53 protein-coding genes, 1 tRNA gene and 1 pseudogene are annotated in these 50,821 nt (G+C 67.5%); 32 read left to right on the top strand and 23 right to left on the bottom strand.

Translation table 11 applies throughout. From position 1 onward, the window contains the following. Positions 1-388 precede the first annotated feature (388 nt). From ACFV4K_RS11175 to ACFV4K_RS11165, 3 genes are all read right to left on the bottom strand, one after another. Positions 389-586 carry a hypothetical protein gene (locus ACFV4K_RS11175; protein WP_379273968.1) on the bottom strand — a complete coding sequence of 66 codons (198 nt, stop codon included), beginning with the start codon at positions 584-586 and terminating at the stop codon, positions 389-391. Between the two features lie 103 nt (positions 587-689). Further along, the gene (locus ACFV4K_RS11170) at positions 690-1,370 is read right to left on the bottom strand and encodes a hypothetical protein (protein ID WP_379273967.1); all 681 of its coding nucleotides are present in this window, start codon (positions 1,368-1,370) and stop codon (positions 690-692) included. After that, positions 1,370-1,606 (bottom strand): hypothetical protein, encoded by a 237-nt coding sequence (locus ACFV4K_RS11165; RefSeq protein ID WP_379273966.1) that lies wholly within the window; start codon positions 1,604-1,606, stop codon positions 1,370-1,372. The genes ACFV4K_RS11170 and ACFV4K_RS11165 overlap by 1 nt, the downstream gene beginning before the upstream one ends. Before the next feature lie 140 nt (positions 1,607-1,746). On the opposite strand from ACFV4K_RS11165, the gene ACFV4K_RS11160 reads away from it, so the two are divergent. Next, a complete protein-coding gene (locus ACFV4K_RS11160) occupies positions 1,747-2,001 on the top strand; it encodes a helix-turn-helix domain-containing protein (protein WP_379273965.1) in 255 nt (84 codons plus the stop codon). Positions 2,002-2,638: 637 nt separating this feature from the next. Here the strand turns inward: ACFV4K_RS11160 and ACFV4K_RS11155 are convergent. Beyond that, a complete protein-coding gene (locus tag ACFV4K_RS11155; protein ID WP_379273964.1) occupies positions 2,639-4,045 on the bottom strand; it encodes a SpoIID/LytB domain-containing protein in 1,407 nt (468 codons plus the stop codon). Positions 4,046-4,363: 318 nt separating this feature from the next. On the opposite strand from ACFV4K_RS11155, the gene ACFV4K_RS11150 reads away from it, so the two are divergent. Then, complete coding sequence (locus ACFV4K_RS11150; RefSeq protein ID WP_379273963.1) at positions 4,364-6,379, top strand: N-acetylmuramoyl-L-alanine amidase; 2,016 nt, start codon at positions 4,364-4,366, stop codon at positions 6,377-6,379. Between the two features lies 1 nt (position 6,380). Here the strand turns inward: ACFV4K_RS11150 and ACFV4K_RS11145 are convergent, their stop codons facing one another. Then, the gene (locus ACFV4K_RS11145; protein ID WP_379273976.1) at positions 6,381-7,181 is read right to left on the bottom strand and encodes an HAD family hydrolase; all 801 of its coding nucleotides are present in this window, start codon (positions 7,179-7,181) and stop codon (positions 6,381-6,383) included. A 226-nt stretch (positions 7,182-7,407) separates the two neighbouring features. Between ACFV4K_RS11145 and ACFV4K_RS11140 the strand changes: the two genes are divergently transcribed. Genes ACFV4K_RS11140 through ACFV4K_RS11115 form a run of 6 tightly spaced genes read left to right on the top strand, consistent with a single transcriptional unit; the run spans position 7,408 to position 15,163 of the window. Further along, on the top strand, positions 7,408-8,382 hold the full coding sequence (locus ACFV4K_RS11140; protein WP_379273962.1) for an ABC transporter permease: 975 nt from the start codon (positions 7,408-7,410) through the stop codon (positions 8,380-8,382). Then, positions 8,382-9,308 (top strand): ABC transporter permease, encoded by a 927-nt coding sequence (locus ACFV4K_RS11135; RefSeq protein ID WP_379273961.1) that lies wholly within the window; start codon positions 8,382-8,384, stop codon positions 9,306-9,308. The genes ACFV4K_RS11140 and ACFV4K_RS11135 overlap by 1 nt, the downstream gene beginning before the upstream one ends. Beyond that, a complete protein-coding gene (locus tag ACFV4K_RS11130; RefSeq protein WP_379273960.1) occupies positions 9,305-11,164 on the top strand; it encodes a dipeptide ABC transporter ATP-binding protein in 1,860 nt (619 codons plus the stop codon). Before ACFV4K_RS11135 ends, ACFV4K_RS11130 begins: the two co-directional genes overlap by 4 nt. 41 nt (positions 11,165-11,205) lie before the next feature. Next, positions 11,206-12,837 (top strand): ABC transporter family substrate-binding protein, encoded by a 1,632-nt coding sequence (locus tag ACFV4K_RS11125; RefSeq protein ID WP_379273959.1) that lies wholly within the window; start codon positions 11,206-11,208, stop codon positions 12,835-12,837. Positions 12,838-12,854: 17 nt separating this feature from the next. Then, positions 12,855-14,522: an ABC transporter family substrate-binding protein gene (locus tag ACFV4K_RS11120; RefSeq protein ID WP_379273958.1), complete on the top strand. Its 1,668-nt coding sequence runs from the start codon at positions 12,855-12,857 to the stop codon at positions 14,520-14,522. Next, positions 14,519-15,163: a hypothetical protein gene (locus ACFV4K_RS11115; RefSeq protein WP_379273957.1), complete on the top strand. Its 645-nt coding sequence runs from the start codon at positions 14,519-14,521 to the stop codon at positions 15,161-15,163. The genes ACFV4K_RS11120 and ACFV4K_RS11115 overlap by 4 nt, the downstream gene beginning before the upstream one ends. Here ACFV4K_RS11115 and ACFV4K_RS11110 read toward each other — a convergent pair. Continuing rightward, positions 15,160-15,912 (bottom strand): lysophospholipid acyltransferase family protein, encoded by a 753-nt coding sequence (locus ACFV4K_RS11110; RefSeq protein WP_379273956.1) that lies wholly within the window; start codon positions 15,910-15,912, stop codon positions 15,160-15,162. The two genes, ACFV4K_RS11115 and ACFV4K_RS11110, sit on opposite strands and share 4 nt — an antisense overlap. A 222-nt stretch (positions 15,913-16,134) precedes the next feature. On the opposite strand from ACFV4K_RS11110, the gene ACFV4K_RS11105 reads away from it, so the two are divergent. Further along, complete coding sequence (locus ACFV4K_RS11105) at positions 16,135-17,679, top strand: Rieske 2Fe-2S domain-containing protein (protein WP_379273975.1); 1,545 nt, start codon at positions 16,135-16,137, stop codon at positions 17,677-17,679. Positions 17,680-17,733: 54 nt separating this feature from the next. Here ACFV4K_RS11105 and ACFV4K_RS11100 read toward each other — a convergent pair whose 3' ends face one another. Next, a complete protein-coding gene (locus tag ACFV4K_RS11100) occupies positions 17,734-18,663 on the bottom strand; it encodes a DMT family transporter (protein ID WP_379273974.1) in 930 nt (309 codons plus the stop codon). A gap of 21 nt (positions 18,664-18,684) precedes the next feature. Then, the gene (locus ACFV4K_RS11095) at positions 18,685-18,900 is read right to left on the bottom strand and encodes a hypothetical protein (protein WP_379273955.1); all 216 of its coding nucleotides are present in this window, start codon (positions 18,898-18,900) and stop codon (positions 18,685-18,687) included. A 595-nt stretch (positions 18,901-19,495) separates the two neighbouring features. Between ACFV4K_RS11095 and ACFV4K_RS11090 the strand changes: the two are divergent. The 8 genes and pseudogenes from ACFV4K_RS11090 to ACFV4K_RS11055 all read left to right on the top strand — a co-directional run. After that, a pseudogene (locus ACFV4K_RS11090) lies at positions 19,496-19,708 on the top strand (helix-turn-helix domain-containing protein); the annotation flags it as partial. A gap of 12 nt (positions 19,709-19,720) precedes the next feature. Further along, on the top strand, positions 19,721-20,380 hold the full coding sequence (locus ACFV4K_RS11085; RefSeq protein ID WP_379273972.1) for a DUF5753 domain-containing protein: 660 nt from the start codon (positions 19,721-19,723) through the stop codon (positions 20,378-20,380). 2 nt (positions 20,381-20,382) lie between these two features. Further along, positions 20,383-20,586: a DUF397 domain-containing protein gene (locus ACFV4K_RS11080; protein WP_379273954.1), complete on the top strand. Its 204-nt coding sequence runs from the start codon at positions 20,383-20,385 to the stop codon at positions 20,584-20,586. 16 nt (positions 20,587-20,602) lie between these two features. Further along, complete coding sequence (locus ACFV4K_RS11075; protein ID WP_379273953.1) at positions 20,603-20,809, top strand: DUF397 domain-containing protein; 207 nt, start codon at positions 20,603-20,605, stop codon at positions 20,807-20,809. Between the two features lie 96 nt (positions 20,810-20,905). Next, a complete protein-coding gene (locus ACFV4K_RS11070) occupies positions 20,906-21,397 on the top strand; it encodes a hypothetical protein (RefSeq protein ID WP_379273952.1) in 492 nt (163 codons plus the stop codon). 201 nt (positions 21,398-21,598) lie between these two features. Beyond that, the gene (locus tag ACFV4K_RS11065) at positions 21,599-22,054 is read left to right on the top strand and encodes a helix-turn-helix domain-containing protein (protein WP_379273951.1); all 456 of its coding nucleotides are present in this window, start codon (positions 21,599-21,601) and stop codon (positions 22,052-22,054) included. A 48-nt stretch (positions 22,055-22,102) separates the two neighbouring features. Further along, the gene (locus tag ACFV4K_RS11060; protein ID WP_379273950.1) at positions 22,103-22,414 is read left to right on the top strand and encodes a hypothetical protein; all 312 of its coding nucleotides are present in this window, start codon (positions 22,103-22,105) and stop codon (positions 22,412-22,414) included. Between the two features lie 93 nt (positions 22,415-22,507). Continuing rightward, positions 22,508-22,580 (top strand) — tRNA-Glu (locus tag ACFV4K_RS11055). A 126-nt stretch (positions 22,581-22,706) separates the two neighbouring features. Here the strand turns inward: ACFV4K_RS11055 and ACFV4K_RS11050 are convergent. The 5 genes from ACFV4K_RS11050 to serS form a co-directional block, all read right to left on the bottom strand. Beyond that, positions 22,707-23,279: a PIN domain-containing protein gene (locus tag ACFV4K_RS11050; RefSeq protein WP_379273949.1), complete on the bottom strand. Its 573-nt coding sequence runs from the start codon at positions 23,277-23,279 to the stop codon at positions 22,707-22,709. A 12-nt stretch (positions 23,280-23,291) separates the two neighbouring features. Next, positions 23,292-23,837 (bottom strand): helix-turn-helix domain-containing protein, encoded by a 546-nt coding sequence (locus ACFV4K_RS11045; RefSeq protein WP_379273948.1) that lies wholly within the window; start codon positions 23,835-23,837, stop codon positions 23,292-23,294. A gap of 311 nt (positions 23,838-24,148) precedes the next feature. Next, positions 24,149-25,375, bottom strand: a complete 1,227-nt coding sequence (locus tag ACFV4K_RS11040) for an MFS transporter (RefSeq protein ID WP_379273970.1) — start codon at positions 25,373-25,375, stop codon at positions 24,149-24,151. 148 nt (positions 25,376-25,523) lie between these two features. Next, entirely contained in the window at positions 25,524-27,317 is a 1,794-nt protein-coding gene (locus tag ACFV4K_RS11035; RefSeq protein WP_379273947.1) for a putative bifunctional diguanylate cyclase/phosphodiesterase, read from the bottom strand. Between the two features lie 150 nt (positions 27,318-27,467). Further along, a complete protein-coding gene (serS, locus tag ACFV4K_RS11030; RefSeq protein ID WP_357088318.1) occupies positions 27,468-28,727 on the bottom strand; it encodes a serine--tRNA ligase in 1,260 nt (419 codons plus the stop codon). Positions 28,728-28,881: 154 nt separating this feature from the next. On the opposite strand from serS, the gene ACFV4K_RS11025 reads away from it, so the two are divergent. The 6 genes from ACFV4K_RS11025 (at position 28,882) to ACFV4K_RS11000 (ending at position 34,624) form a co-directional block, all read left to right on the top strand. Next, a complete protein-coding gene (locus tag ACFV4K_RS11025; protein WP_379273946.1) occupies positions 28,882-30,471 on the top strand; it encodes a GMC family oxidoreductase in 1,590 nt (529 codons plus the stop codon). A 174-nt stretch (positions 30,472-30,645) separates the two neighbouring features. Next, on the top strand, positions 30,646-31,797 hold the full coding sequence (locus ACFV4K_RS11020) for a septum formation family protein (protein ID WP_379273945.1): 1,152 nt from the start codon (positions 30,646-30,648) through the stop codon (positions 31,795-31,797). A 19-nt stretch (positions 31,798-31,816) separates the two neighbouring features. Then, on the top strand, positions 31,817-32,170 hold the full coding sequence (locus ACFV4K_RS11015; RefSeq protein ID WP_379273944.1) for a metallopeptidase family protein: 354 nt from the start codon (positions 31,817-31,819) through the stop codon (positions 32,168-32,170). Between the two features lie 83 nt (positions 32,171-32,253). After that, positions 32,254-32,565: a PE domain-containing protein gene (locus ACFV4K_RS11010; RefSeq protein WP_379273943.1), complete on the top strand. Its 312-nt coding sequence runs from the start codon at positions 32,254-32,256 to the stop codon at positions 32,563-32,565. Between the two features lie 11 nt (positions 32,566-32,576). Next, positions 32,577-33,746, top strand: a complete 1,170-nt coding sequence (locus ACFV4K_RS11005) for a PPE domain-containing protein (RefSeq protein WP_379273942.1) — start codon at positions 32,577-32,579, stop codon at positions 33,744-33,746. After that, complete coding sequence (locus tag ACFV4K_RS11000; RefSeq protein WP_379273941.1) at positions 33,743-34,624, top strand: ESX secretion-associated protein EspG; 882 nt, start codon at positions 33,743-33,745, stop codon at positions 34,622-34,624. The genes ACFV4K_RS11005 and ACFV4K_RS11000 overlap by 4 nt, the downstream gene beginning before the upstream one ends. Here ACFV4K_RS11000 and ACFV4K_RS10995 read toward each other — a convergent pair. From ACFV4K_RS10995 to ACFV4K_RS10985, 3 genes are all read right to left on the bottom strand, one after another. Continuing rightward, on the bottom strand, positions 34,621-35,283 hold the full coding sequence (locus ACFV4K_RS10995) for a histidine phosphatase family protein (RefSeq protein ID WP_379273940.1): 663 nt from the start codon (positions 35,281-35,283) through the stop codon (positions 34,621-34,623). The genes ACFV4K_RS11000 and ACFV4K_RS10995 overlap by 4 nt on opposite strands. After that, on the bottom strand, positions 35,280-36,197 hold the full coding sequence (pheA, locus tag ACFV4K_RS10990; RefSeq protein ID WP_379273939.1) for a prephenate dehydratase: 918 nt from the start codon (positions 36,195-36,197) through the stop codon (positions 35,280-35,282). Before pheA ends, ACFV4K_RS10995 begins: the two co-directional genes overlap by 4 nt. A 144-nt stretch (positions 36,198-36,341) precedes the next feature. Continuing rightward, the gene (locus tag ACFV4K_RS10985) at positions 36,342-36,761 is read right to left on the bottom strand and encodes a hypothetical protein (RefSeq protein ID WP_379273938.1); all 420 of its coding nucleotides are present in this window, start codon (positions 36,759-36,761) and stop codon (positions 36,342-36,344) included. Between the two features lie 151 nt (positions 36,762-36,912). On the opposite strand from ACFV4K_RS10985, the gene ACFV4K_RS10980 reads away from it, so the two are divergent. From ACFV4K_RS10980 to ACFV4K_RS10965, 4 genes are all read left to right on the top strand, one after another. Next, positions 36,913-37,698 carry a DUF2470 domain-containing protein gene (locus ACFV4K_RS10980; protein WP_379273937.1) on the top strand — a complete coding sequence of 262 codons (786 nt, stop codon included), beginning with the start codon at positions 36,913-36,915 and terminating at the stop codon, positions 37,696-37,698. 9 nt (positions 37,699-37,707) lie between these two features. Then, entirely contained in the window at positions 37,708-38,502 is a 795-nt protein-coding gene (locus ACFV4K_RS10975; protein ID WP_379273936.1) for a CPBP family intramembrane glutamic endopeptidase, read from the top strand. 192 nt (positions 38,503-38,694) lie between these two features. Further along, positions 38,695-40,026 carry an LCP family protein gene (locus ACFV4K_RS10970; RefSeq protein WP_379273935.1) on the top strand — a complete coding sequence of 444 codons (1,332 nt, stop codon included), beginning with the start codon at positions 38,695-38,697 and terminating at the stop codon, positions 40,024-40,026. Between the two features lie 104 nt (positions 40,027-40,130). Beyond that, positions 40,131-40,679 carry a ferritin gene (locus tag ACFV4K_RS10965; RefSeq protein WP_379273934.1) on the top strand — a complete coding sequence of 183 codons (549 nt, stop codon included), beginning with the start codon at positions 40,131-40,133 and terminating at the stop codon, positions 40,677-40,679. A gap of 129 nt (positions 40,680-40,808) precedes the next feature. Here the strand turns inward: ACFV4K_RS10965 and ACFV4K_RS10960 are convergent, their stop codons facing one another. From ACFV4K_RS10960 to ACFV4K_RS10945, 4 genes are all read right to left on the bottom strand, one after another. Then, complete coding sequence (locus tag ACFV4K_RS10960) at positions 40,809-41,723, bottom strand: DUF5926 family protein (protein ID WP_379273933.1); 915 nt, start codon at positions 41,721-41,723, stop codon at positions 40,809-40,811. 188 nt (positions 41,724-41,911) lie between these two features. Beyond that, positions 41,912-42,679, bottom strand: coding sequence for a glycerophosphodiester phosphodiesterase (locus tag ACFV4K_RS10955; RefSeq protein WP_379273932.1), 768 nt, complete (start codon positions 42,677-42,679; stop codon positions 41,912-41,914). Continuing rightward, positions 42,676-43,767: a DUF4328 domain-containing protein gene (locus tag ACFV4K_RS10950; RefSeq protein WP_379273931.1), complete on the bottom strand. Its 1,092-nt coding sequence runs from the start codon at positions 43,765-43,767 to the stop codon at positions 42,676-42,678. Before ACFV4K_RS10950 ends, ACFV4K_RS10955 begins: the two co-directional genes overlap by 4 nt. A gap of 18 nt (positions 43,768-43,785) precedes the next feature. Beyond that, on the bottom strand, positions 43,786-44,118 hold the full coding sequence (locus tag ACFV4K_RS10945; RefSeq protein WP_379273969.1) for a rhodanese-like domain-containing protein: 333 nt from the start codon (positions 44,116-44,118) through the stop codon (positions 43,786-43,788). Positions 44,119-44,466: 348 nt separating this feature from the next. On the opposite strand from ACFV4K_RS10945, the gene ACFV4K_RS10940 reads away from it, so the two are divergent. Continuing rightward, on the top strand, positions 44,467-45,078 hold the full coding sequence (locus ACFV4K_RS10940) for a hypothetical protein (protein ID WP_379273930.1): 612 nt from the start codon (positions 44,467-44,469) through the stop codon (positions 45,076-45,078). On the opposite strand, the gene msrA is transcribed toward ACFV4K_RS10940, so the two are convergent. Further along, positions 45,075-45,740, bottom strand: coding sequence for a peptide-methionine (S)-S-oxide reductase MsrA (msrA, locus tag ACFV4K_RS10935; RefSeq protein WP_379273929.1), 666 nt, complete (start codon positions 45,738-45,740; stop codon positions 45,075-45,077). The genes ACFV4K_RS10940 and msrA overlap by 4 nt on opposite strands. Positions 45,741-45,893: 153 nt before the next feature. Here msrA and ACFV4K_RS10930 point away from each other — a divergent pair, with 153 nt between their 5' ends. The 3 genes from ACFV4K_RS10930 (at position 45,894) to ACFV4K_RS10920 (ending at position 48,250) form a co-directional block, all read left to right on the top strand. Continuing rightward, a complete protein-coding gene (locus ACFV4K_RS10930) occupies positions 45,894-46,517 on the top strand; it encodes a superoxide dismutase (protein ID WP_357088365.1) in 624 nt (207 codons plus the stop codon). Between the two features lie 179 nt (positions 46,518-46,696). Continuing rightward, a complete protein-coding gene (locus ACFV4K_RS10925; RefSeq protein ID WP_379273928.1) occupies positions 46,697-47,218 on the top strand; it encodes a peptidase in 522 nt (173 codons plus the stop codon). 291 nt (positions 47,219-47,509) lie between these two features. Then, entirely contained in the window at positions 47,510-48,250 is a 741-nt protein-coding gene (locus tag ACFV4K_RS10920; protein ID WP_379273927.1) for a TMEM165/GDT1 family protein, read from the top strand. Here ACFV4K_RS10920 and ACFV4K_RS10915 read toward each other — a convergent pair. Together ACFV4K_RS10915 and ACFV4K_RS10910 are read right to left on the bottom strand one after the other, a co-directional pair. Continuing rightward, the gene (locus tag ACFV4K_RS10915) at positions 48,191-48,835 is read right to left on the bottom strand and encodes a TetR/AcrR family transcriptional regulator (RefSeq protein WP_379273926.1); all 645 of its coding nucleotides are present in this window, start codon (positions 48,833-48,835) and stop codon (positions 48,191-48,193) included. The two genes, ACFV4K_RS10920 and ACFV4K_RS10915, sit on opposite strands and share 60 nt — an antisense overlap. 28 nt (positions 48,836-48,863) lie before the next feature. Then, the gene (locus ACFV4K_RS10910; protein WP_379273925.1) at positions 48,864-49,772 is read right to left on the bottom strand and encodes an SDR family NAD(P)-dependent oxidoreductase; all 909 of its coding nucleotides are present in this window, start codon (positions 49,770-49,772) and stop codon (positions 48,864-48,866) included. Between the two features lie 249 nt (positions 49,773-50,021). Between ACFV4K_RS10910 and ACFV4K_RS10905 the strand changes: the two genes are divergently transcribed. Continuing rightward, positions 50,022-50,789 (top strand): SDR family NAD(P)-dependent oxidoreductase, encoded by a 768-nt coding sequence (locus tag ACFV4K_RS10905; RefSeq protein ID WP_379273924.1) that lies wholly within the window; start codon positions 50,022-50,024, stop codon positions 50,787-50,789. Positions 50,790-50,821 lie beyond the last annotated feature (32 nt).

The raw sequence follows: 50,821 nt of genomic DNA, 5'->3' as shown, positions 1-50,821 counted from the left end.
CCCGCGGGAAGCGATTGCGGGTGGGGCCGTCCGTGTGGCACCCCTGTGCTGCGGCATCTGCGACCGCGGACCACCTGCGGGAGACGGGCGCACGAGGGGTGGGCATGCGGCGTGCTCTGAACCCGCGTTGTACCTGCGAAGGGTTTTCGGGGGCGTGCCGCATGAGGTTCGAGAAGGGCGTGGTGCCGGCGAAGTTTGTACCGGGGCAGCGGATCTCGGTTCAACACCGGATCCGAGAGTGGAACCTGGTGTTGGAGTGAAGATTTCCCGGAAGATTCGGGAGGAAGGCGCAACTGTGGCGCTGCACATAGCTTCACTTAAGCGACGAGGAAAGTCAACAGTCCAGTCTGAATTTCTTGAAAGGTGCTGGTAGGAGCCATCTTCGAAGTCACCGCAACCGACCGGAATCGGGCGTGATGTGGCCGGCGGCGACCAACACCTGGAAGGCCGCCGCCTTACGCGGGCACTCACGCGCGGGACATTCGCGGTGCAGGCGCATGACCTCGTGCGCGCGATCCGTGGACAGCGGATCGGCGGGAGCTGTGTGCGCTGCGAGCTCGATCAGCTCGAGAAGGGTGTAGTTCATGAGGGCCTCCACGGGACGGCGGAAACGACGAAGGCCGCCGAACCGCAGCTGAGCGGTGGTTCGGCGGCCTGGGCGACAGGGGTGATTCGGGCGGGACAAGCGATCACGCGGTGGACTTCCGGCGACGCATCGGGTATTTCAGATGGGCGTCGAGTACGTCGCCGACCAGGAACAGTTCCGGCCAGTCGGGTGCCCAGGGCCCCGGTACGGGCGCGACCTTGCCCGCGTCACGCAGGGTTTGGATGCGACGGACGGTGACAGTCCGGAACGGATCACCCAATTCCTGTGCCAGGATGGCGATTCCGGAGACATTGAGGCGCGCCCGGCGAGCGGCCTCGACCGATGCGGCATCGATCACGAAGCGCTGCGCCGGCGGGCAGACCACCCGTTCGGCGGCTTCGACAGCGGCGCGGATGTCCGCGGGAGCGGACTCCACCCCCTCGGTCATCGCCAACGCGATCAGGTTCGTGCGCAGCCACGCGGCGAGTCCGGCCGTCGAGGTCGGGCCGCTGTAGTCGAGAGCGCGCTGTTCGCACACCAGGCGTACCCAGCCGATCAGACTGGCGTGCAGGTGGTCACGAACCCTGGCCGCGCCGACACTGAAAGGCAGCGGCTGATCACTGGTCCGTCCACTGAGCCGGGCATTCGCCGCACCGAGTCGAGACCTGCCGTTGACGGAATCCGCGAGGTCCTCGACCAGATCCGGGATGCCGGCGAGCAACTCGGCGAGCTCGCGAAGGGCACCGACTTCGAGATACAGGTGGGCCGACCCGTCGCCTGTCATCACGCCACCTCCGAATCCACATGGGCCGAAGTCGGAAGTAGCTCGGCAGGCTCACGCCCCAGCGCGCACGCGACGAGCACTAGATCGGCAACGCTGAACGGCGCAATCGCGCCCATTTCGGCAGCAAGCGAAGTCGCACTGAGGCCGGTTCGGGCAATGATCTGCCCCAACCCCACGCCCGCCTCACGCATCGCCAGTGCCACCCTGTCGGCGATATGTCGATCTAGAAAGTCCATACGGGCCACCATAAGGTCCATACGGACCTTCAACAAGTCCGAACGGACTAGTTATCTGATCGTTACATCAAGATGGGTTTGGACATACTCCAGCCTGGGTGTGTTTGCAAGAATTCCGTTTGGACCTCATGATGGTCCATATGGAACTGCGGGATCTCCACGACGGCATCAACCGCGCAGTGGGTGAAGAGCTCCGCGCTGCCCGCGCCCGGCGCGACTACACGCGAGCCCAGCTCGCGGCCGCGTCAGGTGTCGCGGTCAGTACGATCCAGCGCTTCGAGAACGGGGAGCGCTCCCCCGATATGCATCAGCTGTTCGCGCTATGCAATGCACTCGGCGTTTCGCCGCTCGAGATCATGGAGCGTGCCGTGCAGTTCGTCAAGGGAAGCGGGTAGCAACTCCCCCAACTCCCAGCCGATGACCTTCGATGCCAGGAAGAGATCGGCCACCGTGGCCTCCCCCCGCACGATTCGCTGCGCCACTTCGACGCCCAATCGGGTTGCTACCAGAGCCAAGCTTTCCGAATCGAAAACCTGGACGAACCACTCAACCATTGCTTCTGCGAGCACAGCGCAATTGCCCCTTCTTCGAGCCCGCATTCAGCGGACCACCAAATCCGTCGACCACGATCGGGTCATGAAAGACCGTCGACGAGTCGATGGTGGCAACACGGCGCTACGCCGAGCCTGGTCGACCCCCTCGACAGCAACTACCGCTCCGCCCGGCCCCCATGCCGCGCGGCCTGCACAGACCTAACGCATTCATCCACCTGTCTGTGATGCCCTGGGGCACAACGCCTTCGAATCAAGGTCAACGTGCGGAGTATACACATTCCGCCAGACAACTATCGATTCAAGTCTCGCCCAATGCATCTGGCTATTCAGCCGCTCATAGAACTACCAACAGGTAAGGGTTGGCTATATCGCGCAGCTACGGTTTGGCACTGAAATCGGTTGGCATTAAGCAACTTTGACTTACACCTCCGCGCGCATATGCGCTTGCGCGGTGAAAGGCAATGACCAATCGTGCCAATTACTCTGGAGACTGGTGATTCACCGCCGGAGCGGTGGGCTGAGGGACGGCGTAGGTCGGGCGAGCGGGTGTGGAGGGGGTTGGGGTCGCGACAGCCCGGGGAGTCGGGGTGACGGTGGGGACCGCCAGGGGCTGTGGGGGTGTTCGGTCGGGGAGTCCGCGGGTGTCGGAGTGCAGGGAGTTCGGGTCGGCGCTGCCGGGACTCGGGAGGGGGACGACACCTCGGGTTCGGTTGCCCGGGTTCGGGCGAGCCGGGGTATCCGGTGTGACATTGCTTGGGGTTGTGGGGTTTTCGGCGCCCGGAACGGTCTGCTGGGCGTAGGACGGATCCGTGTAGGTCGGAGTGCCGGCGCCGGGGGTGGTGATCTCCGGGGCGGCGCCGGTTTCTGGATCGAGTTCCGTTGGGGTGGTGTCTGTTTGGGGAGACTGCGGGGAAAGCAGGCTGGGGAGGAGGCCCGGGGACTGGACCGCGGGGAAGTCGGTGAGGGCGGGGCCTATTTCCATCGCCGAGGCGGGGGTCAGGGGGCCGCCGTCGGGGGCTGCGGAGTATTCGGCTCGGAGGATGTGGTTGTCGCGGACCAGGACTCGGCCGGAGGTGGACTCGACGGCTTCGGTGGTGCGGGGGTCCTCTTTGTCGGTGCCGAGGTACATCTGGCAGTCGGTGGTGTCGCAGGTTTGGGCGTAGGTGTAGCGGTTTTCGGCTAGGGCGTAGGAGCGGGCGGCGATGGCTTGGGCCTTCAGGGCTTCGGTGCCGCCCTGGTCGGCCCAGCCGGGGATCATTTCGGCGGGGACCACGCCTTTGAGGTAGTCGTCGAGGTCCACTTCATTGACGGTGCGGAAGGCGTCGCCGTCCAGGGCAACGCCGAGGACGCCGCGGAAGGCGTTGCCGCCGCAGATCTCCAGTTGTTCCTCGGCGGGGCGGGCGGTGCCTTCGGTGACGGGGTAGGCCCAGGGGTCGTCAGTGGCGCCCTCCCACAGGGTGTCGCCGTCGCAGCCCTGGGTGATGGTGACGTCCGCTCCGGAGGCGGTGGGGGTGAGGTGCGCGGCCTGGCCGGGGATGACACGGCGGCCGGCGACGTAGAAGACGGAGTCGGAGACGACGTCGAGGGTTTCGTCGTCCTGCTCCATGATGCGCACTCGGACGGAGGTCGCGCCGATGTCGGCGAGGTCGGCTCCGGAGTAGTAGTTCGCGAGGATGCGGTCGGCGGTCCAGCCTTGGGCGGCCTTCTCGAACGCACCGTTCTGGCTCAAGCCGCGGCCGTGACCGGCGCCCACGGTCAAGTGGAGGGCGTTCTCGGGCCAGGCCCACGCGAGGAGGGCGGTGCCACCGGTGGTGGCGGCGACAGCGAGGGACAGGGTGAGCAGACCGCGCCGTCTACGGCGCTCGGCTAGGTACCCGTTCGGCATGTCATACCCGTTCTCTCGAGGGCTGAAGCTACATTCGAGTTACTCAAAGCTAAGCCTCAACCAAACGTTCAGGGAATGTGACAGTAGGGACTAGTGTGATCGTTGATGCGCCAAGTAGCAAGCTTGTGCTCGGGGCGCGGTTAGACCGATTTACCTGAATGGGAGATGCTTGTGCCGTATCGCAGACCGAAACATGCCTACACGCTCCCGGTAGTCACCGCCCTCGCGCTGACCGTGCCCGTCGGTGTCCTCGCCCTGAGTGACATCCGGGATGTCCGGAATGCGGATGAAAGCAATTTGGCAGCTATACCAGCACAAATGGCCGAAGTCGCCCTGGCCTCGGTGCCCGATATCGTGCTGCCGCTGCGTGAGCTGACCGGGCTGGATCTGCCCGATCTACGACTGTCCGATCTGCGGATGTTGCCGCTGCCCAGCGCGATTCAGATCCCCCAGAACCTGATCCCGGGCGTGCCACTGCCGACCGAGATCCCGCTGCCCAAGCTCAACAATTCCCAGCCACAGCCCGTCGGGCCCGCCCCGGCTCCCGCGCCGCACGCCGTCCGGCCCACCCTGCCGGGCTCCCTCCCCAACGCCACACCGGTGGTCCCCGGCTCCGCGAAACCGAACACCCCTGCGGGGGTGCCCGGATTCATCGCCGAACCAGGTCCGATCCCGACCGCGGACAACCCGGCGGCCCCGGGCCCGCACCCTGTCCCCGGTCTCGCCGGCGACCTGCGCACCCCCGCCCTCTCCCCCGGCGCGGTCCCCATCGACCTGGTCGACAAGGTCGGCGCGCAAGTCAAGGAGCTCTCCCGCGACACCCCGTTCAGCATGGTCGCGCTCACCGCGGCCGATGTTCTCAACGCCACCACCAAGATTCGCGCCCAGCGCCCCGACGGCACCTGGGGACCGTGGTACGACGCCGAGTCCGAATCCGGCAGCGACAAGTCCCAGCCGGGCAAGCGCAAGGGCACCGAGCCCATCTACGTCGGCAACACCAAGACCGTCCAGATGCTGGTGACGCCGAAGGCGAAAACCGTCTCCACGCCCGCCGAACCGACTCCGCTGGACGACAGCAAAGCCGATCCCGCGCAGATCAATCTGGAGAAACTGGCCGCGGTGCTGATCGATCCGGGCCGCGGCAGCATCGACGAGAACCTCACCTCGGTGGCCGCGCCGCTGCCCGGCGGCGGTCCGAAGGTGATCTCCCGGGCGCAGTGGGGCGCGGACGAGTCGCTGCGCTGCGAGGAACCCACCTACGACGACGGCGTCTCCGCGATCACCGTGCACCACACCGCGGGCCGCAACGACTACACCAAGGCCGAGTCCGCCGGCATCGTGCGCGCCATCTACTCGTATCACGCGAAGACGCTGGGCTGGTGCGACATCGGGTACAACGCCCTGGTCGACAAGTACGGGCAGATCTTCGAAGGACGCTACGGCGGGCTTGACCGCCCGGTCGAGGGCGCACACGCGGGCGGCTTCAATATCGACACCGCGGGCGTCGCGCTGATGGGCGACTACGAGGAGGACGATCCGACCGACGTCTCCATCCAGGCGCTCGGCAAGTTCATCGGCTGGCGGGCCAAGCTGGCGGGCTTCGACCCGCAGGGCTCCTCCACCATGTACTCCGAGGGCAGCGACTACACGAAATACGCGCTCGGGCAGGCGGTCAAGCTGCCGAACATCTTCGCCCACCGCGACGTCGGCAACACCACCTGCCCCGGTGACGCCGCCTACGCCCTGATGGACAAGATCCGGCAGATCGCCGCCGACGCCGCGGGCGGCACCAGCGCTGTCGCCCCGACCAGCCCGAACCGGGACCGGCCCGGTCAGAACGCGGGCGCGAACCCGCAGGTCCAGGCCGCCCCGGCGCCGCCCGCGCCCAGTTCCAGTGAAGCGGACCTGGCCGCCCTCGCCGATCTCACGCAGCGGATCCTCGGCATGCTCGACCGCAGTGCCGTCGCCCGCTACTGGAACGAGCAGGGCGGCGCGGAAGGTCCACTGGGACAGCCGAAAGCGGAACCGGTCGCCTTGGCGGACGGCGGGCAGTACGGGCAATTCACGAATGGATTCGTGTATGCCAATTCCGCCGGGCGGATCGTTTCGGTGGTCGGGAAGATTCTGGAGCGATTCCTGCAAATGGGCGCGGACACAGGCATTCTCGGCCTTCCGACCTCGAACGAATATCCGGTCTCGAATGGCGTCCGCACCGACTTCCAGAACGGTGCACTGATTTTCGACCGAATGACCGGGATCGTCACCACCGTGCTGAAGAACTACGGCGCGGTCCAGGACCCCATCAAACCCATTCCCGCGGTGGCGCCCAACTAGGTCAGGACCACCAGCGTTCCAGGGTGCGGGCCACGCCGTCGTCGACATTCGAGGGAGCCACCTCGTCGGCGGCGGCGATGGCCTCCGGGTGGGCGTTCGCCATGGCGACGCCGTGACCGGCCATGAGCAGCATCGGCACATCGTTCGGCATGTCACCGAAAGCGATCACCGAGGAATGCTGGACGCCCAGCCGCTGCGCCACCGCGGCCAGACCCGTGGCCTTGGTGACGCCCGGCGCGGACAACTCGATCAGGCCGTTGTCGGTCGAATAGGTGAGATCGGCGCGGCCCTCCAGGTGCGGTTCCAGGGTGCTGCGCATGACGGCGCTGGAGGTTCCGGGCAGCCGGATCAGCATCTTGATGGCGGGGGAGGCGATGACCTCGGCGCGGGAGACCTGGGTGTCGTCCGGGTTCAGCCAGGCGTGCTCGTATTCGGGGGAGCTGACGAATTGTGGAGTGGCGGCGTCATGGGCGGTAGCGCCAACTCGTTCAGCGGCCAGCCCGCAGCCGGGGAGCAGACTCTCGGCCAGATCGGCGAGCCAGGTGAGGGTTTCGATATCGAGGGTCCGGCTGTCCAGCACCCGATCCGAGGCGCTGTCGTAGATGACCGCACCGTTGCCGCACACACACAGCGGCGCGTACCCCAGCCCCTCGACCACCGGATCGATCCAGCGCGGCGGGCGGCCGGTAGCGAGGACGAAAGGCACCCCGTCCGCGATGAGGGCTTCGATCGCGGCCTTGGTGCGGGCGCTGACCTGCTCGCGGTGGTCGATGAGCGTGCCATCCACGTCGGAGGCGACCATCTTGGGTTTGGGCAGGTGAAAGAGCGTCACCTACTCCATCCTGCCTCGAGCCGCGACCCGTGCGCCCGTGGATTACGGACGATGCCGTACAAACGAGACCTTTCCGGCACCACCCCTGGCCGGACCGGGTAACACACGGATTGCCGGGGCGTCCGCGGTCCGTACCCCGCGTTTCCCCACTCCACTCCTTATGATCTGGGGCAGAACTCGACCCCGAAAGGGAATGATGGCCGGTTTTCTGCTGCGACGTGCGCTGAACTATGTCGTGCTGCTGGTGCTGGCGTCGTTCCTGGCGTTCACGGTGGCGTCGCTCACGTTCACGCCGCTCGACTACCTCGAACAACGCAATCCACGGCCGCCCCAGTCGGTGATCGAGGCGAAGCGCGCCGAGCTGCGCCTCAACGATCCGATCCCGGAGCGGTATCTGGCGTGGGCCGGGGGCGTCGTGCACGGCGACTTCGGCAAGACCCTCGCCGGACAGCCGGTCAAGGACGAGCTCGGGCGCCGCATCGGCGTCAGTCTGCGGCTGCTGGTGATCGGTTCCATCGTCGGCACGGTGCTGGGTGTGCTGATCGGTGCGGCGAATGCGGTCCGCCAGTACAAGTTCAGTGATTATCTGAGCACCATCGTATCGATGCTGCTGTTGTCGACACCGGTGTTCCTGCTCGCGACGCTCCTGAAATACGGTGCGCTCGAGATCAATCTGGCCACCGGGAAGCAGATCTTCCTCTATACCGGCGAGACCTCGGCGACCGCTGTGCACGGCCTGTGGAACCAGATCGTGGACCGGGCCCAGCACATGCTGCTGCCGACCCTCGGCCTGGCACTCGGTGCGATGGCGGGGTACAGCCGCTACCAGCGCAACGCGATGCTCGATGTACTCGGCAGCGACTTCATCCGCACGGCCCGTGCCAAAGGCCTCACCCGAACCCGCGCGCTGTACAAGCACGGCCTGCGCACCGCGCTCATCCCCATGGCGACGTTGTTCGCGTACAGCTTCGGCGGTCTGGTCACCGGCGCGACCTTCACCGAGAAGATCTTCGGCTGGCACGGCATGGGTGAGTGGCTGGTGGATTCCATTCACGCCCAGGACATCAATGTCGTCTTGACGGTGACGCTGTTCGCGGGCGTGGTGATCCTGTTGTCCGGGTTGCTGTCCGACATCGTGTACGCGTTCCTCGACCCCAGGGTGCGTGTCTGATGACCGAAGTGGAGACCATCGTCCAGGGTGCGCCACAGGTCGCGGCCGCGGGCCGGCGCAAGCTGGTGTGGCGGCGCTTCCTGCGCAACAAGATCGCGGTGACCGCGGCGATCGTGCTGATCCTGTTGTTCGTGATCGCATTCACGCTCCCGCATTTCCTGCCATACGCCTACACCGACATCGACACCACGTCGAAACTGAAGCCGCCCAGCGGAAAACACTGGTTCGGCACCACCTCACTGGGCGAGGATGTGCTCGCGCAAACCATCCACGGCCTGCAGAAGTCGCTGGTGATCGGTTTCGGCGCGGCCCTGATCTCGGCGGTCATCGCGACCACCGCGGGCACCGTGGCGGGCCTCCTCGGCGGCTGGACCGACCGGGCCATCATGTGGCTGGTCGACCTGCTGCTGGTGATCCCGAGCTTCATCTTCATCGCGCTGTTCGCCCCGAAGACCAAGGGCAACGACTCGGTGATCCTGCTGGTGGTACTGATCGCCGTCTTCGGGTGGATGATCTCGGCGCGTATGGTGCGCGGGCTGTCGATGACACTGCGGGATCGCGAATTCGTACGTGCTGCACGGTATATGGGCGCGTCGACGTGGACGATCATCACCACGCACATCGTCCCCAATATCGCCTCGATCCTGATCATCGACACCACGCTGGCCGTCGGCGGCGCGGTGATGTCCGAAACCGGTTTGAGCTTCCTGGGTTTCGGCGTGCAGCCGCCCGACGTGTCGCTGGGCTCACTGATCGGCGACTACTCCAAGAACGCGCTCACCTACCCGTGGACGTTCATGTTCTCCGGCCTGTTCCTGGTGATCATCGTGGTGTCCGCGAACCTCATGGGTGACGGGCTCCGCGACGCCTTCGACCCGAGCGCGAAGAAGGCGCGGGCCCGGCAGGCACGAAAGGCCGACAAATGAGCCAGGATTCGGCCAAGATGACCGCTCCGCTGCTGGAGGTCTCGGACCTGCGCGTGTCCTTCCCCGGTGAGGAAGGCCGCGTCGAAGCGGTGCGCGGCGTGAACTTCACCGTCAACGACGGCGAGGTGCTCGCCATCGTCGGCGAGTCGGGGTCCGGCAAATCGGTGTCCTCGATGGCCGTCATCGGCCTGCTCCCGGAGCAGGCGCGGGTGCGCGGCTCGATCCGGCTGCGGGGACGAGAACTGCTGGGGCTGGACGACAAGGAGATGTCCACGCTGCGCGGCTCCAAGGTGTCCATGGTGTTCCAGGACCCGCTGTCGGCGCTCACCCCGGTCTACCGGATCGGCGACCAGATCGCGGAAGCCCTGCTGGCGCATCGCAAGATGAGCAAGCAGGAAGCCGCGGCCAAGGCGGTGGAACTGCTGGACCTGGTGGGCATCCCCGATGCCGAGCAGCGCGCCAAGGCCTTCCCGCACGAGTTCTCCGGCGGTATGCGCCAGCGCGTGGTGATCGCCATGGCCATCGCCAATGATCCCGAACTCATCATCTGCGACGAGCCGACCACCGCGCTGGATGTCACCGTGCAGAAGCAGATCCTGAACCTGCTGCGCAAGGCGCGCGACATCACCGGCGCGGGCGTCGTGTTCATCACCCACGACATGGGCATCGCGGCCACCCTGGCCGATCGGGTGGCTGTCATGTACGCGGGGCGGATCGTCGAAACCGCTCCGGCGCAGGAGCTTTTCGCCGCGCCCCGGATGCCGTACACCGTCGGCCTGCTCGGTTCCATCCCCCGCATGGACGGGCCGGCGCGGTCGCCGCTCATCCCCATCGTCGGCAATCCGCCCGCCATGCACGCGCTGCCGCCCGGCTGCTCGTTCGCCCCGCGCTGCCCGGTCGCCATCGACGAGTGCAAGGCGGCCGAACCACCGTTGCAGGACACCTCGCCCGGCCACCGGGCCGCATGCATCCGCACCAGCGAGGTGGGCAGCAAAGACCTGTTCACGGCCTACCGCAAGGAGATCGAGGTCCCCGAGGAAACTGTCGAGGTCGACACCTCGACTGTGGTGCTGAAGGTGACCGACCTGCGCAAGACCTTCCCGCTCACCAAAGGCGTGGTGTTCCGCCGCACGATCGGTAAGGTCAAGGCGGTCGACGGGATCAGCTTCGAAGTCCGGGCGGGTCGCACGCTAGCGCTGGTCGGGGAGTCCGGATCCGGCAAGTCGACGACCCTCACCCAGATCATGGATCTGGTGCGCCCCGAGGGCGGCAGCATCGAGATCCTCGGCAATAACGTCGCCACCCTGACCAAGCAGCAGCGCCGCACCATCCGTCGCAAGATGCAGATCGTCTTCCAGGACCCGTCCGCGTCCCTGGACCCGCGGCTGCCCATCTCCGACGCCCTCGCCGAACCGCTGCGCGTCGACGGGCGCTCCCGCGAGGAGATCGATCGGCGGGTGCCGCAACTGCTGGACCAGGTCGGTCTGCGACCGGAGCATTCGGACCGGTACCCGGCGGACTTCTCCGGCGGTCAGAAGCAGCGCATCAATATCGCGCGCGCCCTGGCCCTGGACCCCGAACTGCTGGTGCTGGACGAGCCGGTGTCCTCGCTGGACGTCTCCATCCAAGCCGGTGTGCTCAACCTGCTGCGCGACCTACAGGCCGAGCGCGGTTTGTCCTATCTGTTCGTCTCACACGACCTGTCAGTGGTGCGTAATCTTGCCCACGACATTGCGGTCATGTACCGCGGGCAGATCGTGGAATACGGTCCGGCGGAACGAATCTTCGCCAGTCCGGAGCACGAGTACACCCGCGCACTGATCGACGCGGTGCCGGTTCCGGTGGCGACCCGTTAGGAAGAGGGTGTCGGATGCGGATTGGACGAGCCTGCGCCGCAATGGTTCTCGCGAGCGCACTGGCCGGGTGTAGCAGCGCGGGCGATGCCCCGACCGGGTCCGCCACCCTCGGCACGACGGCGAATGTCAACGCCCATCCGCGGGACGACCTGCGCGACGGCGGCAACCTGCGGCTGGCCATGACCAACTTCCCGGTCAACTGGAACACCCTGCAGATCGACGGCAACGACGGCGAGTACTCGGATCTGATCTTCCCGATGATGCCGCGCGCGTATAGCACTGACGCCGCTGGCGATCTCACCGTCAACCACGACTACTTCACCGACGTGCAGATGACCTCCACCAGCCCCCAGGTGGTCACCTACACGATCAATCCGAAGGCGGTCTGGTCCGACGGCAGCCCCATCACCTGGGAAGACCTCGCCTCGCAGGCGAATGCTTTGAGCGGCAAGGACAAAGCGTTCCTCATTGCCATCAGCAACGGCTTCGACCGGGTCGACAAGGTGGAGCGCGGCGTCGACGACAGGCAGGCCGTGGTCACCTTCCGCCAGCCCTACGCCGACTGGCGTGGGCAGTTCGCGGGCAATTCCATGCTGTACCCGAAGAACGTGACGCGCGACCCCGAGTCGTTCAACAAGTCGCTGCTGCAGGGCATTGGCCTGACCGCCGGGCCGTTCATCGTGCAGTCCACGGACAAGGCCCAGGGTCGAATCGTGCTGGGCCACAACCCGAAGTGGTGGGGTGCGGCGCCCAAGCTCGACACCATCACCACCAGCGTGCTCGACCGGTCGGCGTGGACCGCGGCGCTGCAGAACAACGAGCTCGACGCGGCTCCGCTCTCCGATCTCACCGACGTGCAGAACGTGCGGACCATCCCTGCGCTCCAGGTGCGTCAGGCTCCTAGCAACCGGTGGCGGCACTTCACCTTCAACGGCTCGCCCGGCTCGCTGCTCGCCGATCCCGCACTGCGCGTGGCTATTTCGAAGGCCATCGATCGGCAGCGGATCGCCGACACCGTACTCAATGGCCTCACCGATCATCCACAACCGCTCAACAACCACGTTTTCCTTCGCGGCCAGCACGGCTACCTGGACAACAACCTGCCCTTCGACGCGGACGCCGCCGCCAAGGAACTCGATGCGCTCGGCTGGGTGCGCAAGGGCGACGTGCGCGAGAAGGACGGCAAGAAGCTCGTCATCCGCGATGTCATGTACAACGACCCGACCTGGGTGGACATCGCCAAGCTGATCCAACAGGACCTGGCCCGGATCGGCGTAGGGCTGACCATCGACACCAAGCCCGGCGACCGCTTCTTCTCCGCTGTCATCCAGCCCGGCGATTTCGACGTGTGCGAGTTCACCTTCCAGGGCGACGCCTTCCCGCTCGCCTCGATCCCGCAGATCTGGGGCCTGTACCCGAATGACGTGCAAGCCAACTACGGCCGCATCGGATCCCCCGAGCTGAACACCCTCATCGACAAGACGCTGTCGGAGATCGACCCGGCCAAGGCCATCGAGCTCGCCAATCAGGTCGACCGGAAGGTCTTCGAGGAGGGCCACTCGCTGCCGTTGGTCCAGTCCGTCGGCAATTACGGGGTACGGTCCGAACTGGCCAATTACGGTGCGCCGGGACTGGCCTCGTACGACTACACCATGATCGGGTTCTTGAAATAGGGCGGAAGGAGCGGTCCATGCGGATACGTTCGACCATGATTCGACTCGCGATCCCCATGGTCGCGGCTGGATTGGTCGTGACCGGGTGTAGTGCGGGCGGAAGCGAAGGCGGGACCGCATCCCTCGGCACCACCAATGCCATCAATCCGCACCCGCTCTCGGACCTGAAAGACGGGGGGAATCTGCGGCTGTCACTGACGTCGTTCCCCTCCTCGTTCAACGCCTTGCATGTGGACGGGAACACCCAGGACACCGCCGACGTCGTCTCGCCTACGCTGCCGGTCACCTTCGTGAGCAATGCCGCGGGTGAGCTGAGCGTCAACCACGACTTCTTCACCGACATCCAGCTGACCTCGACCACGCCGCAGGTCGTCACCTTCACCATCAACCCGAAGGCGGTCTGGACCGACGGCACTCCCGTCACCTGGGAGGACATGAAGTCGCAGTGGCAGGCGCTGAACGGCACCAACACCGAGTACCAGGCGGCCTCCACCTCGGGCTACGACCACATCGGCAAGGTCGAGCGCGGCGTCGACGACCGGCAGGCCGTCGTCACCTTCGCCAAGCCGTACGGCGAGTGGCAGGGCGTGTTCGGCCAGCTGTTCCCCAAGGCGAATACCGAGACCCCGCAGGCGTTCAACGACTGGGCGCGTAACTCGCTGCCAGTGAGCGGTGGTCCCTTCATGATCACCAACATCGACCGGACCCAGAACCGGATCACGTTGAGCCGCAACCCCAAGTGGTGGGGTGACGCGCCGAAGCTCGAGAACTTCACCTTCAGCGTCCTTGACTACTCGGCCATCGTGCCCGCGATCCAGAACAACGAACTGGATGAGGCCTACGTCTCCGGTCTCGAGGCCGTCACCGGCGCTCGGCAGGCTCCGAACGTCGAGATTCGCCGCGCCGCCGAACCGACCTACAGCTTCATCGCGTTCAATGGTGCGCCCGGCGCGCTCTTCGAGGACGTGAAACTGCGCCAGGCCATGGCCAAGGCCATCAACCGGCAGGTCATCGTCGAAACCAGCCAGCACGGAATCGTCGACGAACCCAAGCCCCTCAACAACCACGTCTACATCGACGGGCAGAAGGGCTACCAGGACAACTCGCAGAGCGTGGCGTTCAACCTGGACCAGGCGGCCAAGGAGCTCGACGAGCTGGGCTGGGTGATGAACGGCGACGTCCGTGAGAAGAACGGTCGCAAGCTGGTCATCCGGGATGTCATGTACCAGCAGGACTCCTGGGTGAACACCGCCAAGATCATCCAGGCCGACTTCCAGAAGATCGGCGCCAAGCTGGAGATCCAGACCGTGCCCGGCACCGGTCTCTTCACTAATGTCATAGACCCCGGCAACTACGACCTCGCGCAGTGGAGCCGCAGCACCAGCGTGCTGCCCATCGGCGCGCTGCGGCAGTTCTACTACTACGACCCGAAGAACTGGCAGGGCAACAAGTCCCGCCTCGGTTCGCCGGAGCTGAACGCCGTCATCGATCAGGCCGAGGCCGAACTCGACAAGGACAAGGCCATCGAACTGGCCAACAAGGCCGACAAGATGATCTGGGACGAAGGGCATTCCATGCTGTTCAACCAGGCGTCGGGCACCCACGCCGCCCGCACCAACCTGGCCAACTGGGGCGCGTTCGGGCTCGCGTCGATCGACTACCTGAAGGTTGGCTTCCTCAAGTGACCATCCGGACGGGCCATCCCCTGGCCTATCCGGCGCTCGTGACGATCGGGACCCTGGCGATCACCATCGCCTGGGTCCCGATCGCTGATCCGGAGCAGGTGGCGATGTTGATCGCTGTCGCGGCGGTCATCCTGGGCTACACCGGGTTTCGGTTCGCGGTCGCGGTCGGGTATCTGCCCGCGGGGGTGCGGGGTCGGGAAGTCGCCGTACGTCGCGTTCGACAGCAGCATCGGCTGGTGAGTCGGTCGTGGCTGGAGTTCACCGTCAACGGTCGGAATCGGTGGTTGCCTGTGTATTTCGAACCGGGGCTGGTGACGCTGACACCGCAGCTGGCGGAGATCGATGTGCGCACGATGTCCATTGACGGGCGGCGGGTGTATCCGTCCGGGCGGGTGCGGGATTCGGAGCCGGTGGGGCGGCTCGTCGACAATCCCGAGCGGGCGGATCCCGAGGCGATCGGGCGGACCGGGGTGGGGCGCCGGGTGTTGTTGGATGCGCAGTCCGCAGTGGTGGGGCCGTTCGCGGGGTTGCTGTGGGTTTATGTGGCAGGGGGCGGGGTTGTGGCATTCGTGGCCGCCACCGTGGTGGGGGCGGCCACGGCCACGTGGTTGTCTGCCGTCCGGGGGTCGGATCCGAGTTAGTCGTCGGACTGCTGGGCTCGGCGGGCGGCCTTCTCCTCGGCTTCCAAGCGGTCCATCTCGTTGGCCTCGTCGAGGGTGGGGGCGCCGCCGCCCAGGCGGGACGGGACCCAGTAGGCGCCGGGCTCGTGGGTGTAGTCCTTCTGCAGGTCGAGGAGCATGTCGTGCATGGTGCCCTTGAGCTGCTCGGTCAGGGCCCAGGCTGGTTCGAAGGGCTGGATCGGCTTGCCGACCGCGATGGAGATGGGAGTGTTGGTGCGGCCCAGGCGCTTCGGGTGGCCCTTGGTCCAGACGCGCTGGGCGCCCCAGATGACGATCGGGATGATCGGGACGCCGGCCTCGATGGCCATGCGGGCCGCGCCGGACTTGAAGTCCTTCAGCTCGAAGCTGCGGCTGATGGTCGCCTCGGGGTAGACGCCGACCAGTTCGCCGGCCTTCAGGCGGGCCACGGCCTCGTGATAGGAATCCGCGCCGGCCGACCGGTCCACCGGAATGTGCTTCAGCGCACGCATGACCGGGCCGGTGATGGCGTTGTCGAAGACTTCCTTCTTCGCCATGAAGCGGATGTAGCGCTTCGTGGTGCGGGCGGGCAGGCCCGCGTAGGTGAAGTCCATGTACCCGGTGTGGTTGATCGCGATCACCGCACCACCGGTCGACGGAATATTGTCGTCGCCCTTGATGGCGAACTTCAGGCCCTGCAGCGCGAAAACGGTGCGGGCCAGCCCGATGATCGGGTAGTAGACGGGTTCCACAGTTCCGCTAGCGTAGTCGCTGCCCGCGCGGCATCCAGTGATCCGGGTAACAGCATTCCGTTTTTGGTGTGACGCGGTGACACTGAAACCGGTCCGATGCGGGTAGTCAGACGAAACAGATATACATCTCGAAGTCGGGCACCGAGGGGTTACTGCATCGGTGACGTCTCCGGCCAGCCAGTAGTCTGGGTGGCTGGTAACGGTCAGGGAGGAATGAAGCTCGTGCAGATCACCAGCGTCGGACACGCCGGATTCCACATCCGAACCGCGGCCGGAACGATCCTCTGCGATCCATGGGTCAATCCGGCCTATTTCGGGTCATGGTTCCCGTTCCCCGACAACACCCAGCTGGACTGGGACGAGCTCGGCAACTGCGACTTCCTCTACGTGTCGCACCTGCACCGCGATCACTGGGACGCGAAGCTGCTCGCGGACAAGATCAACAAGGACACCACCGTCCTGCTCCCCGACTACCCGGTGCCGGACCTCGAGCGGGAGCTTCGGGCGCTCGGGTTCACCAAGTTCGTGGAGACCGAGGATTCCGTCAAGACCACTGTCACCGGTCCCGGCGGCGACCTCGACATCATGATCATCGCGCTGCGCGCGCCCGCCGACGGGCCGATCGGTGACTCCGCGCTCGTCGTCGCCGACGGGGAGACCGTCTGCTTCAACATGAACGACGCGCGGCCCGTCGACATGGACGTGCTGCACGACTCGTTCGGGCACATCGACATCCACCTGCTGCAGTACTCCGGGGCCATCTGGTACCCGATGGTCTACGACATTCCGACCAAGACCAAGGCCAACTTCGGCAAGCAGAAGCGGCAGCGCGGCATGGACCGCGCCCGCTCCTACATCGAACAGGTCGGGGCCACCTGGGTGGTGCCGTCCGCCGGTCCGCCGGTGTTCCTCGACGACGAGCTGCGCTACCTCAACGACGACCGCGGCGACGAAGGCAATATCTTCCCCGACCAGATCACCTTCCTGGATCAGATGAAGATCCACGGGAACGAGGGCGGGCTGCTGCTGATTCCCGGCTCCACCGCGGATCTGCGTGGCAAGGAACTGCTTTCGCTCACCCACACGGTCGACCCCGACACCATCTACGGCGACAAGGCCGCCTACATCGAGGACATGGCCCAGCGCATGGCTCCCGTGCTGGCCGCCGAGAAGGCGACCTGGGCGCCCGCCGAGGGCGAGCCGCTGCTGCCCGCGCTGAAAGCCAAGTTCGAGCCGATCATGAAGCAGAGCGACCTCATCTGCGACGGCATCGGCTACCCCGTCGGCCTGATCATGGGCGACGAGACCGTGGTGCTGGACTTCCCCAAGCGCGAAGTGCGTGAACCCGTCGAGGGAGAAGGCAAGTACCGCTACGGATTCCGCATCGCGCCGCAGCTGGTCCGCACCGTGCTGCGCGACGACGAACCCGACTGGGTCAACACCATCTTCCTGTCCACGCGCTTCACCACCTGGCGCATCGGCGGATACAACGAATTCCTCTACACGTTCTTCAAGTGCCTCACCGACGAGCGCATCGCCTACGCCGACGGCTGGTTCTCCGAGGCGCACGACGACACCGCCTCCACCGAACTCGACGGCTGGGAAGTGCAGCGCCGCTGCCCGCACCTCAAGGCTGATCTGTCGAAATTCGGTGTGGTGGAAGGCAATACGCTGACCTGCAACCTGCACGGGTGGCAGTGGGACTTGGAATCGGGGCGTTGCAAGACCTCCAAGGGCCACGAACTGCGGTCGAAGAAACTGGTCTGATTCGTAGCATCGCGGCCGGTACCGGGTGCCGGCCGCGATCGGCGAATACCCTTGTCACGCGCGGGATCTGGCGGCGATCGCCACCGCCACGAAGGTCAACGCACAGCCCACGACGGCCAGGGCCGACAGGCCGAGACCGGTCGGCGCCACCACATCCAGCACCACCGACGCGAGCAGCTGCCCCGCCACCGAGCTGAGCCCCAGGAGCAGCACGCCGATCCAGCGCACCACGGCCACGGCCAGCGCGACGAACGAGATCCCGATCAGGCCGCCCAGATACAACCACGGCTCGGTCGGCGGCGTGTGCAGACCGCCACGCCGGGTCAGCACCACCGATTCGATGACGACCAGGGCCGCCGTGCCGGTCGCGAAATTGGCCAGCGTCGCCGACAACGGGCCGCCGACCGCGCCGACCCGGCCGTTCACCGCTTGCTGCCACGCCACCAGCACGCCCGCGACCAGCGGCAGGACCACCAAGAGCACCGAAGCCGCAGAGCGTGAGCCGGTGTCCGCGCCGCTCCTGCCGACCACGGCGAGCAGCACCGCGACCAGTCCGAGCACCGCGGCGCCGACCCGCAGCGCCGTCACGGGCGTCGGCCCGCCGGGCCCCCAACCGAGCCGATCCACCACCAGACTGCTCGCCAACTGGCCGGCCACCGTGGCCACGGTGAACGCGGTGACGCCGATAGTCGCCACCGTAAGTCCCTGACACGCCACGAAATACGCGCCCGACAGCCCGCCCAGCAGCTGCCACCAGCGCAGCTCCCTTCGATCCAGCGCGGCCCGCACCTGCCCGATGCCCGCACGCAACCGGCCACTCGCCGCGAACGCCACCGCCAGAATCAGCAATCCACTGCCGAAACTGATCGCCGCCGCCGCGATCCCATCCCCCAGCCGCTCCCCCAACTCCCCATTGATCCGCGCCTGAACGGCCACGGCCGCACCGATGGAACCCCCGAACGCCAACCCGACCCACCGCCGCATCGCCACCGCCCGATTCTCCCCTCACCGGCGGCGTCCGCGACCGACCGGCCGGATCGTGAGCGCGGCGGCCCGGAGCTCGGCCCGATTCTCGGCCTCGATGCGCGCCCGGATCGCGGCGACCGAGTAGCGATCCCGCGCGTGCCGGGCCGCCGACACCGGCGCGTCGTGAGTCATGCGGACCGCCGCCAGCGCGCACAGGATCACCGTCGCCGCCGCGAAGATCAGTTCAACCAGCATCGGAGTGCCTTTCGCTCGGTTCCACCGTCCTGCCGCACAGATACGCGGCCGCACTCGCCTTCCGCGGACACGCCGAATCGCACTCGGCATGAATGGCGAGAATCCCCTCCGCCCGCTCCCGGGAAATAGGGACGATCCGCCCATTCGCGCAGTGATCCTCGGCCCACGCTCCCGACCGGGCCGCGGTCATTTGCGCTCTCCATCGAAACGCCTTGCCGTACTGACGAATCCCTCCAGCACCGCCCGCGCCCGCCGCCGCACCCGGCACACATCTCGATCGCAATACCGGTGCACCTGCCATGCGAGCTGAGCAGCAACCCGCGTCAACGGCACCGGATCCGACTCACAATCAAGCAGATTCATCACAAACCTCTCAATCGGTGCGAATAGGCGCGTCCGGCGAGGGTGTCGGAGTGGAGTGCACCCTCAACCGGACGCAATCCCAGGGCATCAGCGATCAATCACTGCCACAATGCTTATGGTGAACATTCACCGGAAACCCAGCAGCGTTCTTGCCATGAATCGTGATCGTTCTTGCTGTGAATACTCAACGGATTCACCATGAATACGTACTCGACCCAAACCGGGAGGTACCGTGAGCGCGACATCCGATCCAGCCCTTCCGCGGCGTCAACTCGGGCGCTACATGCGAGAGCTGAGAACCGAAGCGAATCTGACGATCGCCGACGCCTCCCGGATCATCCAGTGGAGTCCGTCGATGTTGCAGCGGATGGAGACCGGGCGGCTCGAGAACCCTCGTGAAGTCGACATCCGGGCTCTGTGCAAGGTCTACGACGCGAACCTCGAAACCACCGATGCCATGGTCGATCTCGGCCAGCAGGCGAACGAAAAGTCCTGGTGGCATGACTTCGGAAATGTCATGCGGCGCGGCTTCCACGTCTATGTCGGCCTCGAGGCCGTCGCTCGATCACTCCAGATCTACCAGCCGGAACTGATTCCCGGCCTGCTCCAAACCGGCGACTACGCACGGGAGCTCATCGCCGCGGGCCGATTCGGGTCGACCGAAACGGACCAAGGGGTTCGGCTGCGGCTCCGCCGACAGAAGGCGATCCTGCGCACACACAGGCCGATGCGGGTGGACGCGGTGATCGGCGAGGCCGCGCTGCGGCGGGTCATGGGCAGTCACCGCATCATGGCCATCCAGCTGCGGCGTATCGACGAGCTGATGAACAGGGACAACATCAGCATCGGAATACTGCCGTTCTCAGCGGGTTACCCAACCCGAGAACCGCTGGGCCAGTTCGTAATCGTGAACTTCGGCGACGACGGCCGAGCCGGAGACGGCGAGCCACCGATCGTCTACCAGGAGGGGCTCACCGGTGAGCTGTACCAGGAACGAGATACGGCGGTTCGGCTGTACAAGGAAGCGTTCGACGCACTCGAGAACTCGATGTTGAATATCAGCCAGAGCCGAAACCTGATCCGAGAACTAATGAGAGAGCACGAGCGCGCACAATGAACGTGGTTCTACCCCAGGGGCTGAAGTGGTTCAAGAGCAGCAGGAGCGGCTCCGAGGGCGAATGCGTCGAGGCAGCCTTTCTCGACGACGGCCAGGTCGCCATCCGCGACAGCAAGGATCGGCGCGGGCCCACGCTCGTGTTCACTCCGGCCCAGTGGGATGTCTTCACCGTCAGCGTGCGGCGCGGCGCGTTCGACCGCGGCTAGCGAGGGAGTATTCGTCGTGAACGTGAAGCTATCCGATGCGCGGTGGTTCAAGAGCAGCTACAGCCAGGCTGGTGGGGAGTGCGTCGAGGTCGCCTTCGTCGAAGGCGGGCACGTTGCCATCCGCGACAGCAAGGACCGCAGTGGACCAGCCTTCGTCTTCGCCCCCAGCGAATGGGACGCGTTCACCGATGGTGTCTGCAACGGCGAATTCGACTGTCCGTAGGGGCAATCTGCAAACCGCGCGCAGAGGGTCGGCCGGAGCGCCGACGAGCGGGAGCGGCACGGCCCCCGCTCGTAGGTGAAGCGGTAGGGTTCTGCCGTGTCGCACGCCATCACCGCAATGATCCTGCCCGGCACCGTCGATGCTGGAGCGGCGGATCGGTGGGACCTGGCACCAGTGCCGATGCGATGCGATCTCACGCTGTTTCACGTGACTCACTACTACACGGCCTATTGGCAAGCACAACTCGGAATTTCGAGCTATTTCGAACTCCCTTCCGAGGCGCCGGGACTGTTCCCGCGTGAAGGCGTCATGATGACGATTGCGACCGAGCTGGCGACGCGGCCCGACCCGACATTCGCGGTGGTGCTTACAGACTATTTCGGTGGTGCCGGCGACCAGTGGGCCGTGGTGTCGGTCGACGGCGGACCGATGCAGTCGGTGAATACCATCAACAAGGCGTTGCGTGCACTGGGCATCAGCGCCGTGGCAGGCTCAGACGAGTTCGACACGGTCGGGCTGGCGGCCCATCGGTCAACACCTGACTACCTCGACCAGTACGTCGATCTGTGCGACAAGCTCGGTGTTTGACCTGGGTTCTCCCGATTCAGATGCGCGGCAAACATATGTCTGGCGGCCGCCTTGGATCGCACGGTCGGAAACCGCGCCATCCGGGTGATCCAATGCTGAGATGCACCTGCAACAGCAGAGCGTTGCACTTATAAGTGCAATCTCTGTAGACTCTAGGTGTCTACCTGCACAGATTGCGAGCCGCCGAGAAAGGACGTCGACGTGGCAACACTACAGCGAGATGATCGCGCCACTGTGGCGGTGAGCCCACGGGAGACCGAACAGGCGCGCACTGTCCTTGCGTTCATCAGCGAGCACCAATCGAAGCACCCCACCGTGACCGTCGCGGCAGGCCCTCAGCAACAACTCACGTTGCCACCAGAGTTGGCAGCCCTTGTCCTCGAGCTGGTTGGCCTGATGGGCAAGGGTCGCACAGTCACGATCGGCAGCATCCCTGCCGAGGTCACCACCACGGTAGCCGCCGGCATGTTGCGGATTTCACGGCCGTCACTGATGAAACTTGTACGCGAGCAACGGCTCCCATCTCATAAGGTCGGATCGCACACTCGGCTGTACAGCAAGGACGTGCTGGCGTACCGCCGAGCGCAACTCGAGCAGCAAAGCAAGGCGTTCGATGAACTGCGCGCCCTCGAAGAGGAGTGGGGCGCTCTCGGCTGATCCGCCGAGTATCGAGTCACCGCTGGACCCGCTCGCTACGATAACCGAATGGTCGGCGGGCGGGTGCAGAGAGTTCTGGTCGATGCAAACATCCTGTACTCGCGCACCTTACGTGACTGGCTATCTCTGCTCTACCTGCGAGGCGGACATGGCATGTTCCAGGTCTTTTGGACTGAGGACATCATGGCTGAAACGCTCTACTGGCTCCGGAAGAACAATCCACACTTCAGCGAAGCGCAGATCGGCGGCATCCGCCGCCTCACGATCGCGACGTTCGGCGAGGACAGCGTCATCACCGGAGCGGTGCGCGCGGTTCAGGAACAGCGAATGCCGGTGTCATGCATCGTGCTGGACACGTAAATGGCGGTCCAGCGGATGCTCCAACCTCGACCCGGGCTCGTAGCGGGAATTCGCTTGCTGCAACGATATTCAGCCCCTACGCTCACGAATGGTCGCGGAGTAGCCCAGTTGGTAGAGCACCCTTCGCTCAGTCGGGGAGGCGCGGGTTCGATTCCCGCCTTCGCGGCCGACCAATCACATGCCTCGGCCCGTCATCGACAGCCGCGGACACTCCCTGAAACACAAGCGGTCTGAGACGATCTTGGACCGTTCGTGTGTGCGCTTCGTCGAATCTTCGGCGGTTACGACCGGGTCAGCCGGCCTCGCGCATCATCTCGACGGCTTCGGTCATGCCGTACCGGGATTCGAGGATGCCCAGCAGGTCGTCGACCGATAGGCGAGGGTTCCGCATGCAGCTGCTCATCTGTTGCAGCGCCCGCACCGCGGTTTCCGGGGAGGTCGATACCGTGTCGGCAGCGAACTGCGCGGGCTTGATGATCTGAATGTTCCTGGGAACCTTGTCTTTCGGGAAGTCCTTGACGTTGACGGTAACGATTGCGCCGGCGCCGCCGACCACGGCGGCGGCGAGCACATGCTCGTCATCGACATCGGGCAGATTGAAGGTGCCCTCGTAGGGTTCCCAGTTCTCCACGAGGGCGTCATCGAAGTTCGCACGCATCTGCCGGACGAGATGCTGGGATCGTTTCTCAGCCTCGGCCGGATCCATGTCGCGCCTGACAAGTTTGAGCGCTTCGTGATATTCCAGCTCTTCGAGGATGGCGTCGGACCAGAGCGGCCGATACAGCCCTTCCACGGCGAGCGAGAGCAAGAAGTCTCGTTGCGTGCTCGGCCAGAGCACACAGGTGTCGAGCAGTACGGCGAACACGACGCGATTGTCTCAGCTGTCCTTCGGGCGAAGGGCTTTCGCGCGCCGCCGCGCCGCTACGACACGGCGTGCCTCCTTCAGGTTGGCCCGCACTGCCTCGGGATCGTCCTCGTCATTGATATCCACGGAGGTTTCCTCGATCGCGGCGTACTGCCGCAGCTTCCGCGCCTGCTGGTAGTCCAGTACATCATGCAAGCGCAGGCGGTGACGAGACCCCACTCTTTCGGCGGGCAGCTCTCTACGCTCGATCAGCTTGATGACCGTCGGACGACTGACGCCGAGCAGGTCGGCAGCCTGCTGCGAGGTCAGCGTCATGCTGCGCGGCGCGATGGTGACCGCCTTGCCGGCCTGCATGGCCGCGACCACCTGTACCAGCGCCTCGTGTACCTCTGGCGGCAGCTGGATCCGCTCGGACTCACTCGCCCCCACCAGCGCGTAGCGCACCTGGCGCCGCTGCCCCACAGCCGCGTGGGTGGTCAGGAAGTCCAGCAGCGAAGGCAGTTCCTGCGTGTGTTCCGGTGCCAGCTCGAACGTGCGCTCTTCCACTGCCGCGGTCATAACCTGCCTCCATCCATATTCGAAAGTTCCGAATACTGTTTCGATTCTTTCGAATTTCACCTTCGCACGGTTTCCGCGCAAAGTCGAGGGAGGTGCTGGACACAGTTCGACCACAGGTTGTCCGGGAATGCCGTCAGCGCCGCGATGACAGCCGGAACGACAGGGCACGAATCGTGGGTGCGCCAGGGAAGTGCCCGTGCCATCGGGGCGGGAGTTCTCCGATCCCGAGATACAGCGAAGGTAGTCCAGCGCGGGTATGACGGTCGTGATGACCGGGCTCAACTGGTGGCCGGGCTTGACCGAACTGGAGATCAGGAGCGGAACCCGGGAGGGAGCCAGGTTGGGGTCAGGACGGCAGCCAGGAGGAGGGGGGCGCCGAGGGCTGCGACCATGAGCGGCAGGGGGAGCCAGGTGGTGGCTATGGCTGCGAAAGCGAAGACCAGGAGGGCGATCACCTCGGTGGTGAAGCCGGCGACCGACGTGACGGTGGCGCGGGCGGGGCCGGTGATCGAGTCCTGCAGCCGCGCCGAGGCGATGACGTCGGCGTTGTAGTCGATGCCGTAGGCGATGCCCACCGCCGAAAAGCCCACGGCGGTCAGCACATACAGGGCGGTCGGGTGATTGGCGGCCATACCGGTCAGCAGCGCGCCGCCGATGAACAACACGCCTGCCGCGGCCAGTGCCGACGCCATGACGGGGGCCGACATGCGCTCGGTGCGGCCCGCCAGCATTGCGCCGCCGAGGGATCCGGCGACCGTGACGCCCACGAGTACTGCGGCCAGAGACGGGCCGGCGCCGGCGTGGTCGGCTAGCAATGAGAAGTACTCGTCGAAGGCGGTGATGCCGTTCAGGAGCGCTACCAGGATCACGCCTCGGCGGATCAGCTTGACCCGCAAGGCTTCTCGTAGACCGGTGCGCAGCATGGCGACGTAGCCGCGGGGAGGCGATGCCGGCTCGCGCGGGTTGGGGGATGAGGAGGCGATGTCCGGAGCGGCGCCGCCGAGCAGGTCTTCTGTGTCCTCGATATCCTCGATTTCGGTGGCGGACACCGACTTCGGCGCGGTCGGCAGCAGTCCTGCGGTCAGGGTGTGGACGGCGGCGATCGCAACGCTGGACCAGGCCACCAGGGGGTACCCGCCCCAGGCGTAGAGGGGGGCGGCGGCGAGAATGCCTGCGAGCGCGGCGGCTTCGGTGGCGGCGCGGACGTAGCCCATCAGGCGCGGGTAGTCGGCGGTCGCCCCGCGAGTGTGCAGGTCGTCGTAGATCAAGGCTTCGAAGGTGCCCGATCGGAGTGCGCCGGACGTACCCCAGAGCACGAAGCCAGCAGCGAAGCCCAGGTAGGACGGGTACAAGATCCAGACCGCGAAGCCCGCCGCCAGTAGCGCGCCGGACAGTACGAGCAGGCCACGCCGCGACACAGTGTCGGCCCACGCTCCGGAGGGGATCTCCAGGATGAACGCGGTGGCCGACCAGATCGCGAACAGCGAGGAGATCTGCGCGGGGTTCAGGCCGTGGTCGGCGAAGAGGAGGGCGTAGATGGCGTAGAGCGGGATCAGGTCCGCGGTGAACGCGAACAGGACCGCACGAAAGGTGAGTGCGCGCGTCGAGCCCGCACGCTCGGTGCGAGTCGGGGGCAGAGCACTACGAAGGACGAATCAACAGGCGTAGATCAGCATCCGCATGCGCTCAACTCTGCGCGCCGGAGATACCACCGTCAAGCGGATTATCGATGGGGATCCAGCCGTTGCTGGACGGTTCGCCCTCCGAGACCGACGCGCCGACCAGGCCGGGACGGTCGTTGAGGTCGTTGATGAGCTCGGTGACCGGGTGCGAGTCGCTGTAGTGGTAGCCCTGGGCCAGGGCGAAACCGAGCTCGGTGAGGACGGCGGCCTGGTATTCGGTTTCCACGCCCTCGGCGATGACCTGGAGGTCCAGGGACTTGCTCAGGGCCGCGATCACGCCCAGCAGCGGCGGGGCGGGGGAATCGGAGCGGATGGAGGCCACGAAGGACTGGTCCACCTTGAGGATGTCCGACGGGAGGGTGGCCAGGCGGCTCAGGGACGAGTAGCCGGTGCCGAAATCGTCGATGGCGATGCGGACGCCGAACTCGCGCAGCTTGTGCAGGTTCGCGATCGCGGTCTCGGACTCGGCGGCCAGCTCGCTCTCGGTCACCTCGAGCACCAGTTGCTCGGCGGGCCAGCCGGTTTCCTCGAGAATGCCGGAAACCCGGGCGGCGTAGTCGGACTCGGCCAGCTCCAGGCCGCTCACATTGACGTTCAGGGTCAGGTCCAGCTGCGCGAACGTCTCCTGCAGGCGGGCGGCGTCGGCACAGGCGCGGCGCAACACCAGCTCGTCCAGATCGGAGATGAGGTCGTACTCCTCGGCGACCCGGATCAGGCCCTCCGTGGTGACCTCCGGCTGCGCGTGAGAAGACCAGCGCAGCAAGGCTTCCACGCCGACCGCGCGGGTATCGCCGTCGGTGAGACTCACGATCGGCTGGTACTGCACGTCCAAGGTGCCGCGGTCGATCGCCTCGCGCAGCTCCACCGCCAGCGGCAACTGCCGCGACGACTCCAGCACCGTGCGATTACGGCCCGCCTGCTTGGCCCGGTACAGGCCCACATCCGCGCGCGACACCAGCAGCGAACCGGATTCACCCGGCTGCCACGACGTCACACCCGCCGAACAACCGGTGGTGACGGCGGCCCGCAGCTCCTCGGTCAACAGGATCGCGGCCTGCTCGGTGGTGCCGGGCAGCAGCAGCGCGAACGCGTCACCGCCGTAGCGGGCCAGGCGCTGATCCGGCGCCAGCAGTTTCGACCAGGTGTCGGCCACCCGCTGCAACACGGCGTCACCGGCCCGGTGACCCAGATGGTCGTTGATCTTCTGGAAGCGGTCCAGGTCCACCAGCACCAGGGCCAGACCCTGACCGGTGCGGGTGGCGTGCGCGATGGCATTGCTCAACGCGCGATCGAAACCGCGGCGATTCAGCAGACCGGTCAGCACGTCGATGTCGGCGTCGGACGCCATACGGGTCAAAATGCCGACCACGATGCCGATTCCGAAGGTGATACCCGCCGGAATGATGCCCGACCACCACGGCAGCCCGCGCGACGGCACCACCCACAGACAGCAGGCGATGGCGAACGCCAGATGCGCGCCCAGCCAGCGCCAGGAGAAGAAGATCGCGGCGTCACAGGCCACGAAGACATAGAACGCCGCCAGGCTGATCGCGCCCACCGTGTTCGGAAACCAATGCACCGCAACGGTCACCAGCACCGTCGCGGCCGCCACATAGAGGTGGTGCACCGAATGCGGCAACCTCGGACCCCAGATGAGCAGACTGATACCCAGCAGCAGCGCCACGAACGCCGCCGCGCCCACCAGCGGCCGATTGCCCTCATCACCCGGAGCCACGGCGGTCAGGACAAGACCCAGAAAGCCACCCATGACGTAGAACGCCCCGGTGGTCCGAGCCATGACCATTGCCGTCGCCAGCGCCGATGCCGCCCGGACCCGGGTTCGGGCATCGCCGCGAGACCCGATTCCTCGCACGCTGACCAGCCTAGCCACAAGCCCAGCCAGCGGTAGACACATCCGGCGGAATAAGCCACGCCGAGTAGCGAATACTCAGCGCGGCTCCAAAACCTCGGAGCCGACGAAAGGCACCAGCGCAGCGGGCACTCGCACCGAACCGTCCGCTTGCTGGTGGTTTTCCAGCAGCGCGACAATCCAGCGCGTTGTCGCCAATGTGCCATTCAGGGTGGCGGCGGTCTGCGGCTTGCCGTTCTCGTCGCGGTACCGGACATTCAGGCGACGGGCCTGGAACGTGGTGCAGTTCGAGGTCGAGGTGAGTTCGCGGTAGGTCTGCTGGGTGGGAACCCAAGCCTCGCAATCGAATTTGCGGGCCGCCGAGCTGCCCAGGTCGCCCGCCGCCACGTCGATCACCCGGTAGGGCACCTCGATGGCGGCCAGCATCTCCCGCTCCCAGGCCAGCAGGCGCCGGTGTTCCTCGTCGGCCTGCTCCGGGGTGGTGTAGACGAACATCTCCACCTTGTCGAACTGGTGCACGCGGATGATGCCGCGGGTGTCCTTGCCGTAGCTGCCCGCCTCGCGACGGAAGCACGACGACCAGCCGGCATAGCGCTTGGGACCGGCGCTCAGATCCAGGATCTCGCCCGAGTGATAACCCGCCAGCGGCACCTCCGAGGTGCCGACCAGGTACAGGTCGTCGTCCTCGAGGTGGTAGACCTCGGCCGAGTGCTGGCCCAGGAAGCCGGTGCCCTGCATGATCTCCGGGCGCACCAGCACCGGCGGGATCATCATGGTGAAACCGTTCGCCGTCGCCTTCTGCGCGGCAAGCTGCAACAGGCCGAGCTGCAGCAGCGCGCCGTTGCCGGTCAGGAAGTAGAACCGCGAGCCCGACACCTTCGCGCCGCGCTCCATGTCGATCAGGCCCAGCGACTCACCCAGATCCAGGTGGTCCTTCGGCTCGAAATCGAACTCGCGCGGCGTGCCGACCGTCTCGAGCACGATGTAGTCGTCCTCGCCGCCGGCGGGCGCGCCCTCCTGCACCACGTTCGACAGCGCGCGCTGGGCGGCGTCGAGGTCGACGTCCGCGGCGTTCTCCGCCGCCTCCGCCTCCTTCACCTTCGCCGACAGCTCCTGGCCCACCTGGAGCAGCGCCGGGCGCTCCTCCTTGGAAGCCTTGCCGACCTTCTTGCCCAGGGCCTTCTGCTCGGCGCGCAGATTGTCGGCCGTCGCGACCGCCGCGCGACGGGCGGCATCCGCCTCGAGCAGGGCATCCACCAGGGACGGGTCCTCACCGCGAGCACGCTGCGAAGCACGGACCACGTCGGGGTTTTCCCGCAGGAATCGAAGGTCGATCATAGGTATTCAGCCTAGTGGGAAGGCGCCACCGGTTTTCGTGTAGGTCCGATCAATTCATCCACCCCACAACCAGGTGATTTCCGCCATAGGGTTAGCCCGATGGGACGGCAGGAGCCCGGGAAGGGCTCCGCCGTGGTCTTTCCGAGGAGTCACCATGCCCCAATACACCCCGCACACCGCCGATTTCGTCGTAGTCGGTGCCGGATCGGCGGGGGCCGCACTGGCCGCGAAACTGAGTGAACGACCCGGCGTCAGCGTCGTGGTCCTGGAGGCCGGCGGCGAGGACAACGACAAGTTCGCGCACATCCCGGCGGCGTTCAACCAGCTGTTCCAGGGCGACAACGACTGGAACTATCGGACCGAGACCCAGCCCGAACTCAGCAACCGGCGCGTCTACTGGCCGCGCGGCAAGATGCTCGGCGGATCCTCCTCCATGAACGCCATGATGTGGGTGCGCGGCTTCGCCGCCGACTACGACGAATGGGCCCGCTACGCCGGACCCGAATGGTCCTTCGAGAACGTGCTGCCGTACTTCCAGCGGATCGAATCCGTGGAAGAGGCCAGCGAGGCCTGCGAAGGCCGCAAGGGACCGCTGCACATCTCCCGCCAGCGCAGCCCCCGCGCCCTCACCCACACCTACCTGCAGGCCGCCGCCGAAGCCGGATACCCGGTCGAACGCGCCAACGGCGATCGGCCGCAAGGGTTCTCGCAGACCATGGTGACCCAGAAGCGCGGCGCCCGGTGGAGCACCGCCGACGCCTACCTGCGGCCCGCCCGCCAGCAGGGCCGCAACCTCACCGTCGTCACCGACGCGCACGCCACCCGGGTGCTGTTCGAGGGCACCCGCGCCATCGGCGTGGAATTCCGGATCGGCGGCGAGACCAAGCAGATCAGCGCCAAACGCGAGGTCATCCTTTCCGGCGGCGCGATCAACAGCCCGCAGCTGCTCGAGCTGTCCGGCATCGGCGACGGCGACCGGCTGCAGGAACTCGGCATCCCCGTGGTGCGGCACCTGCCCGAGGTCGGGCGCGGCCTGCGCGACCACCTGGCCGCCCCCATCGTCTACCGCACCACCGGCGGCAGCCTCTACGGCGCGGACAAGAACCTGCTCGAACTCGCCAACTACCTGGTGCTGCGGCGCGGCCAGCTCACCTCCAACATCGGTGAGGCGTACGGGTTCACCCGCAGCCGCGAGGACCTCGACCTGCCCGACCTGGAGCTGATCTTCGCGCCCGCCCCCTACATCGCCGAGGGCCTGGGCGAACCCGACGGGCACGCGCTCACCTTCGCCGCGGTGCTGCTCAAGCCGGAATCCATCGGCAGCGTCTCCATCACCTCGCCGGATCCGTTCGTCGCGCCGCGCATCAATCCGCGCTACTGCGCCGAACCCGCCGACCGCGCCGCCCTGCTCGCGGGCCTGCGCACCTGCGTCCAGATCGCCGGCCAGCCCGCGCTGAAGGAGCACATCGGCGAGCTCATGCAACCCGCCGTCCCGTCCGACACCGCGCTGGACGAGGTGCTGCGCCGCTGCCTCGAGGACCACTCGCACACGCTGTACCACCCGGTCGGCACCTGCGCGATGAGCCGCGACGAATCCAGCGTGGTGGACCCGGAGCTGCGGGTGCGCGGCATCGAGGGCCTGCGCGTCGCCGACACCTCGGTGATGCCGGTGATCACCCGCGGCCACACCCACGCCCCGGCCGTCATGATCGGCGAGAAGGCGGCCGACCTGATCCTGTCGTAACGCCCACGACCAGCGGCATAGCGCCGCGACAGAACACCCCGAGGGTTCGCGGCGCGTCTCGTTCTGGACCGAGTGGAGCGGAGGAGCGAAGCGGGGAGCGGAGGGAGGCAAGAACGAGACCTCCAGCGCCGCGAACCGGCCGGAGCGAAGCGGAGGCAATTAGACTCAGCCGCGATGCCTGAGCAAAAGACGCCTTCGCAGTGGTCCTCGCAGCGCCCCGGGTCGCCGTCCCGTCGCAAGCCGACGGCGACGGATCGACTGCTGACGCCCTTCCGCGCGGTGGAAGCCCAGCTGGACAAGAACGGTCCGCTCTCGGCGTCCACCGTGCGGTGGGGGTTGCTGGCCATGGCGGTCGGCGTCACGCTCGCCGTGCTCATCACCATGTTCGTCTCGCACGGCTTCGACTCCAACCGGGTGAAGGCGCACGCGCCGGGGGCCGCGCAGCCCACCGGCGCGGTCGCGGGCGCGGCCTTCGGCACCGCCAAGGAGGGCGACTGCCTGACCTGGACCAAGTCCAATGCCAGCGACCTGTCCAAGGTGGAGTGCGGCGGCAAGCACCTGTTCGAGGTGACCGCCGACATCGACCTGAGCAAGTACCCGGGCAAGGAGTTCGGGCCCGGCTCCCGCTTCCCGGACTCGCTGCGCTTCTCCGAACTGCGCGACGAGCACTGCGTGTCCGCCGCCCAGGAGTACCTCGGCGGCCGGCTCGACCCGCGCGGCAAATTCGTTGTCGGCCTGATCAATCCGGGTGAGGCGGGCTGGAAGGCGGGCGAGCGCACGCTGCGCTGCGGCCTGCAGGTCTCCGGCAGTCAGGGCCTGGCCACCAAGCCCATCACCGGCAGCGTGCGCGACATCAACCAGTCCAAGGTCTACGACGTGGGCACCTGCATCGGCATCAAGTCGAACCTGCCCACCGACCCGGTCGACTGCGCCCAGCCGCACGCCTTCGAGATCGTCTCCACCGTAGACCTGGCCACCCACTTCAACGGCGGCCCGCCGTCGAAGGACGAGCAGGACAAGTACATGGAAGACCAGTGCGCCAAGGACGCCACCGACTACCTCGGCTCCCCCGACGCGCTGCGCAACAAGACCCTCACCCTGTTCTGGGACGCGCTCGACACCCGCAGCTGGGTCGCGGGCAGCCGCAGCCTCAACTGCCTGGTCGGCAAGGGCGCGGATCAGGAGGGCTTCGCGGCCATCACCGGATCGGCCAAGGGCGACATCCAGATCGACGGTCAGGCCCCGGTGCCGCCGCCCAACAACGGCCGCTACACCCCGCCGCCGCTGCCCGGCGCGGTGCCGCCGGTCATCCCCCAGCCGCGCTAGTTCCGGGGACCGAGCAGTCATGCCCGTCTCGATGTCCGACGACCGCTTCGAGGAGCTGGTCGGCGACGCGCTCGACCTGATTCCGCCGGAACTGGCCCGGGCGATCGACAATGTGGTGGTCCTCATCGAAGCGCGCAGCGACGAGGACCCCCACCTGCTCGGGCTCTACCACGGCATCGCCCTCACCGATCGGGACTTCAGCCACTACGGAGGCGCGCTGCCGGACACCATCACCATCTATCGCGACGCCATCCTCGAGATGTGCGGCAGCGAAGACGAGGTGGTCGAAGAGGTGGCGGTCACGGTGATTCACGAGATAGCGCACTATTTCGGGATCGACGACGAACGGCTCCATCAGCTGGGATGGGGCTGATTCGCGGAAGCCGGGAACCGGTCGGCAGACCTCTGCGTCCAATCTCCATAACCGGAGGAAGAACGTAGAGAGGGAGTCCGATCATGGTTGGCCACGTCCTCGTGCAGCCCGAGGTGATCCTCGCGGCCGCCCTGGAACTCGACCTACTCGCCGAACGCCTGGCTGTCGCCGCGAGCGCGGCCGCACCGGCGACCCATGTGCTCCCCTCCGGCACCGAAGAGGTGTCCTTCCTGGCCGCCGCGCATTTCAACACCGCCGCGCTGACCCACGACCGGTCCGTCGCCCAGGGCATTCTCGAACTGCACCACGCCGCCGCCACCCTGCGCAGCCAGTTGGCCCAGTACCTGGCCCTGGACGCAGAGCGGGCGGCCGGTATCGCGGCGATCCAGGTGTAGGGGAGACACGCATGACTTTGGGGATCACGGGGGTGTTCTGGCTGCCTCGCATGGCCGAGATCAACTCCATCTCGCTCAATGCCGGGGCGCACGCGATTCCGATCGCGGCCGCGGGCAGCGCCTGGGGCGGGCTCACCGCCGCCTGGATGGACGCCACCGCCACGGTGGCGCGGGTGATGGCCGAGATCGGGGTCGGACTCGAGGGCGTCAACGGTCTGACCGTGCTGGCCCGGCTCGGCGGGTTCACCGTCTGGGCCGAACAGCAGGCCGTCATGGCGAGCGTGATGTCGGGCAAGGCCAACACCAATGCGACCGCGTACACCGTGGCCTCCATCGCCATGCCGAGCCTGCCGGAGATCGCGCTGATCGAGACCGCGCGGGTGGCCGCGTACTCGTCCGGCGGGGCGCTCAACGGCAGCGCGGAGGCGGCCGAGGCCGCGAAGCTGGCGCTCGACATCCGCGCCGCGCTGGTGATGGAAACCTATGAGGCGGCAACGAGTTCGATGGTCGCCACACCGGGACAGTTCCTGATGCCGCCGCCCATCGCGACGGGCGCGGGCTCGGCGAATGCGGGCGGGGACGCGTTCACCCTCCGTGGTGATCCGGTGCAGGCGGCCCTGGGCGCGGCGGCCGCGCTGGCCCAGAATCCGGCCGTCACGAGCGCGCTGTCCCAGGTCGCCCAAGCGGCCGGGACAGTCGCCACCAGCGGTGTCAGCAGCGTGGGAAACGTTGCGAGCACTGCGATTACGGCCGTCGCCAACGCGACGAAGCCGGCTCCGGGATTCGGGACGCCGATTCTGCCCGGCACCGCGGCGGTCGTGACCGCCGGCGGGGCTGCACTCACCACGCAGGCCGTATCCTACTCCGGCAGTGCCGGATCGGTGAGTATCGGCAATGGCGCGGGTACGCTGCGTCTGCCCGAGGGCTGGGGCGCGGGGCTCGGAAGCCCCGGCGGTGCAACGGCTCCCACCGCACAGGTCGTCGAACCCATGGGCGCGCCCGCCACGACTACCGCCGCCACCGCGATGCGATCGACCGGCACGAGTCCGCTGCTCGGTACGCAGGGCGGCGACGAGGAGGAGACGCGCCGCCACGACTACGGCCGATCGGTGGAGGTGTTCGCCGACGACCGGGTGATCGCGCCCGCGGTCATCGGTGGCGACGTCCTGGCCGACCGGTGACCGTCCTCGGCGCGGGCCGCGGGCCGTCGCTGCTCGGCTCGGTCACGTTGTCCCTCGACGAAATGCAGTATCTCCAGGAGACATTGGGGATCGACGAGCTGCCCGTGGTGCTGAATGCCCTGGGGCGCTACGACAATGCCGCCGACCACGATGCCGCCATGGTCGACGCGGCCGCCATGCTCGCCGAACGCGAACTGCTCGACGGCGATCCGGCCGCCGCGGGACACGAGGGCGACAGGTCCTCCGGGACTGCCCCGACCAGCCCCTACCCGAGCCAGGTCCATCCGGAGCTTTCCGAACGGCTGCTCACGCTCTATCGGCCGCACTGGGTGCTGGCGTTGCGCTGGTACGTCGAGGGTCAGGTCAATCGGTTCTGTGTCGCCAAGGGCGACGATATCGACGTGGTCGCGCTGCGCGGCCCCGGGTCCTATGTCGTCGACGAGGCGAGCCACGATCTCCCCGGCACCGTGCTGGCCGCGCTCGGCCCGGCCGATCCGCTGGAACTGTCCGGAATGCACGCGCCCACCGAGGATCTGGTGCCGATCTTCGACGACGCGGGCGACGCCGCCACCACGGCGGCCCGCCTGAGCACGGTGTGCGATCCGGCGCGGGACGCGCAGGCCATCGCATCGGCGTTGGTGCAGGTGCATTCGCACGCGGAGATCGTCGGCGTCCGCTACGGCGACGGCGTGCGCGAGGTCGCCGGAAATCACCTCGCCGTGTACAACACCCGCCACGGCCGGTTCCTCGCCATCACCACCACCGCCGAGGACGGGACCGAGTGGACGTCCTTCGCGAGCGGCACCCCCGCCCGGCTGCGCAGGGCATTGCTGGATCTCGTCGAATCCCTGCCGCTGCGTGCCGAATTCGGGGCCTAGCCCATCGGGTCGTCGCCGGTGCCGGCGAAGGCGCCGGTGAACGGCGCGGGAAACCGGCCCCAGCGGGTGCACTCCCAGCGGTCGTCCTCGAACGGCTGCAGCTCGATGGTCTCGGTGTTGTCGAGATGATTGTTGGCGGCGAAAAGCCTTGGCACCCCGGTGAGTTCACGCGATACCAGGCGCATGGCCGCACCGTGGCTGACCACGATGACATCGCCGGCGCCGGGCTGGGTCAGGTAGTCGTCGCGTAGTCGCCGCAGGGCGGGCAGGTAGCGGGCGAGCACGTCCTCGCCGGATTCGCCGCCCGGGATCCGCACGCTCAGATCGCCGAAATGCCAGGCGTGATAGACCTTCTGGAATGCCAGGTGCGCATCCCGGCTGGTCTGGCCCTCCAGGTCGCCGAGCTGCACTTCCTGCAGGTCGTCGAGCACCTCGAGCGCGACGCCGGTGGCCGACTCGATGTAGCCGCCGGTCTGGCGGGCCCGCAGCGCCTGCGACGAGAACAACTGTTGCGGTGGCGCGATCAGGTTCGCGCCGAAGGTCTTGGCCTGGGCCACACCGCGTTCGGTGAGCGGCAGGCCGGGCAGCCGGGTGTCGAGGATCTTGCCCACATTGCCTTCGGTCTCGCCGTGGCGGACCAGGATGAGTTTGCCGCTCACAGGTCGGCCACCCCCTTCTTCAGATCGGCCAGCCAGGCCGCGGCGGGCGCGTCCGGTGGCGGCGGGGTGCCGGTGGCCGCGGTGGCGGGCCAGGACCCGAGGAACCGGATCCGGGCGGCGGTGCGGTGCAATGCCTTCAGGGCCTCGGCGACAGCGGTGTCGTCGATGTGTCCGACACAGTCCAGGTAGAAGCGATAGGTCCCCATGCCGGTGCGCGTCGGCCGGGACTCGATGCGGGTGAGATCGATTCCGCGGGTGGCGAACTCGGCGAACGCCCGCATCAGCGAACCCGGTTCGTTGGCCAGCTCCAGCACGATCGAGGTGCGATCCGTACCCGTCCGCGCCGGGGCCGGTTGCGGCGGCGCGACCAGCACGAAGCGGGTGACGGCGCGCTCCACGTCGGCGACGCCGTCGGCGAGGGTGGTCAGTCCCAGGCGCTCACCCGCCAGCGCGGTGGAGACCGCGGCCTCGGCGTGCCCGGCCACCACGTCCTCGGCGGCGGCGGCATTCGATGCCGAGGTGTACATCTCGGCCAGCGGCATGTTCACGGTCAGCCACATGCGCACCTGCGCGGCCGCGACCGGATAGGCGGCGACGCGGCGCACCTGGTCGAGCGCGATGCGGGGGCGGCCCACGATCGTGAACGCCACATCCAGATCGGTCTCCGCGACGATCTGTAATCGCGGGCCGACGGCCAGCGCGTCCAGTGTGGGCGCGATCGAACCCTCCACCGAGCTCTCGATCGGCACCACCGCGCCCGCCGCCTTTCCGGCGCGGACCAGTTCGACGGCAGCACCCTGGCTCGGGGCGGGGACACGCTCGACCGGTCCATCGAAGGCTCCGGTGGACTCGAGTTTGGCGAGGGCCATCTCGGTGAAGGTTCCCGACGGCCCGAAGTAGGCGATACGCGGCACGGTTACGACAGTACTTGCGTGCGCGCGGTCACCCCCCGCTTTGCCCGGCTCCCGGGCAACTTTCGGCGAAATCCTCGGTGTCGCCATAAAAACCGCAGGCCCGGACGCCGGGAGGGCGGACCGGAGACCAGCGGCGGGGCGGATTCAGCCGCCCAGAACCGCCAATCCGGTTCGCACGGCAACCTCATCCGAGGTCTCGACGGCGAGCAGGACATCGCGGAAGGCCTCCACGGCGGGCGGCTGCAGGCCGGTCAGGAACGCGGTGTCGGGGGTGGTCAGTGCGGTGCGGATGTCCTCGCCGCAGAGGGCGGCCACGGTCGCGGCGACAGCGGCCAGGGCGCGCTCGCCGGAGTCGGTGCGGGCCACGAAACCGGTGTCGCCGTGCACGATTCGCACCAGGAACTCCGAGACCGCCTCGTCGTCGAGGGTGAGGTCCAGGATCTCGACGCCAGGGTCGGCGGTGATCGGGCGGACCAGGTCCTCGGTGAGCCCGCGGGCCGGGCGGGGCGGGACGGACAGGCTCAGCGCGACCGGTTCGGGCGCGTGCGATGAATCGTGCGGCACGCCCCCACGGTAATGGCCCGGACAGGCCGCCTGACCTCGACCCCGAGGGTGTGCGCGGGCGCGACGCGGTCCCGGCGGGCGGGGGGAACGTCTTGCGCGAGCGACCTGCGTCACTTAGCTTAGGTTTACCTAAATCACCCCGGAGGTGTCCATGACGCACGCGGCCCAGGTCGTCGCGCCCACAACCGCCGAACGCGTGCACAGCTCCTGCGCGCACGCCGAACACGCGGTCCTGGCCCTGCCCGGCCTCGACCCCGTGCCCACCTCCGTGCACCTGCTGCGGCAGTGCGGCGACATGGTGATGGCGGTGCCGATGAACTCCACCGCCGCCGGACTCGTGCACGGCTGCGGCGTGAACGGCTCCCCCGCGGTGCTCGAACTCACCGACCAGGCGCCACTGGCCCTGCGCGAGCGCGTCCGCGCCCTGGTCTGGCTGCGCGGCTGGGCCCACGCGGTGCCCGCGCACTCACAACGCGCCCTCGCCGGGGCGATCGCCACCGACCACCCGCACCCCGACCTGCTCGACATCGGCCACACCGCCACGCTGCTGCGGCTGGTCATCGACTCCGCCGTGGTGGCCGACACCTCCGGGGCCGCCGCGGTCGACCGCGAACAACTCCGCGACGCCCGGCCCGACCCGTTCTGCGCGCTGGAAGCCGGTTGGCTGCAACACCTTCAGGCCGACCACCCCGATGTGGTCGACCGACTCGCCCGCCGCCTCCCGCACGCCCTGCGCCGCGGCGCGCTCATTCACCCGCTGGCCATCGACCGGTACGGCGTCACCCTGCGCGTCGAGGCCATCGAGGCCGACCACGACGTCCGCATCCCCTTCGAGGCCCCCGCCGACGACATCGAATCGCTCAGCCGCGCGGTACACGCCTTGGCGGGCAACCCCTTCCACGGCGGGATGCACCGGATCGGACGCCGCCGCGCCTAGATTGGCGGCATGGTTTCGGCTGATCCCGCGCCCGTCTGGCCCGCGCCCGAGTCGTCCGAACAGGGGCGCCGGGCGATCACCCTCGAGATCGCGGTGGTGCTGGTCGTCACCTTCGGGCTGAGCGGGGCCAACGCGGCGCTGTCACTGCTGGACAGCGCCCTCGCCCCGGGCGGGGTCGGCGGGCAGACGGTGGCGCTCAATCCCTCGCGCGCCACCCAGTCGGCCATCGACCTGCTGTTCCAGCTGTTGAGCGTGGCGCGGCTGCTCGGATGGGCGGCGCTGGGGATATATCTGTTGTGGCGCAGCGGGATCGCGCCGCGGGTCATCGGGCTGGCGCGGTCACCGCGGTGGCGCGCGGATGTGCTGCCCGGACTGCTGCTCACCGCGGTGATCGGAATACCCGGACTGGGGCTGTATCTGGGGGCGCACGCCCTCGGCGTGAGTGTGACCATCGTCCCCAGTTCGCTCGAACACTGGTGGCGACTCCCCATGCTGGTGCTGGCCGCCTGGGCCAACTCCGCGGCCGAGGAAGTGCTCGTTGTGGCCTATCTCATCACCCGGCTGCGGGCGCTCGGCTGGACCGAGAACCGCTCCCTGCTGGCGTCGGCGCTACTGCGCGGCAGCTACCACCTGTACCAGGGTCTCGGCGGCGGCCTCGGAAACCTGGTGATGGGGTTGATCTTCGGACGCTACTGGCAACGCACCAACCGGCTGTGGCCGCTGCTGCTCGCGCACGCCCTGATCGACACCATCGCCTACCTCGGGTATGTCTTCCTGCGCGGACATGTCTCCTGGCTGCCGTGAATCCGCCCGGAAAGCGGCGCGGCGCGGGCGCGGTCGGTACTGTTTGCAGTAATGAACGGCGACGACCCCCAGCACTTTGCACGGATGCGCCGGGAGCCGCCGCCGGGACGTCCGGGTGAGCGCCCGGCCTACCCGCAGCGCCCGATGGCGAATCCCGGGCAACCACAGCGGCCTTCGGCTCCACGGCAGCCCATGCCCGATCGAGCGCGGAACTACGACCCGCCCGTTGACGACGGCGGCCCGCGGGTAGAACCAACCCAGGTGATCCGACGCGATGAATCCGGTCAGGCCCTGGCGTATTCGCAGGTGCCGCCGCCCCGGAACCCCGACCCGCGCCAGCGGCCGCCCGGGAACCGGATGCCGCCGCCGGGCAATCGCGTGCCACCCCCGGGGAATCGGGTTCCGCCCCAGGGTGATCGGATGCCCGCCCGGACCGCGACGCCCATGGGGCACGCGCCCACCCAGCAGCCGGTCCCCTTCCACGAGGACCCGCCCCGCACTCCCCCGCCACCGCTGCCCGGCAAACGCCGCGGCGGTGACGGCCGTCCCCCGCGCGGCGCCCGGCCGCGCCGCACACGGCACTGGTTCCGCTGGATCCTGTCGCTGCTGGTGGTGCTGCTCGTGCTGCCCATCGCGGCGGCCATCTATGTCGACACCCATCTGACGCGGATCGACGCGCTCGCGGACTACTCCGGACGGGTCGGCGACACGCCCGGGACGAATTGGCTTCTGGTCGGATCCGACAGCCGCGCGGGGCTCTCGCAGGCGCAGGAAGACGAGTTGTCGACCGGGTCCGATGTGGAGGGCGAACGCACCGACACCGTGATCCTGGTCCACATCCCCAAATCCGGGCGGCCCACCCTGGTCAGTTTGCCGCGCGACTCCTACGTGAACATCCCGGGCGTCGGCAAGGACAAGCTCAATGCGGCATTCTCGGTGGGCGGCGCGAAATTGCTGGCCCGCACCGTGGAAGGCGCGACCGGCGTGCACATCGACCACTACGTGCAGATCGGATTCGGCGGCTTCGCCAATATCGTGGACGCGGTCGGCGGCATCGATATGTGCCTGGACGAGCCGATGAAAGACCCGTTGGCGGGTATCGATCTACCGGCGGGCTGCCAGACCCTGAGCGGCCCGAACGCACTGGGTTTCGTGCGTTCCCGCGCCACGCCGCGCGCCGATCTGGATCGCATGCTGAATCAGCGCAAATTCCTCAGCGCGCTGTTGAAGAAGGCGTCGAGCCCGGCCACGCTGGCCAATCCGTTCCGATCCTGGCCGCTGGTACGGGATCTCACTTCGGCGTTGAAAGTCGACGACGGCGCGCACGTATGGAATCTGGCGGGCCTGGGCAATGCGCTGAGCGACGATCCGATCACCACGACGGTGCCGGTCGGCGGCTTCGAGAATGTCTCCGGCAGCGGCAATGTGCTGCTCTGGGACAAGACCAGGGCGGGTGCGTTCTTCGACGCGCTGGCCAAGGATCAGCAGATCCCGGCGGACCTGATCACCACGGTCGGAAGTTAGGTCGGAAGTTGGTTCGAATTAGGGAATACTTGCCTCAATAAGGCTGTGCTCAATAAGGCTGTACTTGGATGACACGCGGTTTTACCAGGATTAATGTCGTCCGCATGTCCACCCGAACCCAGACCAAGCGCAGCAAGTTCCAGGCCCTGCTGCAGGATCAGATCCGCAACGAATTCAATGCCGAGCACCAGTACATCGCGGTGGCATTGTGGTTCGACAATGCCGATCTTCCGGTCCTGGCCAAGTATTTCTACAAGCAGGCCGTGGAAGAGCGCAATCACGCGATGATGATCGCCCAGTACCTGATCGACCAGGACATCAGCGTCGAGATGCCCGGGGTCGATTCCGCCACTTCGCATTTCGCGAACGCCAAGGAGCCGATCGCGCTCGCCGTGGCGCAGGAGCAGTCGGTCACCGACCAGGTCGTCCAGCTCGCCAAGACCGCCCGCGAAGAGGGCGACTACCAGGGCGAGCAGTTCATGCAGTGGTTCCTCAAGGAGCAGGTCGAGGAAGTCGCCACCATGAAGACCCTGCTCACCGTCGCCGAGCGGGCCAGCGCGAATCTGTTCGACCTGGAGAACTTCGTGCAGCGGGAAATGAGCGGCCCGAAGGACGCGTCCGGCGCGCCGCACGCCGCGGGTGGCTCGCTGTAACAGGCGAATCACGGCAATAACCCGTGGGGCCGAACACGATTCGGCTCCGTCCGGTGGATAGACGACACAGGCCCGGTCCGAAGTTTCGGACCGGGCCTGTTGCCGTATCGCGCGGACATCCGCGGACGGTCAGCGCAAAGTGACCTGACGCGAACGCAGGCCGTCGCGGGAACGACGCTCATCGGAGGTCAGCGGGGCGTCCGACTTCAGCGCGGCCGCCAGCTTCGCGCCGAATTCGCGTGCGGGGGCTTCCCATTCGCTGGCGTGACGCTCGCGGTCCAGGTCGAAGACCGGCACCAGCAGGCCGTGGGTGCGGAACGAGCCCGCGAACCGCGAACCCTCGCCCAGGTGCAGATCACCGGCGGCGTGCAGGCGGGCCAGGGCCAGCATCAGCTGGTCCTCGTCCTCGGGGCGCACCCAGCGGATGTGTGCCTTCTCGCCGGCGTCGACCCACCAGGCCGCGCCGATCGAGTCCGCGCCCAGCTCCAGGCGGGCCGACGGCATGATGGCCCGGTTGGCCTGCTCGATGGTGGCGGCCACCTGCGGGTCCGGGGTGACGCCCGCGGGCACCCACCAGTTGAAGTCCTGGTGCACCGTGAGGTCCAGGGCCGCACCGGAATCCAGCACCTCGGTCAACGGGGCGCCGCCGACGCTGGCGGAGGCGAGCGAGTCGCCGGGGGTGGCGGACTGGGTCCACAGGATGGCGGCGGCCAGATCCGCGGCGGGATCGGCGGACTGGAACTGCACCTGCGTACCAACGAAACCGACCGGCTCGTCACCGGCCCGCACCAGCGCGGCGACCGCACCCGGCAGCACGGTGGCGAGGGTGACCTCACGCTCCGCGCCGACGCTCGGCGCCAGCTTCAAGGTCGCGGTCGCCGACGGCACGAACTCCCGTAGCGCGACCAGATCGCATTCCGCGGCCAAGCCCGCGAAGGGCCGCGTCACGGTCGACGCCGCCGCCTCCTGTTCGGCACGGCGGGCGGCCAGCTTCTGCGCCCGATTGGAGTCCGGCTTGGGACTGTTGCGCTTGCTCTTACCCATGGTTGGCAAACCTACTGTGCCTTTGGCCCTACGCTGCGCTCCGGGCAGGGTTCGCGGCCCCTGGTCCCGATTCTTCCCTCCTCCGCTCCTCCGCTTCGCTCCCCCGCTCCAAGGCGGAGGTCTATCAAGCCGCAGTCCAGAATCGGGACGGCCTCGAACCTTGGGTAATGCGCTTGCAAGGGCGAGGGTTATGCGGTGGTGAGCACGGCCTTGGTGCGGGCGGGGTGGTTGGTGGCCACCCAGTCCACGCCGATGTCGGCGCAGAGCTGAATGTCCTCGGGGTCGTCGCAGGTCCAGACGTAGGTGGCGCGGCCCGCGGCGGCGGCCTTGTCGACCAGATCCGGGTGCTCGCGCAGGGTGCGGACCGACGGGCCGATGGCGGTCGCGCCGACGGTGTGCGCCGCGCCGCCGGACAGGTACAGCGAGGACTCGCCCAGCAACACCGTCGGCAACAGCGGGGCCGCGCGGCGGATGCGCCAGACCGCGGTCGCGGCGAACGACATGACCACGGCGCGTGAATGATCCGCGGAAGCGGGCGCGCCGATGCCGTAGTGGTTCAGCTCGTTCAGCAGCGTGGTCTCGACCAGCGCGCCGTACCGGACCGGATGCTTGGTCTCGATGAACAGCTTGGTGGGACGGCTCTTCCAGTCCAGCACCAGCTCGATGAGCTCGCGCAGGGTGAGCACGCCCTCCTGTTCCGCGGCGGTGCCGAAGTTCAGGGCCTTCAGCTCCTCGAGCGTCATCTCGCTGACCGCGCCGGTCCCGTTCGCGGTGCGGTCCACCGTGCGGTCGTGCACGCAGACCAGGTGCCCGTCGCGGGTCAGGCGGATATCGCATTCGAGGCCGTCGGCGCCCTCCTGCAGGGCGAGATCGTAGGCGGCGAGGGTGTGTTCGGGTCGCGCCGCGGACGCCCCCCGGTGCGCCACCACGAACGGCGCGCGACTGGCCCGGCTCACTTCGCCACTACCTCCTGTTGCTCCGCGTCCGGAGCTGCCTGTACAGCGTTCCCGGCGGCGGCCTCATCCCCGACCACAGCATCATCCCCGACCGGAGCCGCGGGCGCGCGCCGCACGGGCTCGATCACCGGGCGCGCCGGGCCGGTCGCGATCAGCCAGCGGCGCGGCGTCTTCGGACGACCCTGCAGATCCAGGCCCGCGAACGCGCGCACCAGGCCCAGCGAGGCCACCGCGACACCGGCCGCGACCAGATCCGTCCACATCGCCACCAGCACGCCGTCGGCCTGCACCTGCAGCGAATCCGCCAATCGGTAGCCCAGCGTCACCAGCACCAGCACCGCGTTCGACAGCCAAGCGGCCCACCAGATCCGGACCGCGCGCAGCAGGCTCGGATCACCGTCGCCGGTGCGCTGCGCCGCCTCGGTCAGGAAGATGCCCGGCCAGATCAGGTTCGCGACCGGCACCACACAGCCGAGCACCAGCGACAGCAGCGACCGCGAATCCGACTCGCCCACATTCGTGTACGCGGCTCGGCGGGTCTCGGCGAGCCAGCCGACCAGCGCCACCGCCGACAGCAGGGCCAGCGCCGGCGCCAGGATCGCCGAGACGGTCACGGCCGCATCGGAGATCCACAGCAGCCAGGGCTGGATGAGGCGGGTGCGATTGCGCAGCAGGATCCCGTAGCGGCCCAGTTCGGCCAATGCCGCCACCATGAAGACGGCCGCGGTCGTGATGAGCAACCGGTCCAACCGGTCGGTCCAGGCGGCCAGCGGGCGGTGCGGCTCGGGAGCTACGGCCGGGGGCCGGTCGTGCAGTCCCCAGCGCGGAATCTGCTGATAGCGCGGCGTCTCCGTCGAACCCGGGCGCCGGACCGGCTGGGCAGCAGCGGATTTGCGGCCCGGCGGGCGGGCCACCCAGCGGTAGTTGCGGCGGTCGGCGGGCGCGTCCACCGGGGCAGGTGACAGCAGCACGCCGTGGCAGCGCGGGCACCAGTGCAGCGGTTTGCCCTGAACCGCCCAGCGGGCGCCGCAGCGGGCGCACGGCTGTACGACGGCGGATCGCGATCGGCCCACCTGTCCCCCGTTCATCGCTCCACCTCTCCGCGCCTAGTAGATCTTCGCCTCGCGACCGTCCCCGGTGAGCGGACGGCCGGTCTGTTGCCAGGCCACCATGCCACCGGAGACATTGATCGCCTCGTAACCGATCTGGTTCAGGAACTCCACCACCGCGATGGACCGGCCGCCCTGCCGGCAGATCACGTAGATCTCGGCGTCGATGTCCAGGTCGTCGAGCCGGGCGGGGACGTCGGTCATGGGGATGTGGATGGCGCCGGGCGCGCGGCCGAGCTGCCACTCGTCGTCCTCGCGGACGTCGAGGAGCTGGGCCGGCACGGGCGCGGCGGCGCCCCAGCCATCCGCGGCGTCGAATTCCGCGGGCACCTCATCGATGGGCACCGAGGGCACGTGGGGGTTCGTCACGGTTTCGATCCTGCCACGCGCGCGCGAGGGCTGTGGAGTTCCGTACCTGCACAGGGTTGGTTTCGGGAGTTATCCACATAATCCACAACCTGATCCACAGGTTGATAGACGACTGATTCGTCCGGGTCGGCCGATCCGGAAGTCCCCTCCCCGTTCCGGAGCGGCCGACCCGAAGGCCTGTCTCAGAAGGCCTCGTCCAGTCTGACGCCGCAGGTCGGCCCGCGGTTCCATTCGCACCGGAAAAAACGACATAACTAGAGAAAACCGGAAATCCACGGTCCAGCCAGGCAAGATCGGTAGCCTGGCGCTATGACTGTGAGCAGGGGGCTACTCGACGGCCTGAATATCAAGGGACTGAACCTCGCGCTGTCGGAGGCGACCTGCCTCGGCATCGACGTCGATCCGGCGGCGGCCACGCTGAGGCTGGAATTGGACGTCTTGACCCTCCCCGCGGACGGCCCGCCACCGGCCGACTGCGACATCTACCTCAACCTCCTCGGCGTCAGCCGGATCGCCGCCTCCCTGCGCCGCCAGCGCTGGGACGACCTCGAGCCGGTTGTGCTCCCGCTCACCGTCGACGGCCTGCACGACGCCGTGAACAGCTTCGGTGGCGGGGCGCTGCACGGGTGGGACTTCCTCGATCTCAGCGACAGCTCCTGGAGCCAGTGGCGCAAGCTGCTCAGCTTCGACACGGTGCTGCGCGACGAACCCGGCGCCCACCTGATGGAGTTCTCCCAGGAGGAGGGCATCGACCCGCGCGAACTCGATATCCGCGTCTGGTTCGACGCCGCCGAGGTCACCGACAAGCAGGGCAATCCGATCCCGTTGCCGGAGTTCATCGCCGGCGGCGTGCGCTGGTGGCAGGCCCACGACGCGGGCGACCCGCGCACCCAGCGACCGGACGTGGTCCCGCCGCTCTAGGCGGCGGTCACCCCGGTCGCGTGATCAGGGCAGTAACCGCCGGGGTTCTTCGCCAGGTACTGCTGGTGATAGCCCTCGGCGTAGAAGAACGCGGAAAGGTCCGGGAGCGGGGCGATCTCGGTGGTGATCTCCCCGAACCCGGCCGCCGACAAGCGTTCCTGATAGTCGGCCCGCGACGCCGCGGCCGTCCGCGCCTGCTCGTCGTCGAGGGTGAAGACGGCCGAACGGTATTGGGTGCCGCGATCATTGCCCTGCCGCATGGTCTGGGTCGGATCGTGGTGCTCCCAGAACCGCCGCAGGATCGCGGCGTAGTCGATCACCCGCGGATCGAAGACCACCAGGACGGATTCGGTGTGACCGGTACGGCCCGAACAGGTTTCCTCGTAGGTCGGGTTCGGGGTGTAGCCGCCCGCGTAGCCCACGGCCGTGCAGTACACGCCCGCCAATTCCCAGAACCCCTGCTCGGCGCCCCAGAAACAGCCCATGGCCAGCACCGCGGTCTGCGTGCCCGCCGGGAACGGGGGTTTGAGGGAATGACCGCTGACGTAGTGCTTGCCGGGCACGACCAGCGGTTCGGAACGCCCGGGCAGAGCTTGCCCGGGAGTCACCATGGTCGGCTCCGGCAGTCGCAAGCGACCGACGAACTCGTCGTACCACGACATGACTCCAGGCTACGGGACGTGTGGAAGATATATCCGGGCCGGAATGTGGGGGGACGCAGCCCGGTTGCGAACGAGCGGGTGTACGAATGATGGTTGGGTGCGCCTCGGATCATGCCGAGGGCACGCGGCCCCCCCGACACGGAAAGGGACATCGTGGCTGTTTACACGTTGCCAGAACTCGATTACGACTACAGCGCCCTGGAGCCTTTCATCTCCGGGCAGATCAACGAGATCCACCACACCAAGCACCACGCCGCCTACGTCGCGGGCGTCAACGCTGCCCTCGAGAAGCTGGAAGAGGCGCGGGCCAAGGACGACCACGCCGCCATCTTCCTCAACGAGAAGAACCTCGCGTTCCACCTCGGTGGCCACGTGAACCACTCCATCTGGTGGAAGAGCCTGTCGAAGGACGGCGGCGACAAGCCGGTCGGCGACCTGGCCTCGGCCATCGACGAGGAGTTCGGCTCCTTCGACAAGTTCGTCGCGCAGTTCTCCGCCGCGGCCAACGGCCTGCAGGGCTCCGGCTGGGCCTGGCTGGGCTACGACACCCTGGGCAACAAGCTGCTCACCTTCCAGCTCACCGACCAGCAGGGCAACGTGCCGCTCGGCATCATCCCGCTGCTCGGCCTGGACATGTGGGAGCACGCCTTCTACCTGCAGTACAAGAACGTCAAGGCCGACTACGTGAAGGCGTTCTGGAACGTCGTCAACTGGGCGGAGATCCAGGACCGCTACTCCAAGGCGGTTTCGCAGGGCAAGGGCCTGATCTTCGGCTGACGCCCCTCATGCTTGCGGAAGGCCCGCGAACCGATCGGTTCGCGGGCCTTTCGGCATTTCAGGGGGCCGGGTGCTAGCACTCTTTGGTACTTGTGTGCCAGTTAGCTTCGGGTACAACCTGGTGTTCCCACTGGCGACACCGGGCACAGCCGCCCCCTGGGAAGTTCGGGAGGCACATCATGAGTGGTCAGATCGGCGTCATGCCCTTCCAGGCCCATGGTTCGCTGCAAGGATTCGTGATCTCCGGACGCTGGCCCGACTCCACCAAGGAATGGGCGCAAGTGCTGGTACTGGCCGTGCGGGTGGCCGGATTGCCGGGCCTGCTGCCCACCTCGACGGTGTTCGGAGCACGGGAGGAGCTGCCCGACGACCCCGACCCGGCCATGGTGGGGCTGGTGATCGCGGAAGGGCCCGTACTCGGGGACGAAGCGTTGCAGCCCGGCAGGTTTGCCGGACATGTGCCACCGGCCTTGATCATGTTGCATCCGCCGCGCGAAACGCGACCCTCACTGCCCGAGTGCTCGGGCGCGGCCTCGGGCTGCCTGCTGCTGCCGGGCCTGCCGCATCTGGGGCTGGAACACCGCGCGGCCTGGGTGGAGACCGATTCCGACGGCGCGGTGACCTCGATGGTTTCGCGAGTCGGGGTGGATCCGATCAGTGATCCCGACACCGCGGTTCTGGCTATGCTGCTGGCCGCGTAAGGGAACCCGAAATCTTCCGGCAGCATCGCCAAACTTATTGCGCGCATTGCGATTTGGACGACAGTGGTTTGCGTGCGCCCGGTTTGCCGGAGTAGAGTTGCCCCCGAGCGAAGGGGAGTAGCCCCCAATCATGCCGTCGACATACTGATCCCCCGGGATCCGGCGCGTGAACCGGAATCTTCCGGTGGGCGAGACCTTCGGCCGACAAGAACCAAACCGATTTACCGGTGCGGTGTCGGCTGAAGCGCCCCCGCATTCAGCCGACAGGCCGGAGACCTGGGAGCTGACTTCATGATCGCCACGATATTGCTGAGTTTCGGCGTGCTGTTCCTCGCCGAACTGGGCGATAAATCTCAGCTCATGGCGCTGACCTTCGCACTGCGCTACCACTGGTGGACCGTGCTGTCCGGCATCACCGTCGCCAGCGTGCTGGTGAACCTGATCGCGGTCGGCGTCGGCCACTTCCTCGGTGCGGCCCTGCCGACCGGTGTCATCTCGCTGTTCGCGGCCGCCACCTTGATCGGCGTCGGCCTCTGGACCCTGCGCGAGACCCTTTCGAACTCCTCGGACGCTGATGACGGGGTCGCGCCGCAGGTCAGGTCCAGGTCCGCGTTCCTGGTCGTGCTGTCGGCCTTCCTGCTCGCCGAGCTCGGCGACCGCACCATGTTCGCCACCATGGCACTGGCCACCAACAACAACTGGGTCGCGGTGTGGATCGGTTCGGTCGCGGGCATGGTGGCCGCGGGCGCGCTGGCCATCGTGATCGGCGTGACCGTCGGCAAGCACATCCCGGAGCGGATCATCGCGGTCTGCTCGGGCCTGCTGTTCCTGTACTTCGGTGCGCTCACCCTGCTCGAGGCCTTCGCACACGGGCTGGGCACCCCGCTGGCCGCGCTGCTGTCGCTGGCGCTGCCCGCCCTCGCCGGCGGCATGCTGCCGGTGCTGCGCCGCCGCGCCGGGACCCCGGCCGGTTCAGTCGCCGAGCACGTTGTCGCCGAACAGGTCCCCGCTGCGCCGCACGAGGTCCAGTAGCGGCGCGCGCAATTCGCGCAATCCATCCGGGTCGCCGACCGCGATGCGCGCGGTGACCATCGAGCTCAGCGCGGCGACCAGGGTCTGACAGGCGAAACGCTGCGGCTCGGTCTCGGCGCCCAGCACGTCGGCGACCATGGCAACGAAGGTTTCCTGCAGGTGGGTGCGCCGCGCGATGGCGTCCGGGCCCGCGGCGTACACCTCGACGAGAAACACCCGGGCGTAAGCCGGTTGGGCGGCCAGCGCCTCCAGATACGCGCCGAGCAGCCGTTCCATCCGTTCGGTGCGGGTCTCCCCGTCGAATTCGGCGCCGGTGGCCGCCAGGATGCCGGTCAGCATGAGCTCCGTGGCCCGCTCGTAGGCGGCCTCGAAACAGTCCTCCTTGGAACGGAATTGCTCGTAGAAGGTTTCACGGGAAACCCCCGCACGCTTGATGACCGCGGCCACCGGCGTTCCGACATAACCGTTCTCGGCCATCGCCTCGGCCATGGCGGCCAGGATGCGGTCGCGCTGGGCGGCCACCACGTGCTCCCGGGGCAGGCCGTGCCGGCCGCGGGGAAGTTGGCGGGTTGCCGATTCGGTCATACGCGGGACTCCAGGTGGCCTCGGTCGTTCAGGCGAGCTTTCTCATTCTGCGGGGCCGGGCCGGTTGCTCGGTGGTGAACCCCGTTGGTTCCGTATCGGCGATGGCCAGTCCACTCGCTACACCCCGGCGCAGCGAGAAGTCGACCAGATGCTGGGTGAGCGGGCGGCACCACAGCGCCATGCTCACCCAATACGGCGAGACGATGTGGCGGGAACGGCGGGCCAGCGCCCGCTCACAGGCGTCGATGGCCGGGCCCACCGGGGCGACGCCGGAGACGGTGGACCGGCCCAGAATGCTGCGGGCGGCCTCGGTGCCGAAGCCGCGGCTGGTCATCTCGGTGTCGAGTTCGGCGAAATAGGCCAGGCCCACTTTGGCCCCGGTGTGCCGCAATTCGATGCGCAGGGTGTCGCCGAGCGCCTCGACCGCGGCCTTGGAGGCGCTGTACGCCCCGGCCAGGGGTAGATGGATGGCGGCGGCCAGCGAGGAGACGATCAGGATGTAGCCGCCCGGGTGCGCGATGTGCGGTCCGGCGGCGCGCATCGTGTAGTAGACGCCCAGCACATTGACGGCGAGGGTCTCCTCGAGCACGGTCGGGTCGCCGCCGAGCAGGGACAGCTGCCGGGCGATGCCCGCGTTGCAGACCACCGCGTCCAGGCCGCCCAGTTCGGCGGTCAGCGAGTTCACCACCCGTTCCACCTGGGCCGGGTCGCCGATGTCGCAGTACCGCCACGGTGCGTCGCCGCATTCGCTCGCGACCTGGGCCAGCAGCGCCTCCTCGATGCCGAGCAGTGCGACGTGCGCCCCGTGCGCGTGCAGCTGACGGGCGAGAGCGGCCCCGATGCCGCGGGCCGCGCCCGTGATCAGGATGCGTTTGCCGGCCACGCGCGGGATCCGGCGGCGGAAACCACGGCGATGACCGACCGTGCTGGCGTTCATATATGCGAAGTTACCACTTATACGAACACCTATGTTCGCAAAACCGAGGGTTCGCGGCCCGTCTCGGTTCTGGACTGCGCCTTGATAGACCTCCGCCTTGGAGCGGGAGCGGAGGAGGGAAGAACCGAGACTTCGGGGGCCGCGACCGCCTCTCTCCACCCCGCGGCTCGCCCGGAGCGGGGCGTAGGGCAGATTAGATATTGACGGATGGCCAGCGAGAGGGCCATCCCTTGTCGAGAGGACCAAACCGTGGAGATTTCGGGCTCCGCCGCCATTGTCACCGGAGGTGCGTCCGGGCTGGGTGCGGCCACCGCCAAGCGTTTCGCCGATGCGGGCGCGACCGTGTTCGGCCTGGATCTGGCTCAGTCCATCGAGCGTGCGGGTGACAGCGTCCCGGCCGGCGTCACCCTCATCCCGACCGACGTCACCAGCGGTGACGAGGTGGCCGCCGCGGTCGCCAAGGTCGTGGAATCCGGTGTGCCGCTGCGCATCGTCGTCAACTGCGCCGGTGTGGGCTGGGCGGGACGCATCCTGTCCAAGAACGGCCCGCACGACCTCGAGCTGTTCCGCACGGTCATCACCGTGAACCTGCTCGGCTCCTTCAACGTCATGCGCCTGGCCGCCGACGCCATCGCCAAGACCGATCCGGTCGACGAGTACGGCCAGCGCGGCGTCATCATCAACACCGCCTCGGTCGCGGCCTTCGAGGGCCAGATCGGGCAGATCGCCTACTCCGCCTCCAAGGGCGGCGTCGCCGGCATGACCATCCCGGCCGCGCGTGACCTCGCGCAGTTCGGCATCCGCGTGAACACCATCGCGCCCGGCATCATCGACACCCCGATGCTCGCCGGTGTCACCGAGGAGTACCGCAAGGGCCTCGAGTCCGGCGTGCCGTTCCCGTCCCGCCTGGGTCGCCCGGACGAGTACGCGCAGCTCGCGCAGTACATCACCGAGCACGACTACCTGAACGGCGAGACCATCCGCATGGACGGCGCCCTGCGCATGGCGCCGCGCTAGAAGGTGAAAGATCAAGGCCCCGCACTGAATTC

This window comes from Nocardia sp. NPDC059764 (assembly GCF_042732555.1).
Classification (GTDB): domain Bacteria; phylum Actinomycetota; class Actinomycetes; order Mycobacteriales; family Mycobacteriaceae; genus Nocardia.
Note: the sequence above shows the minus strand (reverse complement) of the source record. Positions and strands in the feature narration are given on the sequence as shown.

What these genes read in the sequence shown, in the direction of transcription:
- ACFV4K_RS11175 (WP_379273968.1), bottom strand. Translation starts at nt 586, where the DNA reads ATGAACTACACCCTTCTCGAGCTGATCGAGCTCGCAGCGCACACAGCT.
- ACFV4K_RS11170 (WP_379273967.1), bottom strand. Translation starts at nt 1,370, where the DNA reads ATGACAGGCGACGGGTCGGCCCACCTGTATCTCGAAGTCGGTGCCCTT.
- ACFV4K_RS11165 (WP_379273966.1), bottom strand. Translation starts at nt 1,606, where the DNA reads ATGGACTTTCTAGATCGACATATCGCCGACAGGGTGGCACTGGCGATG.
- ACFV4K_RS11160 (WP_379273965.1), top strand. Translation starts at nt 1,747, where the DNA reads ATGGAACTGCGGGATCTCCACGACGGCATCAACCGCGCAGTGGGTGAA.
- ACFV4K_RS11155 (WP_379273964.1), bottom strand. Translation starts at nt 4,045, where the DNA reads ATGCCGAACGGGTACCTAGCCGAGCGCCGTAGACGGCGCGGTCTGCTC.
- ACFV4K_RS11150 (WP_379273963.1), top strand. Translation starts at nt 4,364, where the DNA reads ATGGCCGAAGTCGCCCTGGCCTCGGTGCCCGATATCGTGCTGCCGCTG.
- ACFV4K_RS11145 (WP_379273976.1), bottom strand. Translation starts at nt 7,181, where the DNA reads ATGGTCGCCTCCGACGTGGATGGCACGCTCATCGACCACCGCGAGCAG.
- ACFV4K_RS11140 (WP_379273962.1), top strand. Translation starts at nt 7,408, where the DNA reads ATGGCCGGTTTTCTGCTGCGACGTGCGCTGAACTATGTCGTGCTGCTG.
- ACFV4K_RS11135 (WP_379273961.1), top strand. Translation starts at nt 8,382, where the DNA reads ATGACCGAAGTGGAGACCATCGTCCAGGGTGCGCCACAGGTCGCGGCC.
- ACFV4K_RS11130 (WP_379273960.1), top strand. Translation starts at nt 9,305, where the DNA reads ATGAGCCAGGATTCGGCCAAGATGACCGCTCCGCTGCTGGAGGTCTCG.
- ACFV4K_RS11125 (WP_379273959.1), top strand. Translation starts at nt 11,206, where the DNA reads ATGGTTCTCGCGAGCGCACTGGCCGGGTGTAGCAGCGCGGGCGATGCC.
- ACFV4K_RS11120 (WP_379273958.1), top strand. Translation starts at nt 12,855, where the DNA reads ATGCGGATACGTTCGACCATGATTCGACTCGCGATCCCCATGGTCGCG.
- ACFV4K_RS11100 (WP_379273974.1), bottom strand. Translation starts at nt 18,663, where the DNA reads ATGCGGCGGTGGGTCGGGTTGGCGTTCGGGGGTTCCATCGGTGCGGCC.
- ACFV4K_RS11095 (WP_379273955.1), bottom strand. Translation starts at nt 18,900, where the DNA reads ATGCTGGTTGAACTGATCTTCGCGGCGGCGACGGTGATCCTGTGCGCG.
- ACFV4K_RS11085 (WP_379273972.1), top strand. Translation starts at nt 19,721, where the DNA reads ATGGTCGATCTCGGCCAGCAGGCGAACGAAAAGTCCTGGTGGCATGAC.
- ACFV4K_RS11060 (WP_379273950.1), top strand. Translation starts at nt 22,103, where the DNA reads ATGGTCGGCGGGCGGGTGCAGAGAGTTCTGGTCGATGCAAACATCCTG.
- ACFV4K_RS11045 (WP_379273948.1), bottom strand. Translation starts at nt 23,837, where the DNA reads ATGACCGCGGCAGTGGAAGAGCGCACGTTCGAGCTGGCACCGGAACAC.
- ACFV4K_RS11035 (WP_379273947.1), bottom strand. Translation starts at nt 27,317, where the DNA reads ATGGCTCGGACCACCGGGGCGTTCTACGTCATGGGTGGCTTTCTGGGT.
- serS (WP_357088318.1), bottom strand. Translation starts at nt 28,727, where the DNA reads ATGATCGACCTTCGATTCCTGCGGGAAAACCCCGACGTGGTCCGTGCT.
- ACFV4K_RS11025 (WP_379273946.1), top strand. Translation starts at nt 28,882, where the DNA reads ATGCCCCAATACACCCCGCACACCGCCGATTTCGTCGTAGTCGGTGCC.
- ACFV4K_RS11020 (WP_379273945.1), top strand. Translation starts at nt 30,646, where the DNA reads ATGCCTGAGCAAAAGACGCCTTCGCAGTGGTCCTCGCAGCGCCCCGGG.
- ACFV4K_RS11015 (WP_379273944.1), top strand. Translation starts at nt 31,817, where the DNA reads ATGCCCGTCTCGATGTCCGACGACCGCTTCGAGGAGCTGGTCGGCGAC.
- ACFV4K_RS11010 (WP_379273943.1), top strand. Translation starts at nt 32,254, where the DNA reads ATGGTTGGCCACGTCCTCGTGCAGCCCGAGGTGATCCTCGCGGCCGCC.
- ACFV4K_RS11005 (WP_379273942.1), top strand. Translation starts at nt 32,577, where the DNA reads ATGACTTTGGGGATCACGGGGGTGTTCTGGCTGCCTCGCATGGCCGAG.
- ACFV4K_RS10980 (WP_379273937.1), top strand. Translation starts at nt 36,913, where the DNA reads ATGACGCACGCGGCCCAGGTCGTCGCGCCCACAACCGCCGAACGCGTG.
- ACFV4K_RS10975 (WP_379273936.1), top strand. Translation starts at nt 37,708, where the DNA reads ATGGTTTCGGCTGATCCCGCGCCCGTCTGGCCCGCGCCCGAGTCGTCC.
- ACFV4K_RS10970 (WP_379273935.1), top strand. Translation starts at nt 38,695, where the DNA reads ATGCCCGATCGAGCGCGGAACTACGACCCGCCCGTTGACGACGGCGGC.
- ACFV4K_RS10965 (WP_379273934.1), top strand. Translation starts at nt 40,131, where the DNA reads ATGTCCACCCGAACCCAGACCAAGCGCAGCAAGTTCCAGGCCCTGCTG.
- ACFV4K_RS10960 (WP_379273933.1), bottom strand. Translation starts at nt 41,723, where the DNA reads ATGGGTAAGAGCAAGCGCAACAGTCCCAAGCCGGACTCCAATCGGGCG.
- ACFV4K_RS10950 (WP_379273931.1), bottom strand. Translation starts at nt 43,767, where the DNA reads ATGAACGGGGGACAGGTGGGCCGATCGCGATCCGCCGTCGTACAGCCG.
- ACFV4K_RS10940 (WP_379273930.1), top strand. Translation starts at nt 44,467, where the DNA reads ATGACTGTGAGCAGGGGGCTACTCGACGGCCTGAATATCAAGGGACTG.
- msrA (WP_379273929.1), bottom strand. Translation starts at nt 45,740, where the DNA reads ATGTCGTGGTACGACGAGTTCGTCGGTCGCTTGCGACTGCCGGAGCCG.
- ACFV4K_RS10925 (WP_379273928.1), top strand. Translation starts at nt 46,697, where the DNA reads ATGAGTGGTCAGATCGGCGTCATGCCCTTCCAGGCCCATGGTTCGCTG.
- ACFV4K_RS10920 (WP_379273927.1), top strand. Translation starts at nt 47,510, where the DNA reads ATGATCGCCACGATATTGCTGAGTTTCGGCGTGCTGTTCCTCGCCGAA.
- ACFV4K_RS10915 (WP_379273926.1), bottom strand. Translation starts at nt 48,835, where the DNA reads ATGACCGAATCGGCAACCCGCCAACTTCCCCGCGGCCGGCACGGCCTG.
- ACFV4K_RS10910 (WP_379273925.1), bottom strand. Translation starts at nt 49,772, where the DNA reads ATGAACGCCAGCACGGTCGGTCATCGCCGTGGTTTCCGCCGCCGGATC.